This is a genomic window from Aeribacillus sp. FSL W8-0870, from assembly GCF_037963755.1.
Taxonomy (GTDB): domain Bacteria; phylum Bacillota; class Bacilli; order Bacillales; family Aeribacillaceae; genus Aeribacillus; species Aeribacillus composti.
The window spans coordinates 3,887,787-3,945,184 of the sequence record NZ_CP150165.1 but is presented as its reverse complement, the minus strand read 5'-3'; the positions used below and the strand labels follow the sequence as shown (position 1 = coordinate 3,945,184).

Below are 57,398 nucleotides of genomic sequence, written 5' to 3'. Positions count from 1 at the left end.
GTCGATACAATAAAAATTTCATCAAACCCGGAAAAAGTGACAACACCAGGCTTGAAAAATGTATATCGAATTATCAACAACAAGGATAAGAGGGCTGAAGGAGATTATATTACATTACATTTTGAACAGCCGCAAAAAGAAAAGCGGCTGAAAATGTTCCATCCTGTCCATACATTTATCAAAAAATATGTAACCGATTTTACGGCAAAGGATTTGCATCACGATATTTTTGTTGATGGCGAGCTTACGTATGAATGTCCTTCATTGGAAGAAATCCGGTCATATGTAAAAGAAAATTTGGAGCTGTTATGGGATGAATATAAACGCATTTTAAATCCTGCCGAATACCCTGTTGATCTGAGCGAATTGTGCTGGGAAAATAAAATGAGAAATATTGAGGAAGTAAAGCAAAAAGTTAAAAATATGGATTATTAACATGAAAAGAGCCGAACGAACAGCCACAATGGTCGTGAGCTAATCGATTCGGCTCTATTATTTATTCGTATAATCTTAATGCGGCATGACAAGTTGGGCCGACATATTGATTTAAAGGAAAGGAATGGCGGATGGCTGCTGTAATAAACTTTTTGGCGGAATAAACGGCTTCTTTAACCGTTTTGCCATTTGCTAGTTCAGCTGTAATCGCGCTTGAATATGTGCACCCAGCACCATGTGTATAGGTTGTGTCGATTCGTTCGCCTTCTAGGATTTCAAAATCCTTTCCGTCATATAAAACATCAACAGCATATTTATGTTCAAGCTTTCCGCCGCCTTTCACCAAAACATATTTTGCACCAAGATCATGAATAATGACAGCTGCTTCTTTCATTTGATCGACCGTTTGAATAGTACCTAACCCGCTCAATTGCCCTGCTTCAAAGAGATTTGGAGTAATAACCGTCGCGACTTTTGTCAGAGAATTGCGAATCGCTTCCGCATGGTCGGGATAAAGCACTTCATCTGCCCCTTTGCATACCATGACAGGGTCGATGACCGTGTTTTTTAAATTATATTTTTTAATTGTATCTGCTGCCAGCTCGACAATTTCTGCTGTCGGGAGCATTCCGGTTTTCATGGCATCTACACCGACTCCCTCTATAATCGTTGCGAGCTGGGCCTTTATGGTATCGATTTCAATAGGGAATACTTGATGCTGCCATCCGTTATGGGGATCCATTGCTACAATTGTAGTGACCGCAGTCATTCCATAAACTCCGTATTCTTGGAACGTTTTTAAGTCCGCTTGTAAACCTGCTCCACCGCTGGAATCGGAACCTGCGATCGTCAAGGCTTTTTTCATTGTCATTTTGTTACCTCCATCCAGCTGTAAAGATTTTATAACAACATTATAGCAGTTTGTATCATAAGAAGAGAAAAACATTTGCTTAAAAACGAAAAAAGGATTAAAATATAATTAACCATCGGTTAATAAATAAGAATGCAGCTAAATGCCAACACGCCAAAATCAGAGGCACGCTTGTTGTTGTTAAGAAAGGAATGGAACAATTGGCTCCTAGAAAAAAAGACACTGAATTAACGAAAGAAGCAATTATGAATGCTGCTAGAGAGCTTTTTGTCATAAAAGGATATGAACATGTTTCCATGCGGGAAATCGCCAAAGAATTGCACTGCACACATGGAGCGCTTTATTATCATTTTCAAAATAAAGCAGAGCTTTTTTATAAAATTGTGCAGACGGATTTTCAATTTTTAGACGGGCTGTTAGAAAAAGTGCTGCAAGCCTCGTATGCTTCTAAAGAAGAAGCTGTAAAAACGATCTTGTTAAAGTTTATTGAATTCGGGCTGACATATAAAAGTCATTATAAGCTGATGTTTTTAACAAAAAATCTCGAGCTTGATATGCTGATGGAGCAAGAGCCGAATAAGTCATATGAACGTTTTGCGCAGGCTATTTTTCAGTTTGCTCCCGATAAAGCAAATCCAACAGTCATTTGGTGTTTGTTTCTTGCAGTAAGCGGTTTTGTAACGAAATATGTACAGACCGATGCTGAGTATAAAGATATGGAAGGACTTGCTGAACAATATGTTGCTTTTTTAATCAAAGGATTTTTAAATTAAAAAAAGTAATAAGCACTTAAGCTTATTTACTTTTTTGCATATTATTGACCAATGGTTAATTTTAAGATCGGAGGTAAAAAGGATGAAAAAAGCGGTTATTTTAGGTGCATCAGGCGGAATGGGCTACAATTTAGTTCATGAATTGCTGAATAGAGAGAATATTGAGGTTGTCGCCGTAGCCCGCAATACAGAAAAAATGAAAAAAATGTTTCACCGTTTGAACGGTCGCATCAGCATTGTCGCTGGAGATGCCCTCCATCGATCCAGCATCTTGCAAGCATGCGAAGGTGCGGAATGGATTTTCCATGCCATTAACATACCGTATCCGCAGTGGGAGAGAGATCTACTGATCATCATGGAAAATGTGCTGGCGGCAGCAAAAAAAGAAAAAGCTAAGCTTGTTGTCGTTGATAATATTTATGCATATGGACGGTCAAATGGAAAAACAATGTCCGAGACTGATCCGAAAAATCCTCATACTAAAAAAGGAAAAATACGATTGCGGCTTGCTGAAATGGTGGAAAAGAGCGGAGTAGACTACTTAATCGCTCACTTCCCCGATTTTTACGGTCCATGTGGGGAAAAAACATTGTTGCATCATACGTTAAAAAATGTTATCCAAAATAAACGATCTCAATTTATCGGGGATTTAAATATACCGAGGGAATATATTTTTTTGCCGGACGGAGCCAAAGCTTTAGTTGAGCTTGCATTAAGGGACGATACCTATCATGAGCACTGGAATATACCGGGGGCGGGAGTTATTTCCGGACGGGAAATTATTCAAATCTTGAGGGAAAAGCTTCAATATGAAAAGAAAGTAAGTGTTGTCACGAAATCGATGATTTATTTTTTAGGGTTATTCAGCCCGATGATGAAGGAAATGGTTGAAATGATGTACTTAGTCGAAGAGCCTGTCGTATTATCGGGAGAAAAATTTGAAAAAAGAATCGGGCCGCTGCCAAAAACTCCTTACGAACAAGGCATCATCGCAACTGTTGGTTTTATGAAACATCAAGAAGAAGCGTGATCACTCCCGATGTTGCAACTGGCTTCGCATGGAACGGAGAGACTAAATGCTCAATACTTTCCCGATTTCGTCTAATTCAGCAAACCTTTTGAGTGGAACGGAGTAATTCAGCTGCTTGCTCCGTCTCCGCCCCATGGTTTATTGTTTAGCAAAAGCTCCCTGCGGTGAATACATATTTTCGGGTGATTTCGTTAACTGTTCCCTTGCAAACAGCACTCTTCCATTCCGAATAGTGACAGGAACCCCTTGTTCAGTATAATATCCGTGCTCTTTTGCAATAACGTCAAAGCTTTTATTGGATTTGAGAATAATGACTGGCGTATGCAGCTCAACTTTTTCAAAGAGCCAGCGAATTTCGGCGTTATGCATGCGGACACATCCGCTGCTTGCATACGTTCCAATCGATCTTGGATTATTATTGCCGTGAATGGCAAAATTATTTCCATAATATCCTAAAGCATCAAGACCAAGCCAACGATCACCCAATGGATTTCTCGGGTCTCCTCCTGGAATCTTTTCTTTAAAATAAGGGCGGTTTTTAATTTTTGTGACAATGGGGAAAATGCCTTCTGGAGTTAGCTGAGCATATTTTCCTGTTGCGACATGAAATACTCTTTGAAGAATTCCGTCTTCAAAAAATGCCAGTTTATTTACGCTCTTGTTTATTATGATCAGCTGACCATCAATCCTTTGTTCAGCTGCAACTGGTGATGAAAGAATAAAAAAGAAACAAGAAATAAATGCGATACCAATATAGATTTTCTTTATGCTCATATGTTTTTAAACCTGTCCTTTCTGTTCATTCTCTTTATAAAATTATGTGCTTATGCAAAGAACTATTCAAAAAAAGCTGCAATTACGAAAAAATTTGTAATCAAAAAGAAACATAAATAATTTTTTTGTGAACTTGAATAAAGGAGTAAGCAAAAAAATTATTTCCGTCTTGTGTATCGACATCAAGCTCGAAACCTCTTCTAGCAAATGATTGGGATGAGGTGTGCCTCAGGATCATGACCCTCGCCTAAAATGCCTTCCTTATGGGCGTCTGCCACATTAAAGCATCGAGAGGGGCAGCATATTTGATGTCGTAGGCCTTGTCCGTCTGTTTCAGCATTTTTTCAATGACGAGCTTTGTCTCATTTGGCTATTCGGTAATAGTTAAAAATGAATGGATATTCCGTTTACCTGCGAGTTTCTAACAGACGAAAATCAATAGAATCGTCAGAACATTTGCGCTATCTTGGAGCATTACGGCGTGTTTAAACGTGATAAAAATGCATCAAATGTTTTTCGTACATTTAGGGCACCAAGCTTCTCACTTTATAATGGGAACGGCAAAAAAGTTGATATTTCAGTCTTTACTGCGATTTTTGCCCTCTTGCTTCTGTCGAAAGCCTTAATGTTTCATGTGGAACATTTTGCAAAATATTAGCGACAGCTGTCACCCTTTGACAAAAAAAGCCGAATCATCATAACATTAAAAATAGTGATAGATCAGTAGAAGCTAAGAGGGTGGCAAACGTTGAAGCAGATTTTAAAAAATGATTGGTGGGGATTGTTGAAAGAAGAGTTTGAAAAGCCATACTACAAAGAGCTGCGGGAATTTTTGAAGCAGGAATATGCCCATCATACGATTTATCCGGATATGTACGACATTTTTAATGCTTTGCATTACACGCCTTATGAAGAAGTAAAGGTTGTCATTTTAGGCCAAGATCCGTATCATGGGCCAAATCAAGCACATGGATTAAGCTTTTCCGTAAAGCCGGGGATTGCTCAGCCGCCGTCTCTGAAAAATATTTTCATCGAGCTTGAGAACGATCTCGGCTGCAAGCCTCCAAACCACGGTCATCTTGTCAAATGGGCGAAGCAAGGTGTTCTATTATTGAACACTGTGCTGACGGTAAGGCAGGGACTAGCCAATTCTCATAAAGGAAAAGGATGGGAACAATTTACCGATCGAGTGATTAGCTGTTTAAACGAGCGAGAGCGTCCAGTCGTCTTTATTTTATGGGGAAGGCATGCACAGGCGAAAAAAGAAATGATTAACATGAATAAGCATTTTGTCATTGAGTCGCCGCATCCATCGCCATTTTCGGCAAACAGAGGCTTTTTTGGCAGCAGGCCTTTTTCTAAAGCAAATCAATTTTTAAAGTCCATCGGATCAGAAGAAATTGACTGGTGCATCAGCGATAATGACATTTAATTGCTGCCTGCCGTTTGCGTGATAAGTGGAAACATGAAAAAGGGACTATCCAAAAATAAAACGGATGAAGAAACATCATAAAGTTTTTCTTCATCCGTCTTTTTATTTTTTTGGAGATTCTGTTGAAAGTGAATGATTTTCCGGACGCTTTCAATAGATTGTGTTCCATGGCCACAATTCCAACTCCGTTTGGACTTTCGAAAGCCCTCGAAAAGAAAATCTGCGGAACGAACGATTGCCTTTAATATGACGGGGCGCACTTTCTGCCTCGGTTTTTCTTCAAGAATAGATTTGTGCACCCTCGTCATTGCATTGGAATCTGTCATATTTGCTCATAAAAGGATTTTTTAGGAAATATTGAAACAATATAGACTTGTAAAACGTCTTTCAAATAGAAAGGAGGTTCGAAGCAAATGACCAATATCTCAAGACTACAAAAGCATCGCTTTGTTCTTTGCGGAGTAGAGGATTTGACAAAGTACGATCATTCCTAACAATTTTATTTATTACAAGGAGGAAAAATATGTTAAAAAAAGGTATCTTAATCTTAACCTGAATCCGTGACAAAACATCTTTACAATGGTCGCAAACCGTTGATACGATAAGGGAAAACGACGTTGACGATTCTTCATCAAGTAGGTGATGTGATGAAAGATTTCCCGATTCGGTTTGTATTGACAGATGAAGCGATTACCCCAAGTGCTGGGCTTGCTCTCGTTGGCTACTTACTCCATCGAACGAAACTGGATAAACGGGTAAACGCACTTCGGCTTCCAACGGTTCGTCGAGAAGTGCACATTTCCCATAGCGATGTCATTCGCTCGATGATTGGCTTGCTTGCCACAGGAAAAACGGATTTCGATCATATCGAAGCGTATCGTCAGGACGATATCTTTTCGGCATCGATGGGGATTCAGCACGTGCCTTCCTCTCCAACCTTGCGACAACGACTCGATCAGCTCGCTTGTCTTCCGATGACCGAAACGATTCTTTGGGAGGAGTCCATACGTCTGTTGATTCAACGACATGCCACTTTGTCCCCTTGTTGGACCAAAGGAAAGACGACATGGCTTCCCCTTGATATAGATGGTTCCCCATTTGACAACTCCGATACGAAAAAAGAAGGAGTCAGTCGAACGTATAAAGGATTTGACGGTTTTACACCGTTGTTTGCGTATGCAGGGAAGGAAGGGTATCTCGTTCATGCCGAGTTGCGTCCAGGGAAACAACATGTGCAAGACAACATGCCCTCGTTTTTAGTCACCGCTATCCGTCGAGCTCGTCAACTGACTTCATCTCGTCTGCTTGTTCGCATGGATGCAGGAAACGATGCAGAAGCGAATGTGCACGTATGCCTAAAGGAAGACGTGGACTTTGTCATCAAGCGAAACTTACGCCGAGAATCGAAAGCGCTTTGGTTCCAGATCGCTTCGCAAAAGGGCAAACGTGTCGATGATGGACAAAGCGAAGGAGTACAAACCTATGAGCTATGCCTTCCACAGAAGGCAGCGATCGATGGAAACACGTATACGTACGTTCAAGTCACCCAAGTGACGGAACGGACGATGGAACGCAATGGACAGCTGATGCTCGTTCCTGATTATGAAGTGGAAAGCTATTGGGTGCGGCTCAAAGGATACGAGCATGTTCGAATGAGCGATGTGCTCGCGTTGTATCATGACCATGCGACATGCGAACAGTTTCATAGCGAACTGAAGAGCGACTTAGATTTAGAGCGGCTTCCATCTGGGAAGATGAAAACGAATGCGCTCGTGTTGGTCATGGGAGCCTTCGTTTACAATCTTCTTCGTCTGATTGGACAAGATCTATTAAGCGATCCGAGACATCCGTTGCACCACAAAGTGAAACGCCGCCGCATCAAGACGATTATTCAGACGGTGATCACGATGGCAGGGCGACTCGTCCGTCGATCACGACAGATCTGGATGAAACTGACGCGAAGGAGTGGCTATAGCGAGCCCCTACTGAACGTCTATCAGAAATGGAGAGAGGTAAGATAACGAACGAATGTTCGGGCACTGATGTCCAACGTCACTCCCTGTGCTTTTTTGTCTATTTTTTTGGTTCGTATACCTAAAAAAGAGATTTGTTCCATTTTCGGAAATAGAGATGACATAGGTCATAAGCATAAAAAGGGTTTTATGGATTATCAATCCATCAAAATTACAACAAAATCAAAGTCGATTTCAATTCATCACGGATTCAGGCTTAAGTTCTTCAGCAATACTATTAACAACATTCGTAGGATTTGAAGGTAATAAAACAAGTGCTGCGACAAATGAACCAACTACTGTATTACCAACTGAAAATGATTATGATGCTTTAAATAATGAGAAAAAAGAGTTAGTTCTCGACTATAATAGTTTTGCTAAAAATTATCAATTAGATAGACCAGGTTCTATTACAGTAACTGACCCAGTTAGACCTGGCGGCGTTCAAACAAACTCTGTTCCTAGCTATGCAGTTAAAAAAGCTTTAAAATGGGCGATTAATAACACTACTACCATAACTAATTTTGTAGGTAAAACTTTAGGGAAAGACGCAGCTGTTAAAGTAGGAAATTTAATGCATACTTACGTTAAACCTGCTTTAAGAAAATTAGAAAGTGTGGAAAATTTAACCTATGGTAAGATAGAAGATGCTGTTTATCAAGCATTAAAAAAACCTCTAGGAAAAACCACAGCTAGAATTGTAGCCTCCGTAATTAGAGAAGCTATTGAATTTTTGGCTCCAGTGTAAGACACATAGGTAGGGAGGGGAAGTATGAATGAAAGAATTAGAGGATAGAATTAAACATATTGAAGAAGAAATTGAACAAATTAACAGACTTGATAAAGAAACATATCAATTAACACAAAAACTGGGTAAAGTAATGAAACTATTGGTTGAACTTGTTGAAACAAACAAACATATTGATAAAAATGATATAGACTATGTTCTTTTAAAATTAAATATTGATGCAACTAAGTATCATAAATTAACCTTATTAGTCAGTAAAACAGAAAGAATGTATAGAAAAACTGGTGAATTTCCAAATCTTCAGGAGTTTCATCAGTATGTCATTGAAACACTTTCTCTCACTGATGAAGACAAACAAAGTTTTCCAATTGAAGTTACTGAAAACCTATTAAAAAAATTTGCAAAAGATGAAGATAACCTTTTTCCAGTATGCAAAAAGATTCTTTCAACAAAATAATAAAAGAGCACACTCGTCCGAGTCGAATTCTGGTTAACTAAAACTGATTTCCGAGCAATAATTAAAGGTGGAATTTCAAATGGAGCGACATACTTATGTTCTTTGTTTGGTGGAATTGGTGGAGCAGTTGCAGGAGCTATCGTAGGGGCTATTTTATCTGAATATGTAACTGGCGTCCCAGTATAGAAAGTATAAATATAGTAAATATTCTATAGTCTTTCCCCAATTGGGAGAGAAATGATTATTATGAAACAAGCCGTTTTTTCCGCAGTTTTTGCGGGATTAGTTGTTTTAGTAGGTGAGTATATTTCACAAATAGTTTCATCAAGTTATCAAAATACCATTTGATGATTGGCATCCCATTTATTTGTAAACTGTTTGAAAAATAAGCAACATATCATATTTTAGACTTTCTGATAAAGTCGCTAAATGAAGTAAGTGGAGAAAACAGCTCGTTTTTCTTCATTGGCTTTTGTATTTTTGAAAGTAGCTGGCGAATACCAGCATAGGCGAATTCCCAGTTGCAAAAGAGATTTTATCTAAGTGAGAGGTGCTTTACCATCGCCTCTCACTTTTTGCGTTTCTTTAAGCAAATTCTCGTCTTTGTCTGATTGCAATATTATGTACTTTATTTTGCAGCACACAGTTCTTTCTTTATTGTTCGTTTGACGCTTGCATTTTTACTAGAAAGTATGTTTTTTTGTCAAAACAAATAGAGGCCCAAAAAGCCAACTTTCAATGACTTTTGGGCCAGCTCCATTATTTCAATGCTTGCTGCAAAAACTCAGGAAGCTTAAAGCATCCTTCGAGAATGGCTTGATTTACATATTTTGTATCTTTCGAAAAATTGTCCGACTTTACATCTTCATATTTTTTCGATCCGATTGTAAAGCTCCATAGTCCTCCCGGATATGTAGGAACAACAGCTGTGTATAGTTTTGTAATCGGGAATAAAGATTGAATATGGCTATAAGACCGTTTTAAAACATCCAAGTGGAAAACAGGCGATTGACTTTGGCATACCATGAGGCCATCGTCTTTTAACGCTTTATATAGGTTGGTATAAAAATCTTTTGAAAACAGCTGTTCTGCCGGTCCAATCGGGTCAGAAGAGTCAACAATGATCACATCGTATTCATTTTGTTTGTTTTCTACATATTTCACGCCGTCAATAAATAAGAAATTTACGCGCGGGTCGCTTAAGTTTCCTGACACTTCAGGCAGATGCTCCTTGCATGCGGAAACGACAAGCTCGTCAATTTCCACCATATCGATTTCCTTCACTGAATCATATTTGCATACTTCTCTGGCAACACCGCAGTCTCCGCCGCCGATGATCAGCACTTTTTCCGGATTTGGGTGGAGATTGAGCGGGACATGGGAAATCATTTCATTATATATATGCCCATCAATAGAAGTGGTTTGCACAACTCCATCTAGCACTAGCATGCGGCCAAAATCATATGAATCCAATACCATAACATGTTGAAAAGGGGATTGCTTTGAAAAAAGCACTTCTTTGATTCTATAGCTGATTTTTAAATTTTCTCTTTCATCTTCTGTTAACCATAAATCGCCGTTTATTGTTTGCAAATATTGATTGTCCATCTGCAGGCCCTCCTTGTGCTCAAAAATTCCTTACTTATTGTAACAAGTTTGTTATGAAAAGTGAATGAAGCAGACAAGTTTGTCAATAAGGAAAAAATCAAATATGATAAAAAAAGCAAGATCATTATCTTTCAATAAGGAGCGATAGGAGTTGAATATACCGGTCTCAAGCATAATAGGAAAATTGGAGGAGGAACTGAAAAAGGCAAAGGCAGCAGGAACACCTCATGATCTAAAAGCCCGGCTTCTTGTCATCCGTTCTTTATGTGATGTTATTTTGGATCAACAAGAGGAAAATTATGATTTTTCAGCTATTCAAGAGCCAAAAAGCGAAAGTGAAATAACTCCATTAGAGCTGGAAAAAATGATCGGAAATGCAAACAGCAAAACGCTGACAATGAAAGAACGTTTGTTGGTCGAAGACGATGCAAATGGAGAATCTATTTTTGATTTCTAACAAAATCTTGTCATCTGTAAAATCTTCATTTAAAAAAAACGGACGATAAGGTAAGATGAAGGGAAAAGGGGTGAAGATTATGAAAATATTTTTCATTCTTGGAGCCGTCGGTGCTTTTTTGTCTGTAGCTTTAGGAGCATTCGGCGCCCATGGTTTGGAAGGGAAAATTCCGCAAAAATATTTGGAGACATGGCAAACAGGTGTACAATATCAAATGTTCCATTCGATAGGCCTTTTTGTCACGGCTCTGTTTTTGCAGCAGCATCCGCAGGCAGGCTATGCAAATTGGGCCGGGTGGCTGATGCTCATCGGTATTCTCCTGTTTTCCGGAAGCCTGTATATATTAAGTGTGACGCAGATCAAAGTGTTAGGTGCAATTACGCCGCTTGGAGGCATTTCATTTTTAATTGCATGGGTTCTTCTTGCTGTTGCTGCAGTTAAATATATGTAAATATAAACGTCTGTCTACTATATCGGGACAGGCGTTTTTTTGTGCAAAGAAATGAAAGGGTGACCTTCTTAACCGATTCAAAGGTCATAGCCAGAGCTTTATCCAAAAATGTGTCCCGTTCATTTTGGCTCCTAGCTTCCTAATGATAGAAGATTCAGTGTGAATGCAATGTTTTTTTGTTCAACATACTGTCAAAAAGTACTATGGAAAATGTGATTTTTTTCACAGATTGACTAACGTAAGCTAAACTACAATTTTTTTAAAAGAAGAAAAGGTGGTGTTATGGGTGGCAAAAGAATTCATCTCCGATAAAAAAGAGCAGGAAATTGCTCAAAAGAAAGAATATTCGTTATTTGGCACTTTTTTATCCGTTCTTATGCTGGCTCTTTTTTTAATACTTTCTTGGTTTGGAGTTTACTACTTATTTATTCAACGATTATAAAGGAGGGGGATCATCTTGCATTTGCACAGACTTGAAAAGGTTTGGCTATTAATAGGTATAGGTACGCTTGTGATGTTTTTAACAATCGTGGGCATCAGTGCATTTGCACAAGGTCATCATCCGCCGAGTGATCTGACCACATTGGATCCGCAAAAAGTAGACACGACAGAGCCGTTTAATCAACCAGGCTTAAAGAAAATTGGAGACAACGAATACGAACTTGTTATAGTTTCTCAAGCTTTTGCCTTTATGCCGAATGACATAAAAATACCGGAGGGAGCAAAAGTTCATATTATCGTGACAAGCAAAGATGTTGTTCATGGCCTTGAAATCGTTGGCACAAATGTAAACATGATGGTGACCCCGGGACATGTGAATTCGCTTACACATACATTCCATAAACCCGGCAGCTATTTAATAATTTGCAACGAATATTGCGGTACTGGGCACCAAATGATGAGCACGAAAATTGAGGTGACAAAAGCATGAAAAATACAGCGCTTCACCCAAACGATGGAAAGCTGGCGCTCGCCCATATTGCAGTTGGTTATATTGCATTGTTTTTAGGAGCGATTGCCGGGTTATTGCAGGCTTTTGTTAGAAGCGGAACGCTTGAGCTTCCGGCAGGGATCGGGTATTATCAGCTTTTGACTGCTCATGGCGTTTTGTTGGCACTTGTTTTTACAACATTTTTTATCATTGGTTTTTTATATGCTTCCATGAGTCGGACGACAGGTGATTTAACTCCGTTTGCCAAAAAGGCGGGTTGGATCGGCTTTTGGCTTATGACGATTGGAACAGCGATTACAACGGTTATGATCTTATTAAATAAAGCGACCGTTCTATACACTTTTTATGCACCACTTAAAGCATCGCCATGGTTTTATATCGGTCTGACGCTTGTTGTAGTCGGCAGCTGGGTAAGCGGAGCTGGCATGTTTAGCCAATACGCTGTCTGGAAAAAGAAAAATGAAGGAAAACCGTCTCCTCTATTAAGCTTTATGGCAGTTGCCACAATGATTTTATGGATCATAGCAACATTGGGCGTAGCAGTAACGGTATTATTCCAGTTTATTCCTTGGTCCTTCGGGTTAGTCGATAAAATCAATGTGCTGTTAAGCAGAACACTTTTTTGGTATTTTGGCCATCCATTAGTGTATTTCTGGTTATTGCCTGCCTATATGTGCTGGTACGTCATCATTCCAAAAATAATAGGCGGGAAAATTTTCAGCGATTCGCTTGCAAGACTGGCGTTTGTACTGTTTGTTCTTTTTTCCATCCCAGTCGGCTTCCATCATCAAATACTAGAGTCTGGGATCACTCCGTTTTGGAAGTTTTTGCAAATTGTGTTGACGTTTATGGTCATTGTTCCATCTTTAATGACAGCTTTCGCTTTGTTTGCAACATTTGAAATAAGCGGAAGAGAAAAAGGGGCCAGCGGACTGTTTGGCTGGGTGAAAAAGCTTCCGTGGACAGATGTTCGCTTTTTTGCACCGTTTATGGGAATGCTCGTTTTTATTCCTGGCGGAGCAGGCGGAATCATTAATGCAAGTAACCAAATGAACCAAGTCGTTCATAACACTTTATGGGTAACAGGACATTTCCATTTAACAGTGGCCACCACTGTAGCGTTGACGTTTTTTGGTATTTCCTATTGGTTGGTTCCTCATTTAACAGGCAGAACGTTAACACCGCGATTAAATAAATTAGGGATCATTCAAACCGTTTTCTGGTGCATCGGTATGTTCCTAATGTCAGGAGCCATGCATACAGTTGGTCTGTTTGGAGCTCCTCGGCGGACCGCTTATACAACATATGGAGACCATCCGCAGGCGTTGGAATGGATGTCTTATCAAACTATCATGGCGGTTGGCGGAGCCATCTTATTCGTTGCCATTTTGATGATTCTTTATATTGTTATAAATTTGGCAGTGGCTGCTCCAAAAGGAACGGAAGAATTTCCAGTTGGTGAAGTTCATGAAGATGCGGAAAAAACGCCATTGCTTCTAGAAAATTGGAAAATTTGGATCGGTCTGTCTGTTGTGCTAATTGTAATCGCTTATACAGTACCGGTCATCGATATCATTGAAAATGCACCAAGTTCACCGGGATTTAAATTCTGGTAGAAGAAACTGGGCGTGGAATTTTCACGCCCGGTTTTTTTATTGCTATGGGTGTGGAAAATGCCCTAGATGAAATGGGGGAGGTAATCGGAAATTTTTTCTGAATCTCGATTATACGTTTTAAGTCGAAGGGAAAATAAGAAAGCTTTATTGGCCGTTTTTGAAATTTAAGTGCTTTTATTTATATAAGTAAGATCGAAATGAAAATAAAAGCTCATAGAAAAGCTGAATAACCTTGCTTCATTAAAGAAGCAAGGCTGCTTAGACTTCTGTCCTGCTTAGACTTCTGTCTATTTGACAAGGAAGCTAGACAAGGGCAGGGCGCTGTTCAAGAAATTATAAAGCGTCTTGCAGCATTCCTACCGGCCTCTCTCTGTCTAGCGTTTTTCTTATCTTGGTGGATAAGAAGCGAGACTTTGAGGGGATGTATATACGATTTCCTCATCGAAAGTGACGTAATTCAAAAAAACCATCAGCAATAAATATCGCCTTCCTGTTTGCGGGTCGCTTAAAATGAGATGATCTCTTCCGGCAGCTTCAATGACGCCGCGAAATACTTTCGCCGGCCATTCAGGATTGTTTTCAAAGGTCATGTATACGGTGGCCAATTTCCCTTTATTTAAGCGCAAAATGTTTTCGACATAGGATTCTTCAAGCGGAAGCATTCCGGGTACAGCTTGACCGCTGGTGCCGCTTGGTTGAGCTGAGGGAGGGGCGCCGATAACAGACCCGCTGGGCGCGTAAAATCCGTACGGATAGGTTGGCTGTACAGGAGTAACTGCAGGAACTGGATACCCCTGCTGCTGCCGTTGGTTCTGTTTTTTGTTGCTCATGTTCAACCTCCTAAAATCTGTATACGCTTGGGCAAGCAGATTGTGCAGGAAAATAAAAACAATGGGATTTATATCGACCTGAGTTATATTGGTTATACCATGTAGCAGGGCAATCGCCATATGGCTTAAAAAACCACAAAGCGGTTTCTGCAGGATTGTAGCGGTTTCCTCTCAAAACTTTTCTTGCTAAGTCTATTTCATTTTGCCTTGCAGCCTGATAAAAATATCCTTTCTGCGTGGCTTCAAAGCCTCCAGGACTTTGGAACACCATACTGCGAACGGTGCGTATATCCCTAAAGTCTAAACAATCTGCAAGGACACGGTTGACACCGACATTGCCTACTAGAAGCATGCCTAAATCTCCGTCTCCTTCTGCTTCAGCTCTCATCAATCTGGCCAATAGCTTTACATCTTCTTCAGTATGTGGGAATTACAGCCATTTTTTCACCTGCCTTTTTTTAAAAGACATTGCCTAAATAGTAATCTTTCATTCCAATGTATGACGACGAAGTCTTTTTTATGACATTCGGAAAAATTCCCATTCCGACATCATTTGTTCTGTAAAAGAAAAAAAGAAGCTTATAAAGTATGAGGGGCTGTCTAATAATAAGTCGATTTTCCGGCTTATAGACGTCTCTTTAATGTTTTAGAAACGCTGATATATCAATGCTTATGATATTTTATTTTCAGTGGATTTTAACTTTCTGGACAGCCCCATATTTTGAGAAGTGGCATGAATGGCAGCATATGTATTCATCCATGGCGCTTGGCATGGTGCATGGTGTTGGGAAAAGTCACCCCATTGCTTGAAAAAGCCGGACACACCGTTTATGCGATTGATTTACCCGGTCACGGTTCAGATCAGACACCAATTTCACAAGTTTCGCTAAAGAGCTATACTGACAAAGCATGTTCCATTTTAGATGATGCTGAAGAATCGGTTTACCTTGTCGGGCATAGTATGGGAGGTATCGTTGTCTCGCAGAGCGCAGAATACAGATTTGAAAAAGTTAAGGCACTCATATATGTAAGCGCTTTTTTGCAGGAGAAGCTATGACAGATATAATTCCTGCTATATAGAAGCTCAAGTCTCATCTAATATGATTTTATTTGAAGAAGAAGGTGTTGCTGCCTTGAGAGAGGAAAGCTTACCAGGATGTTTTTTATGAGGGCTGTGACGACGCTGATGCGGACACAGCGAAATCACTTCTAAATCCTTAAGCACTAAATGTTCTTTCAACGAAATTAAGCCTTACAGAGGAAAATTCGGCAGTGTTCCAAAATACTATATTGAATGTCTGCACGTCAACGCCATTACCATCCAGTGTCAATGGGCAATGTATTCAGCTAATCCATGTGAGCATGTGTAACTTTGGATACAGACCATTCGCCATTTTACTCAAGACCAAATGAGTTAGCAGCGATATTGCGATAATTCATGAGAACCATTAAATAAAATAGGACTAGAAAATTCATTTGCCGCAAGAGAAAAACTCAATTTCATAGAGTATCTCTAGGCGCAGCTCCGGGTATGAAGCTTGCCTTTCAAATTCGGCTGCGCCTGCGCATGACAAGCTGTCTCGCCCATTCTTTCCATTGAAATTTTTCTTCAAATCTCCCGTACTTTTATTTTTTGCATGTGAAGAAAGAGATAAATCGTGATTTATTACACTTCCTGTATAGTATGACATTTTTTCTTGCACATTAAGCATGCAGCTAGATTGCTTGCTTACTATTGGTAGGTCTTCAGCAGAAAAAACCAGTACTGAAAGCAGTACTGGTTTATACATGTAAAAATGCTGCAATTTTTTCAGGATGCAAAATGTTGCCGACAAAGAAAGAGCCAAATTCGCCGTATCTGGCGCTTACTTCATCAAAACGCATTTCATATACGAGCTTTTTAAACTGCAAAACATCATCAGAGAAGAGCGTGACGCCCCATTCCCAGTCATCAAATCCGACAGAACCGGTAATAATTTGTTTTACTTTATCTCCGTACTTGCGGCCGATAAGTCCGTGGCTTCTCATGAGGCTCCGGCGCTCTTCCATCGGCAGCATATACCAATTGTCATTGCCTTGACGGCGTTTATCCATCGGATAGAAGCAAACATATTTTGATTTCGGCAAAATAGGATATAGTCTAGATCGGATATATGGATTTTGATACGGATCTTCATCATTTCCGCCGCCTACGTAGCTGCTCAATTCCACAACGGAAACATATGAATAGGCAGGGCTTGTATATTCAGCCAGTTTTGTTTTATTAAATTCCGTTTCAATTTCATTCAATTCTTCCATCGTTGGCCGGAGAATCATGATCATCAAATCTGCTTTTTGTCCAACGATCGTATATAAAGCGTGGCTGCCTTGTTGGTCTTTTTCCACTGCACTCCATTTTTCTAACAAATTCAGAAATTCATGAATAGCTTCCTGGCGTTCATCGCTAGATAAAGTTTTCCAAGCGCTCCAATCGATCGAGCGGAAATCGTGCAAACAATACCAACCATCGAGCGTTTCAACGGCTTCATTTGAACGAACTTCTTCACTCATTTTCGTCACCTCTCATATTGGCTATGTACAAGTTTACTATACCACAGTTTAGGGGAGAATATCCGGGTAAAACAGTATGACAATTATGTGACAGAAAGAAGTGCTGTTGAAAGCGCTATGATGAAATTTTTCATTTTAAATTTAAGAGCAGGTGGGGTATGCTAAAAGTGAATGGAACAATTCATGTTAAAAGAATGTTTTAAGATTAAGGAGGCTGACTTTGTTTTGGCAGACATTTTTGCAGCATTGAAAAATAAAATATCGGGAAAAAATATTAAAATTGTTTTTCCTGAAGGATTGGATGAGCGAATTTTAACAGCAGTTTCCCGATTAACAGAGGAAAATTTGTTACAGCCCATTTTAATTGGGGATGAAACAGAAATTGAAGAAAAAGCAAAGAGTTTAAATATTTCTGTTGCAGGTGCAAAAATATATAATCCTGCCAATTACAGTGGAATAGAAGAGCTTGTTCAAAGCTTTGTTGAACGCCGTAATGGAAAGGTGACAGAAGAAGAAGCACGGAAGCTTCTTTTGGATGAAAATTATTTTGGCACGATACTTGTTTATAAAGGGGAAGCGGACGGGCTTGTGAGCGGTGCGGCACATTCAACCGCAGATACAGTGCGGCCGGCTCTTCAAATCATTAAAACGAAACAAAACGTGAAAAAAACATCAGGCGTATTCGTCATGGTTCGTGGTGAGGAAAAATATATATTTGCTGATTGCGCGATCAACATCGCTCCAACCAGTCAGGAGTTAGCAGAGATCGCTATTGAAAGCGCGAAAACGGCAAAAATGTTTGATATCGACCCTCGCGTTGCTATGCTCAGCTTCTCGACAAAAGGTTCAGCAACATCCCAGGAAACAGAAAAAGTGGCAAAAGCAGTTGAATTGGCAAAAGAAATGGCTCCGGACTTAATATTGGACGGAGAGTTTCAATTTGATGCAGCTTTCGTGCCGTCTGTTGCGGAAAAGAAAGCGCCGGGATCTGTAATTAAAGGCGATGCCAATGTATTTATATTCCCGAGCCTTGAAGCTGGAAACATCGGCTATAAAATTGCACAGAGACTTGGAAACTTTGAAGCGATCGGACCGATTCTCCAAGGATTGAATGCTCCAGTGAACGATCTATCTCGCGGCTGCAACGCTGAAGATGTATATAAATTAGCGATAATCACAGCCCTTCAGGCGCTTGCATAAACAAAAAGCAGGGAATTTTCCATCAAAAATTCCCTGCTTTTCACATTTTTTGCTGAATCAACAACACCTTCCGCTTCTAAACAGAAAGGCTTTGCTTTAATTCATCGCTTGAGCGCTCCCACATGCCTTCATCATGGTTTCGAAGAAAATCGGAAAGAACTTTTTTCGAGCTTTCATCCATGTGGTCGACAATGATGTTCCGTTTTAGCGATTTATCCATGCGGTTTACGTGTTCAGGCAATGATTTATAACCTCGTCTTGCCTCGCGATCAACAGTCATATAACAGGCAGCAACCCCGGCATAATATGGCCCATCTTCTTTTCTGTCAATTGTTACCCATACAAGCCAATACGGTTTTCCGTTCGGAACGTCTTCTTTCACATGAGTAAATTTAATGCCGCGTTCTACCTGGCTTCTTGCATGCATTGCGCCGATATCTACAAATGCCGTTTTTTCCTCGATGTCAATGAAGACAGGGGAAACATTTTCCAGGCTAAGGGTGCCTGCTCCAAAGCCGCGATGGCCGTCAGTTGGATCGTTTTTAATAATTTGGAACTCGACCTTTTTCTTTTTTTCTGTCATGTAAACATCCCTCCTTTAAAAGAACGGTTGTAAAACGAAATGAAAAAGAGTGATAACGGCTCGGCTTCCCCAATTAAATATCGGATGAATAATATATTGATCCAAAGGGGTGATAACAATAATTAAAAAAATAAGCACTCCGTAATTTTCATATTGAGTAAGCTTGGCGCGGATGTCCGGCGGGGCTAAATCTTCAATGATGCGATAACCGTCAAGCGGCGGAAACGGCAATAAATTAAAGATAAACAACATAATATTTAATGATATAAGAATATTAAAAAATTGTTCAACCATTCTGGCTCCATCATAAGATAAGCCAGCAAATAATCCAAACGAAAAGAGAAAGTTCAGCAGCAAAAAAGCGAGAAAGGCAATGAATAAATTGCTCAATGGACCAGCTACAGATACTAATACCCCGGATAAGCGGGGATTTTTAAAATAGAAACGATTCACCGGAACGGGTTTTGCCCAACCAAACCCTGCCAAAAATATTAAAAGAGTACCGATCGGATCTAAATGGGAGATCGGATTAAGGGTCAGCCTCCCTTGATTTTTCGCTGTCGGATCTCCGAACTTATAGGCAACAAATGCATGTGAAAATTCATGGATAGTGAAGCCGACGATCAAAGCAATAATGACAAACGGTATAACTTCTAAATCGTAATATAAAAACGGCAAAAATGCGCCCTCCTATTCTAACGATTTCCTTTGCTTACAGTATACTATAAAAAGGTTGAAATACATAAAAAGGATTTTCTTCATTTTTTTAGGGGAAAATTCAGCTGATTTTTGCACTGAATTTGTGATCTTGCAATCGTTGAATAAATTGATAAGCTTCCTCCACTTCCTCATCCGTATAACGCTGCTTTTTTTTGAGCGTGAATACTTTTTCCTTCACTTCTTCCTTGTCCAAATGATCAAAATATAAAATGGTTGATACAAGTTCTAAAAAACGTGCTGATTGGGCGTTTAATTCATTTATGCAATTCTGCAGTTCGGGCATGTCCAAATCGTAATGGCTTAAAAATTCCTGCCCCGACTTTGTAAGGGAATATTTGTATTGATAATAGCCGCCTTTTTTTTCTTTTACTTCATTGATAAAGCCCATGTTGCAAAGCTCTTCAATGCGAAGCGTCAACTCTTCTGAATACGGCCCGTAAAAATGGAATTCGTATTTTTCATAAAAGGGATAATTAAGTTTTTTTGCTATAAATATAATTTTTTGCAGTTTTTTTCGTCCGATGATCTCTTTCGAAGCGGACAGCACTTTCATTAATTTTGCGTGTTCGGTTAACACACCCTTCATCTCCTCACCTACAGAATAAATCCATCTTTGTCAGTTAGCTGCAAAATTTCTAAAATTTGTTTTTTCAAGTTTCGTTTCTCCGAGAAATCTTTTAAAAAATCAAGAGGAAAATATAATTTATGATCCGTTCTCCGCTTTCCGGTAATGGCGTCCACAATTTCCGACTCTCTTGAAAGCTCCCGTATTTCCCCGTTTGGCATGAGCAAATGGATCGGCAGCCGTTCTTCTTCCTCGCCCGGTCGGTAAAAATCGTACGGAAGATCTGAAGACGAGTCGACAACAAGATAATATTCCGGATCAATGCCTGCTTTTTTGAACAAATTTGTTAGTTCAATCAGCTTCATCAATTGTTCATTGGACGGTTGAAACTCCACATATTTAAACAGGCGCCTGTTTATAAATCTGTTGCACAGATCGCTTAAAATCGGATCCTTTTCCTTTTGCCATTCTTGGAAATAATAAAGGATGATGGATTCGTCTAATTTTAAATAATCTTCGACTGTGACATCTCCTTTGAAAATCGAATAAAAATGGACTGGATCTGCTTGGAATGAATAATTATTTTCATACAGAGCTTTTGCTCGATGGAGAATTTTGGACAAAATGACTTCAGCGCTTCTCGTTACTGGATGAAAATATACTTGCCAGTACATTTGATATCGGCTCATAATATAATCTTCGACAGCATGCATGCCGCTGTATTTAATGACGACTTGATCCTCTCTCGGCCTCATCACGCGCAAAATGCGTTCCATGTCAAAATGGCCGTACTGAACGCCTGTGTAAAAAGCATCTCGTTGCAAATAATCCATTCGGTCGGCGTCAATTTGGCTGGAAATTAAGCTGATAACCTGCTTATTTTTGTATGTTTTCGCAATGACCTCTGCCACTTTTTTCGGGAATTCCGCCCCTGCATTTGAGAGAACACGGTTTATTTCTGTATTTCCTAAAATAATGGCTTGGGTAAAATCTTCGTGATCCAGATGGAAGACCTTTTCAAACGAATGAGAAAAGGGACCGTGTCCGACATCGTGCAAAAGGGCAGCGCATAAACTTAGCAGCCTCTCATCTTCGTTCCATTCCGGTCTCCCGCGAAATACGTCATCAACAATTCGGCGGACGATCTCATAAACGCCTAATGAGTGGTTGAATCGGCTATGCTCCGCACCGTGAAAAGTTAAAAAAGTTGTCCCGAGCTGGCGGATGCGGCGCAGCCGTTGAAATTCTTTTGTCCCGATCAAATCCCAAATGATTTTATCGCGAACGTGGATGTAACGGTGAACCGGGTCTTTAAAAACTTTTTCTTCTGGCAGCTTTTCACTTGCATAGGTCATTTTCTTCCCTCTTCCGTTTTGACATGATTATATTATAACTTGTTTAAATTCAGGTGAACACCTCGTTTTTCAAAGTGCGGCTCTAAACAGACACAAAGGAATGTCGTTCAACAACCTTAAATAAAAAACCGCCTCAGGAAGCATTCATTCCTTAAAAGGCGGTTTCTTATTTTTTAAGCTTTGCTTTCACTTTTTCTATTAACTCTTCTTCCGTTAACGCAGCGACCGGACGGTTGTTCACAAATACAAACGTTTTCTTTCTTCCGGGCCCGCAGTACGATTGGCAGCCGATTTCAATTTTAGCATCGGGATCCAAATTCTTTAATTTCGGAATAAGCGATTTTAAATTTGGCGCTTTACAATCGTCGCATACACGGAACTCATTTTCCATCCTTTTGAACAATCCTTTCTTCATGAATAAGCACTATCGGGTAGTATACCTTGTCTTTTTTTTGAAATCAAGTACAGCGCTTTTCTGTAAAAATCTACTATCCTTGTATATATTTTTAATCTTTTGGGAAAAATGATGCTAGAACAAATAGTATTATTCAAGAATAAGGGAGTTGAGAGTGAATGAAAACAAGACAGGATGCTTGGACAGAAGAAAACGATCTGCTATTAGCAGAAACCGTTTTGCGGCATGTCCGTGAAGGAAGCACGCAATTAAACGCTTTTGAAGAAGTTGGTGATAAGCTGAACCGCACGTCGGCCGCCTGTGGCTTCCGCTGGAACGCCGTTGTGCGCCATAAGTATGAAAAAGCTTTGCAGCTTGCAAAAAAACAGAGAAAGCAGAAAATGAGAGCGCTTGGGAAAGGCCAGACTGCAAAGAAGCGATTGCTTTATACGCCGCCTGAAGCGTCGCCTGGTGATTTTACTGAAGTAAATGCGGTGCAAAATTCAAAGAGTTATAATCATCCAGAGCTTGCAGCCAATTCAAAAGTGGAGCTGACAATGGATAGTGTAATTGAATTTTTAAGAACTTACCAAGGGAACAGCGAACATATCGAGGCTTTGCAGCAAGAAAACGAGCGTTTGAAAAAAGAAAATGAAGAACTGATTAAGAAAAACGAAGAGTTGGAGAAGAAGGTTGCCAAGCTTGAGGAAGAATCGAAAACAGTTCAAGAAGACTATGAAACACTTATGAAGATTATGAACCGCGCTCGAAAGCTAGTTCTCTTTGAGGAAGAAGAACGTCCGACAACAACGTTTAAAATGGATCGAAACGGCAATCTGGAAAAAATGGCGGAATAGCGGAAGACGCTCCGCCTGCGTCTTTTAAAGGACAAAGGGCGGCAGCCTGATCTTATTCAATATTATTTTGAATAATAGCCATCAGTAGCGTTGCATAAAAAAATTTAATGTTTGTCAAGCTCAATAAAAATTCCAGTTATTTCATGTAACTGAATATTCAGACATACAATCTTTCTAAGCAAGCTTAAAAGGACAATGACGTCTTAATCGGCAGTCCATTTCCACAATTTGGTAATATATTACAGAAACATTGGATCATAAACTAAATCGTCTAGGTGTTCCACCTCCCCTTCTTCAAATTGGTACACGATGGTTTCAAAATCTTTTTCCCAATGGTATTTTTTCCGACCGTTGGACGTTCGAATTGGCTTTTTAAAAAGGGAGCGAACAAAACAGTCAAAACCTTTAAAAAGCAGATTCTGTAAAGTTCGCTTGATCTCTAATAAAGGACCATCGTGATTCACTTTTAATTGGAGCATGGCCTGTAAGCAATAGGTGATTAGGGCGATCCAAATTTGATTGTAAACGGCATTTTGACTTTTTCCATAAAATCTTTTTATCTTAAGGTGCTGTTTCATCCATTTAAAGAAGGTCTCTATCTTCCAGCGATATCGGTATAAATCTGCAATCTCTTCCGCAGAAAGATCAAAGCAATTGGTTATGATGATCACGGGATTCCCTTCGCTGTCGACCGTTTCGATCAATCGGAGAGGATGAGTCATTTTGGTATGATTACGGTCATTTCCTAAAATGACAATCTGATCCCTATAAATCAAACGTTCTGGATTGGGAATCCGTTCCGATAAAACTTCAATCTCTGCGTTCTTTTTAAGCCGGGTAATGAATCGCACCCCTTCTCGGCATAAGCGGTCGAACTGTTTGTAATCGACATACCCTCGATCAAACAAGTAAATCGCATTTGGATCGATTTCAATGAGTTCGTCCATCTGTGTGCGATCGGCATGTTTCGCGGGTAAGATAATCCCTTGATCCGGAACAGTGATATCCTTCGTTACAACAACCTTTAAATGGAGTCGAACACCAGCCTTTGTCTTACGAAAAGTTGCCCATGGATATTGGCTCAAACTCATGCTCATCGTGGTAGAATCAATGACCAGAAGACGACCAATGTTTCGGATGATCGGGGCATTTTTCATTTGCCCTTGGATCTTTAAGACCAGATATTTAAATACTTTTTCAAACAGTTGAGGGGATAATTGGCCTAATTTGCGAGAAAGTTGCGAAGTACTAATTGCATCAAATTCCAGATATGTCTGCAACTCTTCCTTGTCTTTCAAATGTTTGGCCAATTTTGTTAAGCTTTCCAATTCGTTTAACTGAGCGATGATACAAAGTTGTAAAAACTTATACGCCGTTAATTTTTTAATGTATTTGTCAACGTCAATCACATTAATTAGTTTTGAAAAAGTTATTGGATCGATCTCTTTAAATAGTTCATTTATTGTGGATTCTGTGGTATTCTTATCCATAATGGTTTCTCCTTATTCTTAGGATTTGGATAGGACTGCCAATCCTAATTATAAGGAGTTTTTTTATATCCAAAAAGATGAAATTTAACATAAAATTGGGCTTGACAAATTAAAATTAACTTAATGCAATGCTACTGAATAGCCATACAAAAAATAAAAAGGGATTGCGGCATTAGCCGCAACGTCCGAAAGTAGCAGGCATTCGCCAGCTACTTCAAACAAACATACGAAATCAAGTAGAGAAACGGTTTGTTTTTCTCTGCTTGATTTATTTTTTAGCACTTATTTAGTGTTTATTGCTGGATAAAAAGGTCAAACACAAACCCGTAATCTTTTAAATTGTATTGCTTTTTCGCATTCATCAGCCAATTGAACGCAATATCGTTAATTTCTTTAAATTGCTCGGAAATATTGCTTTCATTTATGCGGTTGTTGGTGAAAACAGAGGCGGCCATTTGCAGGCTTTGTTTTGCATACTCCATATAATTGTCATGATCGTTTGAAATTTCTTCTATTTTAATCAACGCTTTATACAAATCTTTTAGCTCTTCTAGATGTTTTTTATGAACATCAATGGAAAAAGGCGTGTTTCCAATTTGGAATTTGATTTCTACATCTAAATCAATAGTCCCTGCCGTTTCAAGCACAACGTTTGAAATGCGGTGGGCATAGTAGTCATACCGCTTTAAAGTTCGTTTTTTGCTGACAGCGCTTGTGCCGTCAACGTGGATTAACGCTTTGTTTGTGAAACAATACTCGTCGGTTTTCGACTTAATGAGGAAGTAGATTTTTTCCCCATCCTCATGCATGACATAATCATCCGCGTCCACTTTATCATAATCCTCCGGCTTGATCACCGTGCCGATATCACTTAATCCTAAAACATCAGAAGCTACTTTTTTAAACATAACATTCTCCCTTCCCGATTTACATATTAGGCAAAAATTTTTCATTCCGCTCTATCATTCTTATGAAGTTTGCTTCATACAATTCCAGTTCAAAGTCGGTTAAATTGGAGGAATAAATGCGGCCGCTCAAATGTTGTAAAGCTGCAAAAAGGTCGTGCACCACATCCTGGACGGTTAACTTCACCTTTAATAATTCATGTAAAGACGCCATCGTGCTCGGATTTACGTTTGGGTACTTGAAATGTTCGGCTTGTCCTTTTGTCGCCTTGTCATAAAACTGTTTAATCTCGTTTGCGCGCGCTGCTCCGCTTCCTGTGATGCATAAATAAATTTGAACCGCTACGCCTCTCTTAAGACGGCGCTGAGAAATGCCGGCAAATTTTTTGCCGTGAATGCTGAGATCGTAGCTCCCGGGACAATATGAACCGACAATTTCTCCTGCTTCGACTTCTGCACCATACGGTTTCAAGATGAAACAGATTAAATCCTTCATCGCATCATAACCGCGGTTAATGTCAATTCCTTTTTCCTTTTCCGGTAAAATGATCGATACGTTTAAAATCCCTTCATCCAAAACAACAGCCAACCCGCCGGAATTTCGAACGATGACTTTATATCCTTGTTTTTTTAAAAAATCTACTCCATCTTTTAAAAACGGGGCTCTTGTATCTTGAATGCCGAGAACAATCGTATCATGATGCACCCAAGTGCGGACTGTCGTGGGGGACATGCCGCTCCCGACTGTCGTGCACAACGTATCATCGTAAGCGAATGATTGCTTGGCATCAAAAAAGAGTCCTAAGCTTGAATGATCGATGATTCTCCATTCCGGCTGTTTTAATAATTCGTTCATTGCTGTGATAATCCTTTCAGTCGTGTGTTTTAAGCATGAAAAGGATAGTAGAAATCGGCTATTTCGTTTATGTTTCCTCAGATTTTTCGCTGAAGCTTTCGAAAAATATAAGAGCTGTAACATACATGTAATCGGTCGATTTCTACAAGGACTGGCCTCTTGTTATGACATCTGAAATATATATCGTCCTTTTTTATAGTATATCATAGGAGCTGCATCTTCTTTGAAAAATAAATAAGGGCTTGCGTCAAGACTATGCGCAAACCCTTATTTTGCCTATATGTCTAAAACCACGGCATGAGCCTTCTCCATAATGGTTTATCCTTTTTTTTCCGCCCGCTGTTTTTCGGCTCTTCCATATTGTCGCGGTGCTCCATACAATATTTTGTTGGTTCCGTGCCTTTCACATAATACGCAAGGCGGGAGACGGGACAATCTTTCGTCGCTAAAAGCCCGTTTTCCGGATTGACATAAACGCCGACAACTCCTGCAGGCGGCTTAAATTGTTTTACAGGTTCATGTTTCAACGCTTCTTCCATAAAGCCGGCCCAAATTTTTTTCGAATAGGCTCGTTCCTCGACCATGTCAATCGTCTTTCCTTTGTCATAACCTGTCCATACACCTGCTACGAGCTGCGGGGCAAATCCAATCATCCAGCTGTCAGTCTTTGTCGTCCCGGATTTCCCCGCAAAAGGCCTTGATAGTTGATCGATAATGTTTTCCCCTGTAACAGTTGTATAACTGTTTAGCTTTCGATCAAACATGCCGGTCATTAAATGTGCGGTGATAAAGGCTGTTTGTTCATTTAGAATTTGCTCCTTTTCAACATTTGCCTCATATAAGACTTTTCCATTTTTATCAATGATTTTACGGACAAATATCGGTTTTATTTTTTGACCGCCGTTCGCTAAAATGCCGTAAGCGTTCATGAGATCGAGCGGCCTTACGGGAGAAGTTCCTAAAGCTAGTGACGGAACCATTTTAAAATTTTCTCCGATTCCAAAAAGCTTTCCCATTTTTATTAATTGATCCATACCGATAAACATATGGGTTTTAACAGCATAAATATTGTCGGACAAAGCAAGGGCTTCTATTAATGTAATTTCATCATTTGCGTAGTAGCCATTGTAGTTGCCCGGGGAATACGTGTTTGTTCCATTTTGAAAATGGAACGTTGTCGGCTCGCTTTTCAGCGTTGTGGACGGCGTAAATCCATTTTCCAAGGCTGCATAATATAGAAACGGCTTAATCGTTGAACCAGGCTGACGTTTTGCCTGAGTCATGCGGTTAAAAGGGCTCTCTTTATAATTCCGTCCGCCGATTAGAGCTTTTACCTCGCCTGTTTTCGGATCGATTGCCGAGAAGGCAACTTGGATATCCGAGTCTTTCCTCATGACTTTTTCTACGGTCGATTCAGCAATTTTTTGCAGATTTGGATCAAGAGTAGTAAAAATTTTCAGACCGGCTGTTTCAATTAATTGGTGGTCCTGCAATATTTCTTTTACTTCTTTCATAACCTCATCTTGAAAATAGGGGGCAAACTTTTCTGTTTTGGTGTTTTCGTTCGTTTTGAACGTTAATTTTTCCTTTGCAGCCAGTTCACTTTCTTTTTTTGTAATTAACCCTTGTTTGACCATTGTCTGCAAAATCATCTCTTGTCTTTTTTTTGATAAATCATAGTTCACCATCGGTGAATAGGAGTACGGTCCTTTCGGAATGCCGGCAAGTAGAGCGGCTTCGGCGAGCGTCAAGTCCTTTGCCTTTTTGCCGAAGTAATAACGGGAGGCCGCCTCGACCCCGTAGGCTCCGTGTCCATAATATATTGTATTTAAATAGCCTTCTAAAATTTTTTCTTTCGAGTAGTTCATCTCGAGCCGAATGGTATAAAAAGCTTCTGTCATTTTCCGAGCCCACGTTTTTTCAAATCCAAGATATAAATTTCTTGCGTATTGCTGGGTGATTGTGCTGGCTCCCTGCACCTTTGCCATCGCTTTGAGATCGGCAACGGCAGCACCTGCTATTCGTTTAAAATCAAAACCGTGATGATCATAAAAATTTTTGTCCTCAATAGCGATTGTCGCATTGATTAAATAGGGTGAAATTTCATCAAGTTCCACCCAAAAACGGCGGCCGCCGTGATGCTCCTCACCGATTTTCGTTCCGTTGCTTGCGTACAATACAGTTGATTGCGGCACAACAATGGAAGGAGCGCCTTGTACTTTAGCCGCAATCAAAACAACCGCAATACAAATAGCTGCCGCAGCAAAAACAAAAAAATGAATAAAAAATAATGCCCGGATTGTTTTGATGGTAAGACGAATGCCTTTTGGCGTCATCGCTTCCATTCCCATCACCTCTTAAGCCCGTTCGTTTTGTTATTCAGTATGAGGTGATTCGCAAGTTTTTAAACTTCCACCTATGAAAAATGAAATTTATTCTTTGCAATTTTGATAGATTCCACTATACTTTTTTTGAGGTTTACGTGTTGTCTGTTCAAATTAGGGAAAGATATTGGAAAAACATATGAAAGGAAGATTAAATTTTGGGAGGACTTTGGTATACAGAAAAACAGACAGAACATTTCGGGATTACGATGAAAATTAAACGCACTTTACATACAGAACAGACCGAATTCCAAAAATTGGAGGTAGTGGAGACAGAAGAATTCGGCAACATGCTTTTCTTGGATGGAATGGTAATGACATCGCAAAAAGACGAATTTGTCTACCATGAAATGATGGCCCATGTACCGTTGTTTACTCATCCGAAGCCAGAATATGTGCTAGTTGTCGGAGGAGGAGACGGAGGCGTTATCCGTGAAGTGCTGAAGCATCCAAGTGTAAAAAAAGTAACACTTGCAGAAATTGACGGCAAAGTGATCGAGTATTCAAAAAAATACTTGCCGGAAATTGCCGGAAAACTAGATGATCCACGCGTTGAAGTGAAAGTTGGCGACGGCTTTATGCACATTGCACAAAGCGAAAATCAATATGACTGCATTATGGTTGATTCAACCGAGCCTGTCGGTCCTGCGGTCAACCTCTTTACAAAAGGGTTTTATGCAGGAATATCCAAAGCTTTGAAGGAGGACGGCGTTTTTGTCGCGCAAACGGATAATCCTTGGTTTAAGGCAGATTTGATAAAAAATGTCTATCATGATGTGAAAGAGATTTTCCCGATTACAAGGCTATATACTGCAAACATCCCGACATATCCTAGCGGGCTGTGGACATTCACGATCGGATCGAAGAAATATGATCCAATTGAGGTAAGTGACGATCGTTTCTTTGACTTGGATTCTAAATATTATACGAAAGAAATTCATAAAGCTGCATTCGCTTTACCGAAGTTTGTTTCCGAAATAATTAAATAGCCTTTAGGAAAACTGAACAAAAAGCGAATAGCATAATACAGTTTAAGCAAGAGGGATCAGCCTCTTGCTTTTTCAGACAGGAGGGTGATGTCCATGCGATTTGATGAAGCTTATTCAGGAAATGTTTTTATTAGAAGCCATCCAAGCTTTGAGGAAAGTGAAGCAGTCATTTATGGAATGCCGATGGATTGGACAGTCAGCTACCGGCCAGGCTCCCGTTTCGGTCCGGCCCGCATTCGGGAGGTTTCCATCGGGTTGGAAGAATACAGTCCTTATTTAGATCGTGAGCTTGGGGATGTAAAATATTTTGATGCAGGCGATATTCCTCTTCCGTTTGGAAATGCAAAGCGGAGCATTGAGTTGATTGAAGAGTTTGTGGACAAAATTTTAAAAGCGGATAAATTTCCTCTCGGAATTGGAGGAGAGCACCTTGTAACATGGCCTGTCATTAAAGCGATGCATAAAAAATATCCAAATTTAGCGGTCATTCATATCGATGCGCATACAGATTTGCGCGAGCATTATGAAGGCGAGCCTCTGTCTCATGCCACTCCGATCCGGAAAGCAAGCGATTTGATTGGCCCGGAAAATATTTTTTCATTCGGCATCCGATCTGGGATGAAGGAGGAGTTTGAATGGGCGAAAGAGGCTGGACTTTACATTGCCAAATTTGAAGTGCTCGAGCCGCTCAAAAAGATTCTTCCGAAACTTTCACAAAGACCTGTATATGTTACGATTGACATCGATGTGCTGGATCCTGCTCACGCGCCGGGAACCGGAACAGTCGATGCTGGCGGCATTACATCAAAAGAGCTGCTTGCTTCTATACATGAAATTGCCCGTTCTGATGTGAAAGTTGTCGGCGCTGATTTAGTTGAAGTCGCACCTGTATATGACCATTCAGAACAAACAGCGAATACAGCGAGCAAATTGATTCGCGAAATGTTATTAGGCTGGGTGGCAAAAAGAAAGTAAAGTCATTTTTCTGCCATAGTGCTTCTGCTATGGCTTTTTATTATTCAAAAGCTGAACAGCTTGGATCGAGCGTCAAGCGGCAGGCAGGCCAATATAAAGCTTTTAACAGCAAATGATTTCCACTAAAATATAGAATAAATCCCTAAAAAGGATGATATAAAGACATGCGCGTACCTGTTCAAATTTATGTTCAAAACAAGATTTTTCAAAATCAAACAGAAGAAGAGCGGATTGAATTTTATACAACCGGGGAATTTTTCAAAAAGCAGCACACTTTTTATTTGGTTTATGATGAGATTCAAGATGATGAAACCGTTAAGACGTTAATCAAAATCAGCGAAAAGGAAACGACTCTCATACGTTCCGGAGGCATTCGCTTAAGACAGCGCTTCAAGCAGGGACAAAAAACGTATGCCAATTATGAAACACCGTACGGGACGCTGAAGCTCGCAGCAGAGACAAAATCGCTTATCTGGCATACAGATGAAGAAAAACATGGTACACTTAGCATAGAATATTTGCTCGAAATAAATGGAGATACCCCTCGTTTACACAGTTTAAGCATTCAATTTAAGAAGGAGGAGCATTGAATGAACATTGTAGATGAAGTAAAGGAGCAGCTGAAACAAGAAATAAAAAATGCTGTATTGAAAGCAAACATCGCAGAAGAGGAGCAAATTCCGGAAGTTATTTTAGAGGTGCCGAAAGAAAAAGCACACGGCGATTACTCAACAAACATGGCCATGCAGCTTGCTCGCATAGCTAAAAAAGCGCCTCGGGCGATTGCAGAGGAAATTGTTCAACATTTTGATCGAGCGAAAGCATCCATTGAAAAAATTGATATTGCTGGTCCGGGCTTTATTAATTTTTTCATGAATAATGAATATTTAACTAAGTTGATTCCAGCCATTATTCAAGCGGGTGACAAATACGGCGAATCAAATGTTGGGGAAGGTAAAAAAATCCAAGTGGAGTTCGTTTCTGCAAACCCGACGGGAGATCTTCACTTAGGGCATGCGCGCGGAGCAGCATTCGGCGACTCTCTTTGCAACATTTTAGAAAAAGCGGGGTATGATGTAACCCGGGAATATTATATTAATGACGCTGGAAATCAGATTCACAATTTAGCTCTGTCCGTAGAGGCAAGATATTTAGAAGCGCTTGGAAAAGAAGCGGAAATGCCTGAAGACGGGTACTATGGACAAGATATTATGGAAATCGGAAAAAAAATTGCTGATGAATATGGCGACAGTCTGCTTGAAAAAAGCGAAGAAGAACGGCTGCAATTTTTCCGTGACCTCGGTCTGAAATATGAGCTTGAAAAAATTAGAAAAGACCTCGAAGAATTTCGCGTTTCCTTCGATGTTTGGTATTCTGAGACATCCCTATACAAAAGTGGCAAAATTGATGAGGCGCTCGACATGCTTCGGAAAAACGGCCACATTTATGAACAAGACGGGGCAACATGGTTCCGCTCTACTGCATTTGGCGATGATAAAGATAGAGTGTTGATTAAGAAGGATGGGTCTTATACGTATTTAACACCAGATATTGCTTATCATAAAGATAAATTGGATCGCGGCTTTGATAAGCTGATAAACATTTGGGGCGCGGATCATCATGGCTATATACCGAGAATGAAAGCAGCCATTCAGGCGCTGGGGTATGATCAAAATGTTCTTGAAGTGGAAATTATGCAAATGGTCAGCCTCTTTAAAAACGGCGAAAAAGTGAAAATGTCAAAACGTACTGGCAAGGCTGTCACGATGAGAGAATTGATCGAAGAAGTCGGCTTGGATGCCGTTCGTTACTTTTTTGCTATGAGAAGCGGCGACTCGCATATGGATTTTGACTTGGATTTGGCTGTATCGGAATCAAATGAAAATCCTGTCTATTACGCACAATACGCTCATGCGCGTGTATGCAGCATTCTCCGCCAAGGAAACGAGCAAGGCCTGTCTTACAATGCAAACGAAAGCGATCTTTTGAATGAAATTCAATCTGAGAAAGAAATAGAGCTGTTAAAAAAGCTTGGTGAATTCCCTGGCGTTGTCGCTGAAGCCGCAGAGAAAAGAATTCCGCATCGGATTACGAATTACATTTTTGAGCTGGCATCTGTGCTACACAGCTTCTACAATGCAGAAAAGGTGCTTGATGCAAGCAATGAAATGAAATCTAAGGCGCGGCTTGCTCTTATGAAAGCAACGCAAATCACGCTGAAAAATGCCCTTACCTTAATTGGCGTTTCCGCTCCTGAAAAAATGTAACGAATTTAGATGTGGGAAATGATTCGAGTAAAAGGGAAATAGGAATGCTTTCCGATTTCAACCTAATCGCACCTCATTTTCTAGGATGTTAAAACGAAGAGAGCAGAAAAAGCCTTTTTTCAACAAGTTATTGTGTGAAAAAGGGCTTTTTGCTTTTTTGTTTGCATATAACTGAAGGAGACATGCTATTTATTTTCCGACAGCTGTGCTGTTTGTTGAGTTATAACCCCTTTTGTATTTTGTTTATGATAGGGAAGAGCTTATTCATTTTTTGCTGTATTAAACAGGATCCATCATACTGCTTTTTGAAATGAGGCTGAACCAGCTGAGACTATGGAAAAGCAGACAATGAAAAAAGCGAAAAACAAAAAACGCGATCCAAAAGTAAATTGCAGGCTCTATTTCTAGGTCAAGAGAGTTTTCCACAGCGATGTGAACGCTGTTTGAGTTGTTCAGCAAACGCCCGGCAGTCGTTGCAGAGATTATTGGTCGCTTAGTTATATTGAAAACTAACATCCTCATAAATCATTTTGAAAAACCCCGTTCTTTTGCAGAAATGTCATTAACTGTTTTCGGCCGCGGAAAATTTTTGTTTTCACCGTATTTTTAGGCAAATTCATCTGCTGGGCAATTTCTGTATAGGATAATCCCTGCTGCCGCAATAGAATAATCTTTTTTGTATTAGGATCCATTTCGTTTAATGCATTTTGCACATATTCAATCATTTGTTTTAATAAGGCCTCGGATTCGGGATTCCATTCTGAGCAGTTGTGAAAAATTGCTTCTTGCTGCAGATGGTTTAGCAAATGATTGTTTCGTTGAATTTTTCGAAGATGGTCGGTGGCTGTATTTTTTGAGACAGTCGTAATCCAAGCGCTGATATTGGTAGGCATATCATTCGTTTGAAAATATATATATATTTTAATACAAACTTCTTGGACGATATCATCAACAAGAGATTCGTTTTTCACAGTCCTTTTGACAGTTTTTTTTATTTGATGATGGTGTTGTTTAATGAGCCCGACAATGTCAGTCGTATCCATTTTTCCGGCACTCCTCTAGCAAAATTAACAAATAAATTTTGGAATTTGTTCAATATTTTAGAAATAAATAACTGTCATTATATACGAAACAAAGGAAAAATGGTTCCGATTTTCAACGATTTGGTGAATTGACTGAACGTTCATTCATTATATAATATAATTAAGAAACGTCCGAAATTTCAGTCAAATACAACAGGGGGATTTTATGAATGGGGGAGAATAATGAATACACTATTATGGATTAATTTTTTTGCGTTTTTGCTTGTAACCGTTTACGCGGTGTATTTGTTTATTTATTTAATTCAAACTAGAATTGCTTATATCAAACTTGGAAAAAAAGAAGAATTCGACGGGAAGGTAAAAGAACGTTTCGAACGGATTTGGGTCAATGTGTTCGGACAGAAAAAACTATTAAAAGACAAGAAAATGGGCTGGGTTCATGTTATTTTTTTCTACGGCTTTATTCTTGTCCAATTCGGTGCGATTGATTTCATTTTAAAAGGGCTGATTCCGGGGAGCCATTTGCCTTTCGGACCGTTGTACCCGATTTTCACCTTTTTCCAAGAAATTGTTACCCTCCTTATTTTAGTAGCGGTAGTTGCTGCTTTTTACCGGCGATACATTGAAAAGCTTGTCCGTTTAAAACGAGGGTTTAAATCCGGACTTGTCCTTGTTTTTATCAGCGGATTAATGCTGTCTGTACTGCTTGGAAACGGTATGTACATGATTTGGAGGGGATATGAACGAAGCTTTAGTGAACCTGTTGCCTCATCGGCTGCTTTCCTGCTGGGCTTTGTCGGTGAAACAGGCGCCGCTGTTATTTTTTACGTTTTTTGGTGGGTGCACCTGCTCATTTTGCTCACATTTTTAGTGTATGTCCCTCAGTCTAAACATGCCCATTTAATTGCAGGACCTGCCAATGTTTTTTTAAGTCGTTTGTCAAATCCAGGGAAGTTGGAGAAAATTGATTTTGAAGACGAAACTCAAACATCATATGGAGTCGGAAAAATTGAAGATTTCCGGCAAACGCAGCTTCTCGATTTGTACGCCTGTGTTGAATGCGGACGGTGTACAAATATGTGTCCGGCGACTGGTACTGGAAAAATGCTTTCGCCGATGGATTTAATCATAAAGCTTCGGGATCATTTAACAAATAAAGGGGCTGCCATCACTTCCAAGTCCCCTTGGGTGCCTGCCTTTGCATTTCAAAATACGATGGGAAATCAGCTGGCTCTTCAGTCGCTGCAAAAGGGAACAGGTGAAGCGGCGGCGGCTCTTGACTACAATCCAAGCCTCATCGGGGAGGTCATTTCAGAGGAAGAAATATGGGCATGTACGACGTGCCGGAATTGTGAAGACCAATGTCCAGTAATGAACGAACATGTCGATAAAATCATTGACCTGCGCCGCTACCTTGTATTAACAGAAGGAAAAATGAATCCGGATGCGCAGCGGGCGATGCAAAACATTGAGCGGCAAGGAAATCCGTGGGGCCTAAACCGCAAAGATAAGGAAAATTGGCGCAAATCACGAGAAGATGTCTACGTGCCAACGGTGAAGGAATTGAAAAAGCAAGGCGAGGAGTTTGAATATTTATTCTGGGTCGGTTCCATGGGATCATTTGATAATCGCAGCCAAAAAATCGCTTTATCGTTTGCTAAACTTTTGAACGAAGCAGGTGTGAAATTTGCTATATTAGGAAATAAAGAGAAAAATTCAGGTGACACACCGAGACGCCTCGGCAATGAGTTTTTATTTCAAGAGCTTGCTGCAAGCAACATAGCCGAATTTGAAAAATATAATGTGAAGAAAATTGTTACAATCGACCCGCATGCTTACAACATATTTAAAAATGAATATCCGGATTTCGGTTTTGAAGCTGAAGTGTACCATCATACAGAACTTTTAGCAAAACTGTTGAAAGAAAAGAAGCTCGTTCCGAAATATGAAGTGAATGAAACGATTACTTTCCACGATTCTTGTTACCTTGGAAGATACAACGAAATTTATGATCCGCCCCGTGAAATTTTGGCATCCATTCCAGGTGTAAAAGTTGTTGAAATGGAACGGAATCGGGAAACGGGCATGTGCTGTGGAGCCGGCGGCGGCCTTATGTGGATGGAAGAAGACACGGGAGTGCGCGTCAATGTTGCGCGCACCGAACAAGCACTGGCTGTCAATCCAAGCGTGATCAGCTCCGGATGTCCATATTGTCTAACAATGCTGACAGATGGAACGAAAGCAAAAGAGGTTGAAAATAAAGTGAAAACGTATGATGTAGCGGAGCTGCTGGAAAAAGCTGTTTTTGGCGAATCGAAGGAGCAAGAGCTCATTTCATAAAGATATGATTAGATAGAAAGCAATTTTAAAAGGAGCCTCAAGGGCGCCTTAAGATTTTAAAAAATAGAAAGATAGACAATGGAATTTGACGAAAAAATTTAAAATCAAGACACAATACGGTAGCATAAAGTTGTAAAATTTGTTTATAATGAATGGTATGCAAACGTATCATATGGTACATCACTGAAAGGGCGGCATTTCATCATTCGGAATTATATCATGCTTTATTCTATTTTCGTTGCCCTTTCATTTAATAAAGATAGATGAAAGACGAGAAAGGGAGTGCCTGACCTTGAGCTTAACGCAATACTCGCAGGAGCAGCTGAAAGAAATGTCGATGGTGGATATCGCTTACCTTATTCTTTCCGAAAAAAGGCAAGCTATACCGTTTGAAGAATTAATGAAAGAAGTTAGCAGTTTATTAGGGCTTTCGGAGGAAGAAGCGACCGAACGCATTGCACAGTTTTATACGGATTTAAATATAGATGGAAAATTTATTTGCATTGGGGAAAATAGCTGGGGCATTAAGAGCTGGTATCCGCTCGATCAAATTGAAGAAGAAACCCAGCCGACGGTTAAAACGAAGAAGAAAAAAGCGAAGATTGCATACGATGAAGAAGATCTTGACGATTATGAAGACTTGGTTGAAGACGATCTTGACTATGACGATCTTGACGATTATGTGGATGAAGAAGAGCTTGATCTTGATGAAGAAGACGATGATTTTGAGGACGAAGAAGATGATGAAAGCTTTGATGATGAACTAATTGACGATGATTACGATGTAGAAGATGACGAGTTGGATGCTGATTTCGATCTCGATGAGGAAGAATTGGACGAACAATAATGTCCTAAATTTAAGGGTTGACTTTCATAGTTTTCCTCGCTAATATTTTAATTGGGCTTTAAAAGTACGGAAAACAAATTACAATATGAAAGCTCCCTTTCCGAAAAGGAAGGGAGCTTTCATATTTTTTTGTTGATGCCTTCTGACGATTTATTTTGTGCAAATTAACAAAAGGATAGATTGCAACTGGAGGGAATTTTTGCATGACCAAGTATATTTTTGTAACCGGTGGCGTTGTTTCATCTTTAGGGAAAGGAATTACTGCCGCATCTCTTGGCAGACTTCTAAAAAACCGCGGGTTGAATGTGACGATTCAAAAATTCGATCCATATATCAATGTTGATCCGGGGACAATGAGTCCGTATCAGCATGGCGAAGTGTTCGTGACGGATGACGGCGCTGAGACTGACCTCGATTTAGGCCATTACGAGCGCTTTATTGATATTAATTTAAATAAGTACAGCAATGTCACAACAGGAAAAATTTATTCGGCCGTCATTAAAAAAGAACGGAGAGGCGATTATTTAGGCGGAACCGTTCAAGTCATCCCCCATATTACGAATGAAATTAAAGACCGCGTTTTTCGCGCTGGCAGAGAAACAAATGCTGATGTCGTTATTACCGAAATCGGCGGTACCGTCGGAGATATTGAATCATTGCCGTTTTTGGAAGCCATCCGCCAAATGAAAAATGAAGCAGGCCGCAAAAACGTCATGTACATTCATTGTACTCTTGTGCCATATATTAAAGCAGCAGGAGAAATGAAAACAAAGCCGACACAGCATAGTGTGAAAGAATTGCGCTCATTGGGAATACAGCCAAATGTGATTGTAGTGCGCACAGAAATGCCGATTTCCCAAGAGATGAAAGATAAAATTGCTTTGTTCTGCGACATTGAACCGAAAGCTGTCATTGAATGCCGTGATGCCGATATTCTTTACAGCGTCCCTTTAGCATTGCAAGAACAAAACCTTGATCAAATTGTTTGCGATTATTTGGATCTTCAATGCGGACAAGCTGATATGACGGAATGGATCGAGCTTGTCAATAAAGTCCGCAATTTATCAAAAACAGTCAAAATCGCCTTAGTCGGCAAATATGTCGAGCTTCAGGACGCCTATATTTCCGTTGTGGAAGCTTTGAAGCATGCCGGATATTATTATGATGCCGATGTGGAAATTGATTGGATCAATGCGGAGCATGTTACGAAGGAGAATGTAGCAGACTTGCTTCAGGGAGCTGAAGGTATATTAGTTCCTGGCGGATTTGGAGACAGGGGAGTGGAAGGGAAAATAATCGCGACTCAATACGCCCGCGAACAAAAAATTCCTTTCCTTGGCATCTGTCTTGGCATGCAGGTAGCTTCGATCGAGTTTGCCCGCAACGTTCTAGGATTAAAAGGTGCGAATTCATCTGAAATTGATCCAAACACTCCATATCCGATTATTGACTTGCTTCCGGAGCAAAAAGAAGTAGAGGATTTAGGAGGAACGCTCCGTCTTGGTTTATATCCTTGCAAATTGAAAGAAGGAACAAAGGCTTATGAAGCCTACAACGATGAAGTAATTTATGAACGTCATCGCCATCGGTACGAATTTAACAATGAGTTCCGTCAGCAAATGGAAGAGGCCGGATTTGTATTCTCCGGAACAAGTCCAGATGGACGGTTAGTAGAAATCATTGAATTACAAGACCACCCTTGGTTTGTTGCGTCCCAATTCCATCCGGAGTTTACATCACGGCCAACTAGACCGCAGCCTCTTTTCCGGGAGTTCATTCACGCTTCTCTAAACAAGAAAAATCAATAAGAAATGAAAGAAAAGGTTGTCTGAACGATTGGTTAGACAGCCTTTTTTTGCTCGTAATACAAATTTTTTTATTACGACAAATCTTTCACTGATTTCCGAAAGCAGCGGCTTTGTTTTTCATTTTGAAGAAAGAATCGGCCGGGAAATCGACGCTGTTCTAAATTTAAAAACCATCCCTATAAACGGCGTCGCATTTTTCATAAAATTTTATTAGAGTATCGCAAAAAAGACTTATACGCGATTTTTCATAAAAACGCATTGTAAATCATGAAACAGGTCATCAGCCTCTCTGCTCTACAAAATGTATTGATAAAGGTCTAAAGTCTGTATAAGAGAGGACTAAATTTGAAATCAATAGGTTTCTATGCTAATTCATAAAAAAAGAAATTGGCGATTTGCCAATTTCTTCGCATTTCTTGCATGTAAAGTTTATTCTTCATGTTCCTCCAATATTTCTTTCACAGTCAAAAATAAGCAGTAGTAAACATATAATGAAGTCATGAGCACAGGGAAGCCGATTCGTTCATTATGTTCAGTGGGAATAATGGGTTTTGTTAATTTGGAATCTACATGTATATCGACAAATTGCTGTAAGCTTTTTTCGCCGTTAACAGCTGCGGAAACCCCAACGGTTGGAATCCCTTTTTCGGCCAATTGCTGCGCAGTATCAATCGCATCAAGATCAGTCGAAAACGGAGTGAAAAGGAGAACGCGGTCTGCTGCGGTTACGTTATCCACATCAGGCAAAGGCTTGCATGCCGGAAAGGATTCTCCTTTTTCAACTTGGGCATAAATTCCTTCAAGAATTCCCCATCCTTTTACATAAATGGCGCCTTCTCCGATTGCAGCCTGCGCCAGAAGACGTGCGGCATCTTCTATTTGGCTGTTTTCTTTCTCTTGAATTCTTTGGAAAAACCCTGTTAATTGTGTCGTAAAAATTTTTAACATTCAATCATCAGCCACCTTTATACAAAGTTCTCTGCTTATATAATAAGAAAAAGCGGCGAAGAATCAAAATATGAATAATTTGTGAACCGGTTGGCAGGAAATTGTAATTTAATCGAGAATACATAACTAAATAAAATTTTAAAAAGTATTGCATTTGTTTAAGTTAAGAGGTGTAAAAATGGATGGGAAAATTTTAATTGTCGACGATCAATACGGAATTCGGATTTTGCTGAATGAAGTGTTCAATAAAGAGGGTTATCAAACTTTTCAAGCTGCTAACGGTTTTCAGGCATTAGAAATAGCCGAAAACCATTCCCCTGATCTCGTTTTATTAGACATGAAAATTCCAGGGATGGACGGGATAGAAATTTTAAAAAGGCTAAAAAAGGTTAACCCTGATATACGAGTCATTATCATGACCGCGTATGGAGAATTGGATATGATTCAGGAAGCGAAAGATTTAGGGGCATTAACACACTTCGCCAAGCCGTTTGACATTGACGAGCTGCGGGATACAGTGAGAAAATATTTGCCTTCCCGAGCGAAATAAAGTGTATAATCCATGAATTTATCGGGATAAAGTTGCCGAAATCCTCATAAGTTGGTATTCTATTTAGTAAGAAAAGATGATTGGCATCATACATACATTTTTCTTGCTCAGGTCATGCTAGATTTGAGCTTTTCGCTAATCGCAACATAGGCTACTTAATTTAAGGAGGATTTTTCGATGCCCTTAGTTTCAATGACTGAAATGTTAAATCGTGCAAAAGAAAACGGCTATGCTGTAGGACAGTTTAATTTAAACAATCTCGAGTTCACACAAGCAATTCTGCAAGCAGCAGAAGAAGAAAAATCACCGGTTATTTTAGGCGTTTCTGAAGGCGCTGGTCGCTATATGGGCGGTTTTAAAACGGTTGTGAACATGGTAAAAGGTTTGATGGAAGATTATAAAATTACCGTTCCAGTTGCCATCCATTTAGATCACGGCTCAAGCTTTGAATCATGTGCAAAAGCTATTCATGCCGGCTTTACTTCTGTTATGATCGATGCCTCTCATCATCCTTTTGAAGAGAATGTCGCTTTAACTTCCAAAGTAGTGGAGCTTGCTCATCTACATGGTGTTTCTGTTGAAGCGGAATTAGGTGTTGTCGGCGGACAGGAAGATGACGTAGTAGGAGAAGGAATTATTTACGCTGATCCAAATGAATGTGAAGAGCTTGTAAAACGGACAGGTATTGATTGCCTAGCTCCTGCATTGGGATCTGTTCACGGTCCGTATAAAGGAGAGCCGAACCTAGGCTTTAAAGAAATGGAGGAAATCAGCAACCGGACTGGCGTTCCATTGGTACTGCACGGGGGAACAGGAATTCCGACAAAGGATATTCAAAGAGCAATTTCTTTAGGAACTGCGAAAATTAACGTTAATACAGAAAACCAAATAGCATCTGCTAAACGCGTACGCGAAGTTTTGGCAGAAAATCCGGATATGTATGATCCGCGCAAATATTTAGGTCCTGCCCGGGAAGCCATTAAAGAAACAGTTAAAGGCAAAATGCGCGAATTCGGTTCATCCGGAAAAGCAGAATAAATAGATAAGGTTTCATATTTCTTTATGCAATTAACGGCCGCCTTTCTTTTATGAAGTATGGCGGTTTCGTTTCTTGTTTTTGCGAAAGCGATCACATAAGGGAGGTACTAGGCATGTTATTTTTTATTGATACAGCAAATATCGAAGAAATTAAGGAAGCTCAATCACTAGGCGTTTTGTCAGGAGTAACAACTAACCCTAGCTTGGTTGCAAAAGAAAAAGGCGTAACGTTTGAAGAAAGATTGAAAGAAATTACATCCATTGTTTCCGGATCTGTCAGCGCGGAAGTCATCTCAACTAAAGCGGAAGAAATGATTAAGGAAGGTCAAGAATTAGCTAAAATTGCACCAAATATTACGATAAAAGTTCCTATGACCCCTGATGGTCTAAAAGCGGTCAAAAAATTCTCAGAATTAGGAATTCATACAAACGTGACGCTTATTTTTAACGCCAATCAAGCGCTACTAGCTGCAAGAGCAGGTGCTACATATGTTTCTCCTTTTTTAGGTCGGTTAGATGACATCGGTCATAATGGATTGAATCTCATTTCGGAAATCTCCCAAATATTTGATATTCATGGCATTGATACGAAAATTATTGCTGCTTCCATCCGTCATCCGCAGCATGTAACTGAGGCAGCATTGCGCGGAGCTCATATTGCCACGATTCCTTATAAAGTGTTGATGCAGCTGTTCAAACATCCGCTGACTGATCAAGGTATTGAGAAATTTTTAGCAGACTGGAACAATCGATAAATGATAAAACGGGGGATTTCCCCCGTTTGAAAAATTTTTTGCCGCAGAATCCGGTCTTTTGACTTGCTGTAACGCCTGAAGGAGTAGAATCTGCTCGTTTTTCTGATGAACGTTTTGTCATGCCCTATCTATTTGTGTACAATAAAATTGCCGCCTTTTCGTATGTATTTTTCAACAAATGGTAATCAATGTGTAAAGAGGGCTTTTCATCATGACAGTTTGTTAAAGAAAATCTGGATCCCGTTTTCTTTAGCAAACTGTTAGGTCACAAGAAGGGAGACTGCTATGGAAAAGTTAAAAGTTGCAGGCGGGCAGAAGTTGAAAGGTACGGTGAAGGTAAGCGGCGCCAAAAATAGCGCAGTAGCATTGATTCCAGCAACAATTTTAGCAAGCTCATCCGTTACGATTGAAGGGCTTCCGGATATATCTGATGTACATATTTTGGGCGATTTATTGGAGGAAATAGGGGGCAAAGTTTCGTTTCATCAAAACGATATTACAGTCGATCCGACAAGCATGCTTTCAATGCCGCTTCCAAACGGAAAAGTGAAAAAGCTGAGAGCCTCTTATTATTTAATGGGAGCGATGCTTGGCCGGTTTAAAAAAGCGGTGATCGGGCTTCCCGGCGGCTGTCATTTAGGCCCGAGACCAATCGACCAGCACATAAAAGGGTTTGAAGCTTTAGGTGCTTCTGTAACAAATGAGCATGGTGCCATTTATTTGCGGGCGGATGAGCTTAGAGGAGCTCGAATTTTTCTCGATGTAGTCAGCGTGGGTGCCACTATTAATATCATGCTTGCAGCGGTCTTGGCAAAAGGGCGGACAATTATTGAAAATGCTGCAAAAGAACCTGAAATCATTGATGTTGCAACTTTATTATCCAGCATGGGGGCAAAGATAAAAGGAGCCGGAACGGACGTCATCCGGATCGATGGGGTTGAAAAGCTGCATGGCTGCCGTCATTCGATTATTCCGGATCGAATTGAAGCAGGGACGTATATGATTATCGGTGCCGGCATTGCGGAAGAGCTCATCGTTGACAATGTCATACCTCTTCATCTTGAATCCCTTATTGCGAAGCTTCGGGAAATGGGGGTCCATGTCGAAACGAGCGATGATCAAGTTTATATCGCCCGTCGAAATAAAGAATTAAAGCCTGTCGATATAAAAACTCTCGTTTACCCGGGATTTCCAACCGATTTGCAGCAGCCTATGACAACGCTTTTGACACAGGCGAACGGAACGAGCATGGTGACGGATACCATTTACTCTTCAAGATTCAAACATATTGATGAATTAAGAAGAATGGGTGCTCAAATCAAAGTGGAAGGTCGGTCTGCGATCATAACAGGTCCGTCAACTCTTCAAGGTGCGAAAGTAAAAGCGAGCGATCTTCGGGCAGGAGCATCGCTTGTTGCAGCGGGTTTAATGGCCGATGGCATAACAGAGGTAACTGGCATCGATCATATTGATCGCGGATATAGCCATTTGGAAGAAAAACTTGCCGGGATTGGCGCCAAAATATGGAGGGAGAAATTAACTGACAAAGAAATTCAGCAATTGCAAAATTCATAAGAATCGACAAGTTCAAATCAACATTTTTGGATGAAATGGCACCAAAGGGGGAGGAACACAAAATGGAAAGAAGTTTATCAATGGAACTTGTACGTGTGACAGAAGCTGCTGCCCTTGCGTCTGCACGTTGGATGGGCCGCGGCAAAAAAGATGAGGCGGATGATGCCGCGACCTCAGCAATGCGAACCGTTCTAGATACGATCCCGATGAAAGGAACAGTCGTGATTGGAGAAGGAGAAATGGACGAGGCTCCGATGCTGTATATTGGGGAGAAGCTTGGCAACGGCTACGGCCCGCGTGTCGATGTCGCCGTAGATCCATTGGAAGGAACCAATATTGTGGCGTCAGGCGGCTGGAACGCACTTGCTGTTATAGCGGTAGCCGACCATGGGAACATGCTTCATGCGCCAGATATGTATATGGACAAAATTGCAGTAGGGCCTGAAGCTGTCGGGTGCATAGATATTGATGCTCCGATTATCGACAATTTAAAAGCTGTTGCAAAGGCGAAAAATAAAGATATCGAAGATGTTGTAGCAACTGTTTTAAATCGAAAAAGACATGAGCATATTATTCAAACCCTTCGAGAAGCGGGTGTTCGCATTAAACTGATCAATGACGGCGATGTCGCTGCGGCAATTAATACCGCCTTTGACCATACGGGCGTTGATATTTTGTTCGGATCTGGAGGGGCTCCTGAAGGAGTGTTGGCAGCAGTTGCTTTAAAATGTTTAGGAGGAGAAATACAAGGAAAGCTGCTGCCGCAAAATGACCAAGAGCTGGAACGATGTAAAAAAATGGGGATTGATGTAAACAAAACTCTCCGAATGGAAGATTTAGTAAAAGGCGATGATGCGATTTTTGCTGCAACAGGTGTAACGGATGGCGAGCTGTTAAAAGGTGTGCAATTCAAAAGCTCTATTGCAACGACTCATTCTGTTGTGATGCGTGCGAAATCCGGAACAGTTCGCTTTATCGATGGCCGCCATTCTTTGAATAAAAAACCGAATTTAGTTATTCGATCTTAGTGAGAGGAGACGAATAGATCTCCTCTGCTTTTTAAAAATAATACCCTTCAAAATACTTTCCGCTGTTTTTTAGCTTGAAATGTATTGCGAAAAGTAAAAAAATAAGGTAAAAATAAAGAGGTTGTTATAAAAAGATTTCTGCTTTTAAGCTTCCTACCTTCCTGCCTCCTTCTCAATCCATTTGTCCTTACATTTTCAAACAACATAATTTTAATGGATGGAAGAACGAAACGTGAGACATTTTGAATATGGTAAGAAAAGCGTGGTGTAAGTATGAGCGAGATTTCCATTTCAACTCTTGAAAATATGAAATTAAAAGAGTTGTATGAACTAGCACGTCAATTTAAAATTTCATATTACAGCAAATTAACGAAAAAGGAGTTAATCTTTGCAATATTAAAAGCAAATGCGGAGAAAGAAGATTTGCTTTTTATGGAAGGCGTCTTAGAAATCATTCCTTCTGAAGGATTTGGTTTTCTGCGTCCAATTAACTATTCTCCCAGCGCGGAAGATATTTATATTTCAGCCTCGCAAATCCGCCGTTTTGATTTAAGAAACGGCGATAAAGTATCTGGAAAAGTCCGCCCGCCAAAAGAAAATGAACGATATTACGGTTTGCTGCACGTTGAAGCGGTAAATGGCGACGACCCCGAATCTGCGAAAGAACGCGTCCATTTCCCGGGTCTTACTCCACTTTATCCAAATAGACAAATGAAGTTGGAAACCGAACCTAAAAATTTATCAACAAGAATTATGGATTTAATTACACCAGTTGGCTTTGGGCAGCGCGGTTTAATTGTGGCCCCACCTAAAGCAGGAAAAACAATGCTTTTAAAAGAAATTGCCAATGCTATTACGACGAACCATCCTGAGGCTGAGCTGATTGTGCTGCTAATTGACGAACGTCCCGAAGAGGTAACCGATATTGAACGTTCTGTAAAAGGGGATGTCGTAAGCTCAACTTTCGATGAGGTGCCGGAGAATCATATTAAAGTCGCTGAACTCGTTCTTGAACGAGCGATGCGTCTTGTGGAGCATAAACGGGATGTCATTATTTTAATGGACAGCATAACCCGTCTGGCCCGTGCGTATAACCTGGTCATTCCGCCTAGCGGCCGAACGTTGTCAGGAGGAATTGACCCTGCCGCGTTTCACCGTCCGAAGCGGTTTTTTGGGGCGGCGCGGAATATTGAGGAAGGCGGCAGCTTGACGATATTGGCAACTGCGCTTGTAGATACGGGATCGCGAATGGATGATGTCATTTACGAAGAATTTAAAGGAACGGGAAATATGGAGCTTCATCTTGATCGTTCATTAGCGGAAAGGAGAATATTCCCTGCCATCGATATTCGCCGTTCCGGTACACGAAAAGAAGAGTTGTTAATTCCGAAAGAGCATTTAGAAATGCTATGGGCGATTCGAAAATCTATGTCGGATCAGATCGATTTTGCTGAACGCTTCTTAAAGAAAATGCGCATGACGAAATCAAATGAAGAGTTTTTTGAAATGCTTAAAGAAGAATGGAAAACAACTGGCATAAAAAGTTTCTAACTATGTTGCATTTCTTGTAAACCCTTGTTATAATTTTTTCATGTGTGTTTAAGAATGTTGAAGCGTGAAGTAATTGCACGTTTCCGAATAGATAAACTCTGTTTCGAATGATTCAGGGCGTAAAGGAGTTGAAAACTATGAAACCGGGAATTCATCCAAATTATAAAAGAGTACTCGTAAAATGTGCTTGCGGAAACGAATTTGAAAGCGGTTCTGTTAAAGACGAGGTGCGCGTTGAAATTTGTTCTGAATGCCATCCGTTCTATACAGGCCGTCAAAAATTTGCAACTGCAGCCGGACGTGTAGACAAATTTAACAAAAAATACGGTCTTAAATAATTTTGCAAAACAGGCAGTCTTTTCATTCTGCCTGTTTTTTTCACTTATTTTGCATGTTTTATAAAACAGGGAGAGATTTTTAAATATGGCGCAATTGTTTTTTAAATATGGGGCAATGAACAGCGGCAAATCCATCGAAATTTTAAAGGTTGCTCATAACTATGAAGAACAAAACAAATCGGTGCTGATTTTCACATCTGCTATTGATACTCGTGATGAAGTTGGATATGTATCAAGCAGAATTGGCTTCAGACGAAAAGCGATACCGATCTACGATGATACGAATATTTTTCAAATTGTGAAGGAGTATCAGCCTAAGCCGTACTGTGTGCTAGTGGATGAGGCGCAATTTTTAAAGAAAAAGCATGTACTTGAACTCGCAGACATTGTTGATAAATTGAATATTCCCGCAATGGCGTTTGGATTGAAAAACGATTTTCAAAACGAACTTTTCGAAGGAAGCAAATATTTGTTGCTTTTTGCGGATAAAATTGAAGAAATGAAAACGATTTGCTGGTTCTGCGAAAGGAAAGCAACAATGAATTTACGGATTGACGACAACGGCAAACCAGTATATTCGGGTGAGCAAATCCAAATCGGAGGAAATGACAAGTACTATCCTGTCTGCCGAAAGTGCCACGCGAATCCGCCGTTATGAATCATTGCTTATTTGCATTAGATGGGAAGAAACGTTGTCGGCAAGGTGTGATGAAGAGAATCTTACGATAAGGAAATATTTTCATTTAAAAGAGCTGATCCTTTTGGGCACCTTAAGAACAGGAGGTGCTTTTTATGCGAATATTGATACCATTCATTTTGGCGGCAATATATTTACTGTCAGGGTGTGGAACGGCGGATAAAATATCAGATAATCGCTCATTAAATCTCGATCATAATGGATCCAACCTGATGACGAGGGACGTTAAGCCTGAAAATACAGGAGATGTGGTCGACCAGCAAACACAAAATCCAAACATAAATATTGCGAACAGCCCCTTGACGATCAGGGAGGCAAAAGAACAAATCGTCCGTACACTGGAAACTGAAAAAGGTTTAGAGCTCGATTCTTTTTGGACAAATGGGGACGATGCTTGGGCGGTTATTTATACATCACAAAAATTGACGGAACAACAACGCGAAAACCGGCAAAAGGAGCTGTATGACAAGTTGCAGCGCGCACTGCCCCGATACAACTTGCATGTTCAGTTAATCAATAAAAAATAAAACTCGTTCACCGATTGAGCGAGTTTTATAAAGAACTTATAAATCGAAAATTGATTTCGTGTATCGAGTGTGTGTCATGAAGACGGGCTTATAAACCGAAAATGGAGCTAAGCAGCGTTTTATATACTGCCTTCTTTTTTCGGGGTTTATCAATCGAAGACGTTTGAAGTGAAGACATTTGAAGTTCAGGCATATTTTTTTTGCTTTCAAGCTCTTTTATTTTTCTTTCGAGCGTCTCGATCCTTCCTGTCAGCTCTTCAATTTCCTTTCTTTGCACTAAAAGCTGATATGACACGACATCGTCAGCTTTTGAATAGATCATTTGCTCCAGATCCGCTATTTTTTTCAACAATTCGTTCGAAACCGTTCCACCAGCATTTTTAGCCGATTCTTTTCTTTTCGCTTTTACTATTACTTGTTGCATTGGAACTCCTTGTTTTATTTGATTGTGAACTTCTTTGAGCAAGGTGATATCCTCGTCAGAAAACATATAATGTCCAAGTTCGTTCCGTTCCATTGGAAGATTAAGCTGTTTGATCCAGCGCTGAACTGTTTTCGGAGAAACACCGATTTTTTTGGCAGCATCGGTTGTATTCATCGAACCTCCCCTTTCAAACGATCATAATATACATATTCAGCTTTTTATAGGAGAACCCTTCCTGTTTGACAAAACAAGCGGTCATCCGGCAAAAGTTCTAGAATATCGACAGAGGAGCCGGCAATTATCCGAACGTTTGAAACTGCGAGAGCTTCAAAAAATATATTCTGTTCCATTCGGCCGCTGATTCTATTTCATGGCAGAATCATTCGTCCGCATACATCTGGTTTTGTCTGTCAGCCGACTTGATTTTGTCCTGCACTCTAGATCAAAAACGAAAAATTTTAAAAGGTTGCTAGTTTGGTACAAATGATGGCGGCATATTGGATTGATTCATCGCTTTTTAACAAAACCTTGATGTGATTATAAAAGCCGTCCGAACCTGTAAAATCGACTTTGCAGCATCGCATATCGAAAAAAGCTTTTTTGCTTCCCAATTGTTAAAAACGGTTGTTTTTGACTGGTACAGTTTCCTATACTATAATTTAGAAAGTTACAAACGGTGCACCACATAGGAGTTTCCCTATGAGTGGGCTATGATTAAAAATAGAGGTGAAATTCCGTGTTAGAACGTTTGCAAGCGGTTGAAGACCGATATGAAAAATTGAATGAGCTTTTAATGGATCCGGAGGTTGTCAACGATCCGAAAAAGCTGCGCGAATATTCGAAAGAACAATCTGATCTTCAAGAAACGGTTGAAGTTTACCGTGAATATAAAAAGGTAAGAGAGCAGCTAGAAGATGCAAAAAGCATGCTTGAAGAAAAGCTTGATCCAGAAATGCGGGCAATGGTAAAAGAGGAACTGGCAGAGCTTGAAGCGCGGGAAAGCGAGCTGATTGAGCAATTAAAAATTTTATTGCTTCCAAAAGATCCAAACGATGAAAAGAACGTTATCATGGAGATCCGCGGTGCAGCAGGCGGAGAGGAAGCAGCGCTTTTTGCTGCAGACCTTTACCGCATGTATACTAGGTATGCGGAAGATAAAGGCTGGAAAATAGAAGTGATGGAAGCAAACACGACCGGGACTGGCGGCTATAAAGAGATCATTTTTATGATTACAGGAAAAGGAGCCTATTCCAAATTAAAATTTGAAAACGGTGCCCATCGCGTGCAGCGGGTACCGGAGACGGAATCGGGAGGCAGAATTCATACGTCAACTGCAACAGTCGCCTGTTTGCCGGAAGCGGAAGAGGTAGAAGTAGAAATTAACGAGAAAGATATCCGTGTTGATACATTCGCATCAAGCGGTCCTGGAGGACAAAGCGTTAACACTACGATGTCAGCTGTACGTTTAACACACATTCCAACCGGAATTGTCGTATCCTGCCAGGATGAAAAATCGCAAATAAAAAATAAAGAGAAAGCCATGAAGGTTTTGCGTGCCCGCATTTTAGATAAATACCGCCAAGAAGCGCAAGCGGAATACGATCAAAACCGAAAGCTTGCTGTTGGAACCGGTGATCGATCGGAACGCATTCGTACGTACAACTTCCCGCAAAACAGAGTTACAGACCATCGCATCGGTCTCACATTACAAAAGCTTGATCTCATCCTAGAAGGAAAATTGGATGAAATTATCGATGCCCTCATTTTAGAAGATCAAGCGAAAAAACTGCAATCCCAAGGGGAGTAAACCATGCCGAAAGTTTTCGAAGCCCTCAAATGGGCTTCTTCTTTTTTAAAACAAGCGGGAAGAGATGAGAATGCGGGAGAATTGCTGCTTTTGCATCATATGAAGAAAAGTCGGGCGAGCTTGCTTGCCGATTTAAGAATGGATATTGACAAACAAGTATGGGAAATCTTTCAGCAGGACGTGCAAAAACATGCTCAAGGGATGCCTGTGCAATATATTATCGGCTGCGAACAATTTTACGGCCGCCCTTTTAAGGTGAACGAGCATGTATTGATTCCGAGACCGGAAACGGAAGAGCTAGTTCAAGGCGTGCTGCTCCGCTCTGAACGTTTATTTTCTGAAAGGGAGCAAATCGATGTTGTAGATATTGGCACGGGGAGCGGTGCTATTGCCGTCACATTGGCTCTTGAAAATAAAAAAATGCGCGTGTCTGCCACCGATATTTCCGAAAAAGCGCTTGCAGTGGCAAAAGAAAATAACGAAAAGCTTTGTGCTAATGTGCATTTTTATCAAGGCGATTTGCTGAACCCTATTATAAATGCAAAGCAAAAAGCGGATGTTGTTGTGTCCAATCCGCCGTATATTCCGGATGAAGAAATCATGGAGCTGTCAACGGTTGTAAAGGACTGGGAGCCGACATTAGCGCTTTCAGGAGGAGCGGACGGCCTTTTGTATTATCGAAAAATTGTGGAGCAGCTTCCAGATGTGATCCGCTACCCTGGATTAATCGCATTTGAAATCGGGCACGGGCAAGGAAAAGATGTGAAAAGCATGCTAGAGAATAGGTTTCCAAAAGCAGAGGTACAAATTGAATACGATATGAATGGAAAAGAACGGAAAGTATTTGCTGTCCTTTCGTTATAATAAGCTTTTCGAGCCATTCCCTCCTTTTCTAGCAAACTTCAAATCTGAACCAATTTTATGTTTAAGATCTCTCTCTTCTGTCGATAATGACGTACTGAAGGGAGAGGAAAAACGATGAAAAAGAAATTATCTGTTATATATATTTTTTTAATGCTGTTTGGCAGCCTATTAACAGCTTATGAAATGCCGACAGACGCAAAACAAAATGAGACGGTGATCATTCCTGACGAAGCCATTCGTCTGCGAATTTTAGCAAATAGCGATTCTCCGGAAGATCAAGCTTTAAAACGGAATGTTCGGAATGCGGTCAATGAAGCAATTAATCAATGGGTTCAGGATCTAACTTCGATTGAAGAGGCGCGTAAAATCATTCGAGCAAAAATACCAGAAATTAAAGATATCGTCCAAAGCGTTTTAAAACAGGAAAACAGCAGCCAATCCTTTACAGTGGAGTTTAAAAAAATTCAATTTCCGACAAAGCTTTATGGAAATTTCCTTTATCCGGCTGGAAACTATGAAGCCATATTGATCACTCTTGGAGAAGGAAAAGGAGCCAACTGGTGGTGTGTGTTGTTTCCGCCGCTTTGCTTTGTCGACTTTTCAAGCGGTGAAGCTATTCAACAGGATGAAGAAAAGGATAAAGTAAAAGAAGAAAAGAAATTAGAGAAAACAAAAAACTTATTCGCTCCTGAAGAACATGATGAGGAAGTAGAAGTGAAATTTTTCTTAGTAGAATGGTTTACAAATCTGTTTTCATAGGTCTAATTCAGCTTTTGCCTCATACATTGATTACTAGATTTGTCCGAATAAAAGGGGTGAAAGCGTGTATTATTCATTGCGGTTTGCGGAAAGGGAAGACGTAAAAACCATTCAACAATTTGCAGATCAAGCGGGCGTTTCCACGGAAGGCTTCGACAACAGCCATTTTATTATTATGGAGACTGATCATGGTGAAATAGCGGGATGTCTAGGAATGGAAGTCATCAATCAGGATGGTCTCCTCCGCTCTTGCGTTGTGTCCAGCAATTTGAATCAAGGACATATCATTTCCCTATTAAAATCGGCAGACTTATTAATGGAACAGTTTCGTTTGAAAAATATTTATTTTGCAGTCAACAAAAATTCTGTAGCAGAGTTATTAGAAATATTGGGATTCAAGAGGATTCAAGCGGATGAATTGCCTTCCCACATGCTTGCGTCAAATCTGATGAATCAGTTGGTATCCGTTCCAAATGTAGAGTTTATGGTAAAATAACGCTAGGGATACGTATAAATTATACACAATATCCACAATATTTATCCACTGCAATCAACAGCTTTATCCACAATTTGTGGATAAAGCTTGTTCTTGAAAAATAATTGAACAGTTTCACTATTGCTTAGAAAGATTCATAACACTCGTTCATGTATTAGCAAAGGAGTAAACGAAATGAAAACGAAGCATTGGATTGTGGATAATTTAGAGCATGTTACAAAAAATTCTCCACAAATTGTTCAGGCAGCCGAACTATTGAAAAAAAATGAATTGGTTGCCTTTCCAACAGAAACAGTCTATGGACTAGGAGCAAACGCGAAAAGCGATGAAGCAGTAGCAAAAATTTATAGCGCGAAAGGAAGACCGAGCGATAATCCGTTAATTATCCACATTGCTAAAAAAGAACAGTTAACAGAGATTGTGGATAGCTATCCCGATTGGATTGATCCATTAATTGACCGTTTTTGGCCAGGCCCGCTCACCCTTGTTTTGCCAAAAAAAGAAGGTCTGTCGAATCTTGCCACAGCAGGATTATCAACAGTAGCAGTGCGCATGCCGGATCACCCTGCAGCATTAGCATTAATCGAAGCAGCAAATCTGCCGATTGCAGCTCCGAGCGCCAATCTTTCCGGAAAGCCAAGTCCCACTTCTGCTAAACATGTCATGGATGATCTCGAAGGGCGAATCCCGGGAATTGTCGATGCAGGCCCTACTGGACTTGGCGTAGAATCAACAGTACTTGACTGCACCGAGGATATTCCAGTGATCCTGCGTCCAGGTAGTGTTACAAAGCAGCAATTAGAAGAAGTCATCGGTTCGGTGCGCATAGATGCTGCGCTGCTGAATCAGGAGGAAATGCCGAAAGCGCCGGGCATGAAATATACACATTATGCACCTGATGCTCCTTTAACGATTGTCGATGGAAGCAAAGAATTTATTGAACAATTAATACAAAAAGAGAAAGAAAAAGAAAAAAAAGTCGGGGTGTTGACAACTGAAGAAAATAGTCGTTTTTACAGTGCGGATAAAATTGTTGTCTGCGGAAAAAGAAGCGATTTGCGAACAGTTGCCAGCGCACTGTATGATTCGCTCAGAAAGTTTAATGAAGAACAGCTGGATGTATTATTCAGCGAAGCGTTTCCTGCGGAAGGAGTTGGACAAGCTATTATGAATCGCTTGTTAAAAGCTGCATCCCACCGGATCATAAAAGAACGGTAAACTTTTAATGCCTTGAACAAAAATCGGCGCTCAGGCCGGTTTTTTTGAGTCCAGACTTTCTGATCCTTTGTTTAACAGGCGGAATTGACAGATCAAAAGCAAATATAAAAATGGTAAAGGCTCATCTGCCATCGCACGCATAGGCAGAAACAGATCGCGCAGTTAAATAAACAGAGATCAATGAACCGGGCGCCATTCTTTGTCATAATGTCCCTCTGACGTGCATATCGTTCAATATGCGTGTCCGGGGGAGGTTATCTATATGGCTGCAGAAATAGTAACTTTATTTTTAATGGCATTTGCATTAGGGATGGATGCCTTTTCAGTGAGCCTTGGGATGGGCTTAGTTCGTTTGCGATGGAAGCAAATTTTTGACATCGGTATATACATTGGGATTTTTCATATGATCATGCCGCTTATCGGAATTGTCTTGGGGAAAGTACTATCGGAAAAGTTTGGTTTAGTTGCCATGTATATTGGAGGATGTCTGCTCACTCTTTTAGGAATTCAAATGATTTATTCGTCTTTTAAACGCGATGAATCGCCTTTCATTGCACCGGTCGGCATCGGCCTGTTCCTTTTTGCGCTGAGCGTCAGTTTAGACAGTTTTTCGGTAGGATTAAGTCTAGGTATCTACGGAGCGGAGGTTTTGTTAACCGTCGTAATGTTTGGTTTTATGAGCATGGTGCTCACTTGGAGCGGGTTATTGATCGGCAAACGGGTTCAAGATTGGTTCGGCACATATAGTGAAGCTTTTGGCGGCAGCATTTTGCTTGTATTTGGCTTGAAATTATTATTTTCAATGTAGAAAGCTGTATTGTCTAAACCAGTCATTTGAGCACAGTCATTGGACGTGCTTTTTTTTGTTAATTTTTTTGGTTAAATATGCCTATTATGCAAAAAAATTGTGACTTTTTGTCGATAATAAAAATAAAAAAAATTCCTCATGGTTTCCATTCTTTCGAACTTTTTGATTATAATGAAGGTAACATCAAAAGGGAGAGATAGAAGGGAGAAAACCTTGTGACAAATATTTTATTCGTTTGCACCGGAAATACATGTCGAAGCCCGATGGCGGAGGCTATTTTTAAGCATTTGCAAAAAAACGGCGGATTTAACGTTCGTTCAGCAGGCGTGTTTGCATTGGATGGGCAGAAAATTTCGGAAAATGCAAAAAAAGTGCTGGAGGAAAAGGGAATACATGTTGAGCACAGTGCTTCAAAACTTACGGAAGAACATATCGATTGGGCAACATATGTATTTACGATGACTAAAGATCATAAAAACATATTATGCCAATTTTTTCCTAAAGCAGCTGAAAAAACATTTACGGTAAGCGAGTTCGTTGTTGGAAAAGATGAGGAGATACGTGATATTACCGATCCGTTTGGCAGTTCCGTGGAAAAGTACAGAAAAACAAGGGAAGAGCTGGAGCAATTGCTTCAAAAGCTTATTTCAAAATTAGAAACAAATTAGCAGGCAGGTGGACTCTGTGAAAAACAAGAATCGATACAAATTCAGCATCCGTTTAAAAATCGTCATCTTTATTACGATTGTTGCTCTTATTACATATTCAACAAGCGGATTTTTCATTTATGTTGTATACGAGTATGTGAAACAATATATTGACCGAACATCTTTTACCATTTTGACGTTGACTCTTGGAATCATATGGTCAGGGATTTTAACAGCTATTGCAGCTGGATTTCTTATTTCTCCGCTAAAGCGGCTTGAAAAGGCTGCTCTTATAGCGGCCGATGGCGATATTTCCGTAAATGTTCCTGACATCAAATCAGATGATGAAATTCGGTCCTTAAGCAGAGCCTTTAATGAAATGCTTTCCAATTTAAGACATATGGTGAAAAACATTGAAATAAATTTTGAGCAAACAAATGAGCAGGTGAAACAAATACATGCTGCAACAGAACAGGCAACAAGACAAGCTGAAAGCATTTCATATACGATTAAGGAAATTTCAACAGGAGCCGACCAATCGGCGGCTGCTATTCAGGAAACAGCAGAAGCGGTGGAAGATACGGTAGAGCTTGCTAGTCAGGTAAAAGAAAAAGCAAAAGTATCCGAAAAAATGGCTAATGAAATGGTTCAATCACTTGACCAAAGCAAAAAGATATTTCAATCTTTAATTAAAGGGATTCAATCGTTGGCCGAAAAAAACGAGCAATCTATTTTGGCGGTACAGCGTCTTGAAGAAAATGCCAAAAAGGTGGAGACTATTGTATCCCTTGTCGGCGATATTGCCGATCAAACAAACCTGCTGGCGCTGAACGCGTCAATTGAAGCGGCAAGAGCAGGTGAACACGGCAGAGGGTTTGCTGTCGTTGCGGAAGAAGTTCGAAAGCTTGCTGACCAAAGCGCCAAAGCTGTTCAAGGAATTTCCGAGCTGATCTCTAACATTCAAAAAGAAGTAAGCAATGTTGTTGAACAGATTGGAGATCAAGTGAAAACAGCTCGACAAGAAGCGCAAAGAGGGAAAGAAACAGAGAAAATTCTTGTCGAGATGTCGAAATCGATTTTGCATGTTGCCGAAGCGGTTAAGGTGATCAGCGAGCTGATGGACGAACAGCAAAAAAGCATTCAACAAACAGGAGCGCAATCCGAAGAAGTGGCAGCGATTGCCGAAGAGACATCTGCTGGTGCACAGGAAGTGGCCTCATCTGTACAAGAACAAGCTGATAATATTTCTAACATTAATCAATTAACGAGAGAGCTTGAAGCAAGCGCTCAGCAGCTAAAGAAAGTAATCGATCGATTTACTTATGAAAAATAAAAAGGAGGAGCATCTAGTGAAAGTCATAATTGCCTCAGATCACGGAGGGGTCAACATACGTGAAGAAATCAAAAAATTGCTTGACGAGATGAATATCGAATACGAAGATATTGGCTGCGACTGTGGGACATCAGTTGATTATCCTGATTACGCATTGCCGGCAGCTGAACGAGTCGCGAAAGGCGAATTTGACCGCGGTATTTTAATTTGCGGAACAGGGATCGGAATGTCAATAGCGGCCAATAAAGTAAAAGGTATTCGCTGCGCCCTTGTACATGATGTGTTTAGCGCAAAAGCAACCCGGGAGCATAACGACAGCAACATGCTTGCAATGGGTGAACGTGTCATCGGGCCGGGACTTGCCCGCGAAATTGTGAAAACGTGGCTAACAACTGAATATGTGGGAGGCAGGCATGCGAATAGAATAGAAAAAATTTCAAAATATGAAGAAACCCATTTATAAGGTGATGATCGAATGCCGGAATTGCAAGAATACCGGGAACAGCTTTTAACAGTGCTGGCCGATTTTAAAGAAAAAGCACCAATTCAAAAAGGGCAGCTGATTGTCATAGGGTGCTCAACGAGCGAAGTAATCGGAGAAAAAATCGGCACTGCCGGAAATACGGATGTTGCCGAAATGATATTTTCTGCATTATCGGAATTTCAAAAAGAAACAGGTGTAGAGCTCGCTTTTCAATGCTGCGAGCATTTGAATCGCGCTCTTGTCGTTGAACGGGAAACAGCAGAAAAGCGCAATTACGAAATCGTTTCTGTCATCCCAATCCCGAAAGCAGGCGGTTCCATGGCAGCGTTTGCTTATGAGCATATGAGGGATCCGGTTGTTGTTGAATTTATTAAGGCAGATGCAGGCATTGACATCGGAGATACACTTATTGGCATGCATTTAAAGCATGTTGCTGTCCCTGTTAGAAGTTCGGTCAAGCAAGTCGGACAAGCCCATGTAAACTTAGCTTTTAGCCGGCCGAAGCTTATCGGCGGTGCGCGGGCAGTTTATACAAAATAAACATTCGAATATTAGCAGTGCGAACTTACGTCATGGTTTGTGCTGCTATTTTTTATAAAAGAAGTGGAGCGGAACGAAAAAAAACATGCACATCATTTCTTTGAAGTATCGGGGCCCCTCCATCTTTAGAAATTGTAAGCAAAAGTCGTATCAAACTTTGATGCGATTTTGTTTAGTGAAAATACAGGTTGCCGATCATTTCCTGCTTGACGACTCTGTGCATTGAGCTAGGTATAGAAGCTCCGTTGGTCGAGTTGTACAAGACATGATTCATTTTACGAACTGATAGTTTAAGTATACAGGCAGAATCGAGGTTTTAAGAAATTCCGAATTAAAAACTATTCATGCCAAAAAAAGTTTGGGAAGAATACGCTTACATAAAAGAAAAGGGTTGCCAAAGGATGATCAATACGGTTATTCTGATTAATAAGTAGATC

General features: G+C 40.2%; 60 protein-coding genes and 1 pseudogene (1 of these 61 only partly in view). 41 read left to right on the top strand and 20 right to left on the bottom strand.

Annotated features, from left to right (window positions below; translation table 11 throughout):
* Positions 1-435 carry the end of a nicotinate phosphoribosyltransferase gene (locus NSU02_RS19010; RefSeq protein ID WP_144597608.1) on the top strand. It extends 1,032 nt beyond the left edge of the window, so the window shows 435 of its 1,467 coding nt (coding positions 1,033-1,467); the start codon falls outside the window, past its left edge; its stop codon occupies positions 433-435.
* 61 nt (positions 436-496) lie between these two features.
* Here NSU02_RS19010 and NSU02_RS19005 read toward each other — a convergent pair whose 3' ends face one another.
* Positions 497-1,306, bottom strand: a complete 810-nt coding sequence (locus NSU02_RS19005) for a bifunctional hydroxymethylpyrimidine kinase/phosphomethylpyrimidine kinase (protein ID WP_339193622.1) — start codon at positions 1,304-1,306, stop codon at positions 497-499.
* Positions 1,307-1,506: 200 nt separating this feature from the next.
* On the opposite strand from NSU02_RS19005, the gene NSU02_RS19000 reads away from it, so the two are divergent.
* On the top strand, positions 1,507-2,079 hold the full coding sequence (locus tag NSU02_RS19000; RefSeq protein WP_339193620.1) for a TetR/AcrR family transcriptional regulator: 573 nt from the start codon (positions 1,507-1,509) through the stop codon (positions 2,077-2,079).
* Between the two features lie 82 nt (positions 2,080-2,161).
* A complete protein-coding gene (locus NSU02_RS18995; protein WP_339193618.1) occupies positions 2,162-3,109 on the top strand; it encodes an SDR family NAD(P)-dependent oxidoreductase in 948 nt (315 codons plus the stop codon).
* A gap of 138 nt (positions 3,110-3,247) precedes the next feature.
* On the opposite strand, the gene NSU02_RS18990 is transcribed toward NSU02_RS18995, so the two are convergent.
* Both NSU02_RS18990 and NSU02_RS18985 read right to left on the bottom strand, forming a co-directional pair.
* Positions 3,248-3,883 carry a L,D-transpeptidase gene (locus NSU02_RS18990; protein ID WP_339193616.1) on the bottom strand — a complete coding sequence of 212 codons (636 nt, stop codon included), beginning with the start codon at positions 3,881-3,883 and terminating at the stop codon, positions 3,248-3,250.
* Positions 3,884-4,089: 206 nt separating this feature from the next.
* Positions 4,090-4,247, bottom strand: a pseudogene (locus tag NSU02_RS18985) (UDP-glucose 4-epimerase GalE); the annotation flags it as partial.
* A gap of 384 nt (positions 4,248-4,631) precedes the next feature.
* Here NSU02_RS18985 and NSU02_RS18980 point away from each other — a divergent pair.
* The 4 genes from NSU02_RS18980 (at position 4,632) to NSU02_RS18965 (ending at position 8,532) form a co-directional block, all read left to right on the top strand.
* Entirely contained in the window at positions 4,632-5,315 is a 684-nt protein-coding gene (locus NSU02_RS18980) for a uracil-DNA glycosylase (protein WP_063389069.1), read from the top strand.
* A 647-nt stretch (positions 5,316-5,962) separates the two neighbouring features.
* Positions 5,963-7,336 (top strand): IS1380-like element ISGsp2 family transposase, encoded by a 1,374-nt coding sequence (locus tag NSU02_RS18975; RefSeq protein ID WP_339195758.1) that lies wholly within the window; start codon positions 5,963-5,965, stop codon positions 7,334-7,336.
* A gap of 565 nt (positions 7,337-7,901) precedes the next feature.
* Positions 7,902-8,075, top strand: a complete 174-nt coding sequence (locus tag NSU02_RS18970) for a hypothetical protein (protein ID WP_161939832.1) — start codon at positions 7,902-7,904, stop codon at positions 8,073-8,075.
* A gap of 28 nt (positions 8,076-8,103) precedes the next feature.
* A complete protein-coding gene (locus tag NSU02_RS18965; protein ID WP_063389066.1) occupies positions 8,104-8,532 on the top strand; it encodes a hypothetical protein in 429 nt (142 codons plus the stop codon).
* A gap of 759 nt (positions 8,533-9,291) precedes the next feature.
* Here the strand turns inward: NSU02_RS18965 and speE (NSU02_RS18960) are convergent.
* Entirely contained in the window at positions 9,292-10,140 is an 849-nt protein-coding gene (gene speE, locus NSU02_RS18960) for a polyamine aminopropyltransferase (protein WP_094244739.1), read from the bottom strand.
* A 151-nt stretch (positions 10,141-10,291) separates the two neighbouring features.
* On the opposite strand from speE (NSU02_RS18960), the gene NSU02_RS18955 reads away from it, so the two are divergent.
* The 5 genes from NSU02_RS18955 (at position 10,292) to NSU02_RS18935 (ending at position 13,616) form a co-directional block, all read left to right on the top strand.
* Positions 10,292-10,597 carry a YwdI family protein gene (locus NSU02_RS18955; RefSeq protein ID WP_339193613.1) on the top strand — a complete coding sequence of 102 codons (306 nt, stop codon included), beginning with the start codon at positions 10,292-10,294 and terminating at the stop codon, positions 10,595-10,597.
* 79 nt (positions 10,598-10,676) lie between these two features.
* On the top strand, positions 10,677-11,048 hold the full coding sequence (locus tag NSU02_RS18950; protein ID WP_063389063.1) for a DUF423 domain-containing protein: 372 nt from the start codon (positions 10,677-10,679) through the stop codon (positions 11,046-11,048).
* 325 nt (positions 11,049-11,373) lie between these two features.
* Positions 11,374-11,490: a cytochrome c oxidase subunit 2A gene (locus tag NSU02_RS18945; protein WP_232515720.1), complete on the top strand. Its 117-nt coding sequence runs from the start codon at positions 11,374-11,376 to the stop codon at positions 11,488-11,490.
* Positions 11,491-11,505: 15 nt separating this feature from the next.
* Positions 11,506-11,979 (top strand): cytochrome c oxidase subunit II, encoded by a 474-nt coding sequence (locus tag NSU02_RS18940; protein ID WP_063389062.1) that lies wholly within the window; start codon positions 11,506-11,508, stop codon positions 11,977-11,979.
* Positions 11,976-13,616 carry a b(o/a)3-type cytochrome-c oxidase subunit 1 gene (locus NSU02_RS18935; RefSeq protein WP_094244736.1) on the top strand — a complete coding sequence of 547 codons (1,641 nt, stop codon included), beginning with the start codon at positions 11,976-11,978 and terminating at the stop codon, positions 13,614-13,616. Before NSU02_RS18940 ends, NSU02_RS18935 begins: the two co-directional genes overlap by 4 nt.
* Before the next feature lie 386 nt (positions 13,617-14,002).
* On the opposite strand, the gene gerQ is transcribed toward NSU02_RS18935, so the two are convergent.
* Together gerQ and NSU02_RS18925 are read right to left on the bottom strand one after the other, a co-directional pair.
* The gene (gene gerQ, locus NSU02_RS18930; RefSeq protein ID WP_063389060.1) at positions 14,003-14,446 is read right to left on the bottom strand and encodes a spore coat protein GerQ; all 444 of its coding nucleotides are present in this window, start codon (positions 14,444-14,446) and stop codon (positions 14,003-14,005) included.
* Between the two features lie 10 nt (positions 14,447-14,456).
* The gene (locus tag NSU02_RS18925) at positions 14,457-14,834 is read right to left on the bottom strand and encodes a cell wall hydrolase (RefSeq protein ID WP_066251518.1); all 378 of its coding nucleotides are present in this window, start codon (positions 14,832-14,834) and stop codon (positions 14,457-14,459) included.
* Positions 14,835-15,179: 345 nt separating this feature from the next.
* On the opposite strand from NSU02_RS18925, the gene NSU02_RS18920 reads away from it, so the two are divergent.
* On the top strand, positions 15,180-15,503 hold the full coding sequence (locus NSU02_RS18920; RefSeq protein WP_082829609.1) for an alpha/beta fold hydrolase: 324 nt from the start codon (positions 15,180-15,182) through the stop codon (positions 15,501-15,503).
* A 415-nt stretch (positions 15,504-15,918) separates the two neighbouring features.
* On the opposite strand, the gene NSU02_RS18915 is transcribed toward NSU02_RS18920, so the two are convergent.
* Both NSU02_RS18915 and hemQ read right to left on the bottom strand, forming a co-directional pair.
* On the bottom strand, positions 15,919-16,236 hold the full coding sequence (locus NSU02_RS18915; protein WP_066251356.1) for a hypothetical protein: 318 nt from the start codon (positions 16,234-16,236) through the stop codon (positions 15,919-15,921).
* Positions 16,229-16,996: a hydrogen peroxide-dependent heme synthase gene (hemQ, locus tag NSU02_RS18910; protein ID WP_063389059.1), complete on the bottom strand. Its 768-nt coding sequence runs from the start codon at positions 16,994-16,996 to the stop codon at positions 16,229-16,231. The genes NSU02_RS18915 and hemQ overlap by 8 nt, the downstream gene beginning before the upstream one ends.
* Before the next feature lie 225 nt (positions 16,997-17,221).
* On the opposite strand from hemQ, the gene pta reads away from it, so the two are divergent.
* Positions 17,222-18,196 (top strand): phosphate acetyltransferase, encoded by a 975-nt coding sequence (pta, locus tag NSU02_RS18905; RefSeq protein WP_066251515.1) that lies wholly within the window; start codon positions 17,222-17,224, stop codon positions 18,194-18,196.
* A gap of 76 nt (positions 18,197-18,272) precedes the next feature.
* Here pta and NSU02_RS18900 read toward each other — a convergent pair whose 3' ends face one another.
* From NSU02_RS18900 to NSU02_RS18880, 5 genes are all read right to left on the bottom strand, one after another.
* Positions 18,273-18,779 (bottom strand): YwhD family protein, encoded by a 507-nt coding sequence (locus NSU02_RS18900; RefSeq protein WP_063389058.1) that lies wholly within the window; start codon positions 18,777-18,779, stop codon positions 18,273-18,275.
* A 15-nt stretch (positions 18,780-18,794) separates the two neighbouring features.
* On the bottom strand, positions 18,795-19,457 hold the full coding sequence (locus NSU02_RS18895) for a site-2 protease family protein (protein ID WP_130156419.1): 663 nt from the start codon (positions 19,455-19,457) through the stop codon (positions 18,795-18,797).
* Between the two features lie 100 nt (positions 19,458-19,557).
* Positions 19,558-20,076, bottom strand: a complete 519-nt coding sequence (locus NSU02_RS18890) for a YwgA family protein (protein ID WP_063389056.1) — start codon at positions 20,074-20,076, stop codon at positions 19,558-19,560.
* A 17-nt stretch (positions 20,077-20,093) separates the two neighbouring features.
* The gene (locus NSU02_RS18885; RefSeq protein WP_063389055.1) at positions 20,094-21,419 is read right to left on the bottom strand and encodes an HD domain-containing protein; all 1,326 of its coding nucleotides are present in this window, start codon (positions 21,417-21,419) and stop codon (positions 20,094-20,096) included.
* A gap of 166 nt (positions 21,420-21,585) precedes the next feature.
* On the bottom strand, positions 21,586-21,810 hold the full coding sequence (locus NSU02_RS18880) for a DUF1450 domain-containing protein (protein ID WP_339193608.1): 225 nt from the start codon (positions 21,808-21,810) through the stop codon (positions 21,586-21,588).
* 182 nt (positions 21,811-21,992) lie between these two features.
* Between NSU02_RS18880 and NSU02_RS18875 the strand changes: the two genes are divergently transcribed.
* Positions 21,993-22,670: an RsfA family transcriptional regulator gene (locus NSU02_RS18875; RefSeq protein WP_063389053.1), complete on the top strand. Its 678-nt coding sequence runs from the start codon at positions 21,993-21,995 to the stop codon at positions 22,668-22,670.
* 239 nt (positions 22,671-22,909) lie between these two features.
* On the opposite strand, the gene NSU02_RS18870 is transcribed toward NSU02_RS18875, so the two are convergent.
* From NSU02_RS18870 to NSU02_RS18855, 4 genes are all read right to left on the bottom strand, one after another.
* Positions 22,910-24,160: an IS4 family transposase gene (locus NSU02_RS18870; protein WP_339192832.1), complete on the bottom strand. Its 1,251-nt coding sequence runs from the start codon at positions 24,158-24,160 to the stop codon at positions 22,910-22,912.
* A 293-nt stretch (positions 24,161-24,453) separates the two neighbouring features.
* Entirely contained in the window at positions 24,454-25,068 is a 615-nt protein-coding gene (locus NSU02_RS18865; protein ID WP_094244730.1) for a PH domain-containing protein, read from the bottom strand.
* A gap of 19 nt (positions 25,069-25,087) precedes the next feature.
* Positions 25,088-25,921: a lipoate--protein ligase family protein gene (locus NSU02_RS18860; RefSeq protein ID WP_339193605.1), complete on the bottom strand. Its 834-nt coding sequence runs from the start codon at positions 25,919-25,921 to the stop codon at positions 25,088-25,090.
* A 284-nt stretch (positions 25,922-26,205) separates the two neighbouring features.
* A complete protein-coding gene (locus NSU02_RS18855) occupies positions 26,206-28,266 on the bottom strand; it encodes a PBP1A family penicillin-binding protein (RefSeq protein ID WP_339193603.1) in 2,061 nt (686 codons plus the stop codon).
* Positions 28,267-28,463: 197 nt separating this feature from the next.
* On the opposite strand from NSU02_RS18855, the gene speE (NSU02_RS18850) reads away from it, so the two are divergent.
* The 4 genes from speE (NSU02_RS18850) to argS all read left to right on the top strand — a co-directional run bounded on the left by speE (NSU02_RS18850) (position 28,464) and on the right by argS (position 32,536).
* The gene (gene speE, locus NSU02_RS18850; protein ID WP_082829608.1) at positions 28,464-29,294 is read left to right on the top strand and encodes a polyamine aminopropyltransferase; all 831 of its coding nucleotides are present in this window, start codon (positions 28,464-28,466) and stop codon (positions 29,292-29,294) included.
* A gap of 93 nt (positions 29,295-29,387) precedes the next feature.
* Positions 29,388-30,269 (top strand): agmatinase, encoded by an 882-nt coding sequence (speB, locus tag NSU02_RS18845; protein ID WP_063389049.1) that lies wholly within the window; start codon positions 29,388-29,390, stop codon positions 30,267-30,269.
* A gap of 164 nt (positions 30,270-30,433) precedes the next feature.
* Complete coding sequence (locus tag NSU02_RS18840) at positions 30,434-30,859, top strand: DUF1934 domain-containing protein (RefSeq protein ID WP_063389048.1); 426 nt, start codon at positions 30,434-30,436, stop codon at positions 30,857-30,859.
* On the top strand, positions 30,860-32,536 hold the full coding sequence (argS, locus tag NSU02_RS18835) for an arginine--tRNA ligase (RefSeq protein ID WP_339193600.1): 1,677 nt from the start codon (positions 30,860-30,862) through the stop codon (positions 32,534-32,536).
* A gap of 518 nt (positions 32,537-33,054) precedes the next feature.
* On the opposite strand, the gene NSU02_RS18830 is transcribed toward argS, so the two are convergent.
* A complete protein-coding gene (locus NSU02_RS18830) occupies positions 33,055-33,579 on the bottom strand; it encodes an RNA polymerase sigma factor (RefSeq protein WP_063389046.1) in 525 nt (174 codons plus the stop codon).
* A gap of 222 nt (positions 33,580-33,801) precedes the next feature.
* Between NSU02_RS18830 and NSU02_RS18825 the strand changes: the two genes are divergently transcribed.
* The 3 genes from NSU02_RS18825 (at position 33,802) to NSU02_RS18815 (ending at position 38,574) form a co-directional block, all read left to right on the top strand.
* Complete coding sequence (locus NSU02_RS18825; protein WP_311066663.1) at positions 33,802-35,919, top strand: (Fe-S)-binding protein; 2,118 nt, start codon at positions 33,802-33,804, stop codon at positions 35,917-35,919.
* 292 nt (positions 35,920-36,211) lie between these two features.
* Positions 36,212-36,766 carry a DNA-directed RNA polymerase subunit delta gene (gene rpoE / locus NSU02_RS18820; protein WP_117016863.1) on the top strand — a complete coding sequence of 185 codons (555 nt, stop codon included), beginning with the start codon at positions 36,212-36,214 and terminating at the stop codon, positions 36,764-36,766.
* 203 nt (positions 36,767-36,969) lie between these two features.
* The gene (locus tag NSU02_RS18815; protein WP_063389043.1) at positions 36,970-38,574 is read left to right on the top strand and encodes a CTP synthase; all 1,605 of its coding nucleotides are present in this window, start codon (positions 36,970-36,972) and stop codon (positions 38,572-38,574) included.
* Between the two features lie 429 nt (positions 38,575-39,003).
* On the opposite strand, the gene NSU02_RS18810 is transcribed toward NSU02_RS18815, so the two are convergent.
* A complete protein-coding gene (locus NSU02_RS18810; protein ID WP_063389042.1) occupies positions 39,004-39,522 on the bottom strand; it encodes a DUF2529 domain-containing protein in 519 nt (172 codons plus the stop codon).
* A gap of 178 nt (positions 39,523-39,700) precedes the next feature.
* On the opposite strand from NSU02_RS18810, the gene NSU02_RS18805 reads away from it, so the two are divergent.
* The 9 genes from NSU02_RS18805 (at position 39,701) to NSU02_RS18765 (ending at position 47,581) form a co-directional block, all read left to right on the top strand.
* Positions 39,701-40,072 carry a response regulator gene (locus NSU02_RS18805; RefSeq protein WP_063389041.1) on the top strand — a complete coding sequence of 124 codons (372 nt, stop codon included), beginning with the start codon at positions 39,701-39,703 and terminating at the stop codon, positions 40,070-40,072.
* Between the two features lie 177 nt (positions 40,073-40,249).
* On the top strand, positions 40,250-41,110 hold the full coding sequence (locus NSU02_RS18800; RefSeq protein ID WP_063389040.1) for a class II fructose-bisphosphate aldolase: 861 nt from the start codon (positions 40,250-40,252) through the stop codon (positions 41,108-41,110).
* Between the two features lie 113 nt (positions 41,111-41,223).
* Positions 41,224-41,865, top strand: coding sequence for a fructose-6-phosphate aldolase (gene fsa / locus NSU02_RS18795; RefSeq protein ID WP_066251329.1), 642 nt, complete (start codon positions 41,224-41,226; stop codon positions 41,863-41,865).
* 285 nt (positions 41,866-42,150) lie between these two features.
* Positions 42,151-43,440: a UDP-N-acetylglucosamine 1-carboxyvinyltransferase gene (locus tag NSU02_RS18790; RefSeq protein WP_339193597.1), complete on the top strand. Its 1,290-nt coding sequence runs from the start codon at positions 42,151-42,153 to the stop codon at positions 43,438-43,440.
* A 62-nt stretch (positions 43,441-43,502) separates the two neighbouring features.
* On the top strand, positions 43,503-44,468 hold the full coding sequence (gene glpX / locus NSU02_RS18785; RefSeq protein WP_063389037.1) for a class II fructose-bisphosphatase: 966 nt from the start codon (positions 43,503-43,505) through the stop codon (positions 44,466-44,468).
* A gap of 273 nt (positions 44,469-44,741) precedes the next feature.
* Positions 44,742-46,019 carry a transcription termination factor Rho gene (gene rho, locus NSU02_RS18780; protein ID WP_339193595.1) on the top strand — a complete coding sequence of 426 codons (1,278 nt, stop codon included), beginning with the start codon at positions 44,742-44,744 and terminating at the stop codon, positions 46,017-46,019.
* 137 nt (positions 46,020-46,156) lie between these two features.
* A complete protein-coding gene (rpmE, locus tag NSU02_RS18775; RefSeq protein WP_063389035.1) occupies positions 46,157-46,357 on the top strand; it encodes a 50S ribosomal protein L31 in 201 nt (66 codons plus the stop codon).
* A gap of 85 nt (positions 46,358-46,442) precedes the next feature.
* Positions 46,443-47,015 (top strand): thymidine kinase, encoded by a 573-nt coding sequence (locus NSU02_RS18770; RefSeq protein WP_063389034.1) that lies wholly within the window; start codon positions 46,443-46,445, stop codon positions 47,013-47,015.
* A gap of 134 nt (positions 47,016-47,149) precedes the next feature.
* A complete protein-coding gene (locus NSU02_RS18765; RefSeq protein ID WP_066251326.1) occupies positions 47,150-47,581 on the top strand; it encodes a hypothetical protein in 432 nt (143 codons plus the stop codon).
* 88 nt (positions 47,582-47,669) lie between these two features.
* Here NSU02_RS18765 and NSU02_RS18760 read toward each other — a convergent pair whose 3' ends face one another.
* The gene (locus tag NSU02_RS18760) at positions 47,670-48,179 is read right to left on the bottom strand and encodes a MerR family transcriptional regulator (RefSeq protein ID WP_339193592.1); all 510 of its coding nucleotides are present in this window, start codon (positions 48,177-48,179) and stop codon (positions 47,670-47,672) included.
* 562 nt (positions 48,180-48,741) lie between these two features.
* Here NSU02_RS18760 and prfA point away from each other — a divergent pair.
* The 10 genes from prfA to NSU02_RS18710 all read left to right on the top strand — a co-directional run bounded on the left by prfA (position 48,742) and on the right by NSU02_RS18710 (position 56,961).
* Positions 48,742-49,812 carry a peptide chain release factor 1 gene (gene prfA / locus NSU02_RS18755; protein WP_063389031.1) on the top strand — a complete coding sequence of 357 codons (1,071 nt, stop codon included), beginning with the start codon at positions 48,742-48,744 and terminating at the stop codon, positions 49,810-49,812.
* A 3-nt stretch (positions 49,813-49,815) separates the two neighbouring features.
* Positions 49,816-50,676, top strand: coding sequence for a peptide chain release factor N(5)-glutamine methyltransferase (gene prmC, locus NSU02_RS18750; RefSeq protein ID WP_339193590.1), 861 nt, complete (start codon positions 49,816-49,818; stop codon positions 50,674-50,676).
* Between the two features lie 114 nt (positions 50,677-50,790).
* Positions 50,791-51,435 carry a stage II sporulation protein R gene (gene spoIIR, locus NSU02_RS18745; RefSeq protein WP_063389029.1) on the top strand — a complete coding sequence of 215 codons (645 nt, stop codon included), beginning with the start codon at positions 50,791-50,793 and terminating at the stop codon, positions 51,433-51,435.
* Between the two features lie 64 nt (positions 51,436-51,499).
* On the top strand, positions 51,500-51,931 hold the full coding sequence (locus NSU02_RS18740) for a hypothetical protein (RefSeq protein ID WP_339193588.1): 432 nt from the start codon (positions 51,500-51,502) through the stop codon (positions 51,929-51,931).
* 174 nt (positions 51,932-52,105) lie between these two features.
* Positions 52,106-53,149 (top strand): L-threonylcarbamoyladenylate synthase, encoded by a 1,044-nt coding sequence (locus NSU02_RS18735; protein ID WP_094244718.1) that lies wholly within the window; start codon positions 52,106-52,108, stop codon positions 53,147-53,149.
* A gap of 262 nt (positions 53,150-53,411) precedes the next feature.
* Entirely contained in the window at positions 53,412-53,957 is a 546-nt protein-coding gene (locus tag NSU02_RS18730; RefSeq protein WP_063389026.1) for a manganese efflux pump MntP family protein, read from the top strand.
* Between the two features lie 263 nt (positions 53,958-54,220).
* Positions 54,221-54,625: a low molecular weight protein arginine phosphatase gene (locus NSU02_RS18725; protein WP_063389127.1), complete on the top strand. Its 405-nt coding sequence runs from the start codon at positions 54,221-54,223 to the stop codon at positions 54,623-54,625.
* A 16-nt stretch (positions 54,626-54,641) separates the two neighbouring features.
* The gene (locus tag NSU02_RS18720; RefSeq protein ID WP_066251307.1) at positions 54,642-55,937 is read left to right on the top strand and encodes a methyl-accepting chemotaxis protein; all 1,296 of its coding nucleotides are present in this window, start codon (positions 54,642-54,644) and stop codon (positions 55,935-55,937) included.
* 16 nt (positions 55,938-55,953) lie between these two features.
* Positions 55,954-56,400 (top strand): ribose 5-phosphate isomerase B, encoded by a 447-nt coding sequence (gene rpiB / locus NSU02_RS18715; protein ID WP_063389024.1) that lies wholly within the window; start codon positions 55,954-55,956, stop codon positions 56,398-56,400.
* Between the two features lie 12 nt (positions 56,401-56,412).
* On the top strand, positions 56,413-56,961 hold the full coding sequence (locus NSU02_RS18710) for a TIGR01440 family protein (RefSeq protein ID WP_063389023.1): 549 nt from the start codon (positions 56,413-56,415) through the stop codon (positions 56,959-56,961).
* Positions 56,962-57,398 lie beyond the last annotated feature (437 nt).

Bases quoted from the DNA above. Each gene is read 5' to 3' on its own strand.
- NSU02_RS19005 (WP_339193622.1), bottom strand. From the start codon at position 1,306: ATGACAATGAAAAAAGCCTTGACGATCGCAGGTTCCGATTCCAGCGGT.
- NSU02_RS18995 (WP_339193618.1), top strand. From the start codon at position 2,162: ATGAAAAAAGCGGTTATTTTAGGTGCATCAGGCGGAATGGGCTACAAT.
- NSU02_RS18990 (WP_339193616.1), bottom strand. From the start codon at position 3,883: ATGAGCATAAAGAAAATCTATATTGGTATCGCATTTATTTCTTGTTTC.
- NSU02_RS18975 (WP_339195758.1), top strand. From the start codon at position 5,963: ATGAAAGATTTCCCGATTCGGTTTGTATTGACAGATGAAGCGATTACC.
- NSU02_RS18970 (WP_161939832.1), top strand. From the start codon at position 7,902: ATGCATACTTACGTTAAACCTGCTTTAAGAAAATTAGAAAGTGTGGAA.
- NSU02_RS18965 (WP_063389066.1), top strand. From the start codon at position 8,104: ATGAAAGAATTAGAGGATAGAATTAAACATATTGAAGAAGAAATTGAA.
- speE (WP_094244739.1), bottom strand. From the start codon at position 10,140: ATGGACAATCAATATTTGCAAACAATAAACGGCGATTTATGGTTAACA.
- NSU02_RS18950 (WP_063389063.1), top strand. From the start codon at position 10,677: ATGAAAATATTTTTCATTCTTGGAGCCGTCGGTGCTTTTTTGTCTGTA.
- NSU02_RS18935 (WP_094244736.1), top strand. From the start codon at position 11,976: ATGAAAAATACAGCGCTTCACCCAAACGATGGAAAGCTGGCGCTCGCC.
- gerQ (WP_063389060.1), bottom strand. From the start codon at position 14,446: ATGAGCAACAAAAAACAGAACCAACGGCAGCAGCAGGGGTATCCAGTT.
- NSU02_RS18925 (WP_066251518.1), bottom strand. From the start codon at position 14,834: ATGAGAGCTGAAGCAGAAGGAGACGGAGATTTAGGCATGCTTCTAGTA.
- NSU02_RS18920 (WP_082829609.1), top strand. From the start codon at position 15,180: ATGAATGGCAGCATATGTATTCATCCATGGCGCTTGGCATGGTGCATG.
- NSU02_RS18915 (WP_066251356.1), bottom strand. From the start codon at position 16,236: ATGTATAAACCAGTACTGCTTTCAGTACTGGTTTTTTCTGCTGAAGAC.
- hemQ (WP_063389059.1), bottom strand. From the start codon at position 16,996: ATGAGTGAAGAAGTTCGTTCAAATGAAGCCGTTGAAACGCTCGATGGT.
- NSU02_RS18900 (WP_063389058.1), bottom strand. From the start codon at position 18,779: ATGACAGAAAAAAAGAAAAAGGTCGAGTTCCAAATTATTAAAAACGAT.
- NSU02_RS18885 (WP_063389055.1), bottom strand. From the start codon at position 21,419: ATGACCTATGCAAGTGAAAAGCTGCCAGAAGAAAAAGTTTTTAAAGAC.
- NSU02_RS18880 (WP_339193608.1), bottom strand. From the start codon at position 21,810: ATGGAAAATGAGTTCCGTGTATGCGACGATTGTAAAGCGCCAAATTTA.
- NSU02_RS18875 (WP_063389053.1), top strand. From the start codon at position 21,993: ATGAAAACAAGACAGGATGCTTGGACAGAAGAAAACGATCTGCTATTA.
- NSU02_RS18870 (WP_339192832.1), bottom strand. From the start codon at position 24,160: ATGGATAAGAATACCACAGAATCCACAATAAATGAACTATTTAAAGAG.
- NSU02_RS18865 (WP_094244730.1), bottom strand. From the start codon at position 25,068: ATGTTTAAAAAAGTAGCTTCTGATGTTTTAGGATTAAGTGATATCGGC.
- NSU02_RS18860 (WP_339193605.1), bottom strand. From the start codon at position 25,921: ATGAACGAATTATTAAAACAGCCGGAATGGAGAATCATCGATCATTCA.
- NSU02_RS18855 (WP_339193603.1), bottom strand. From the start codon at position 28,266: ATGGAAGCGATGACGCCAAAAGGCATTCGTCTTACCATCAAAACAATC.
- speB (WP_063389049.1), top strand. From the start codon at position 29,388: ATGCGATTTGATGAAGCTTATTCAGGAAATGTTTTTATTAGAAGCCAT.
- NSU02_RS18840 (WP_063389048.1), top strand. From the start codon at position 30,434: ATGCGCGTACCTGTTCAAATTTATGTTCAAAACAAGATTTTTCAAAAT.
- argS (WP_339193600.1), top strand. From the start codon at position 30,860: ATGAACATTGTAGATGAAGTAAAGGAGCAGCTGAAACAAGAAATAAAA.
- NSU02_RS18830 (WP_063389046.1), bottom strand. From the start codon at position 33,579: ATGGATACGACTGACATTGTCGGGCTCATTAAACAACACCATCATCAA.
- NSU02_RS18825 (WP_311066663.1), top strand. From the start codon at position 33,802: ATGAATACACTATTATGGATTAATTTTTTTGCGTTTTTGCTTGTAACC.
- NSU02_RS18815 (WP_063389043.1), top strand. From the start codon at position 36,970: ATGACCAAGTATATTTTTGTAACCGGTGGCGTTGTTTCATCTTTAGGG.
- NSU02_RS18810 (WP_063389042.1), bottom strand. From the start codon at position 39,522: ATGTTAAAAATTTTTACGACACAATTAACAGGGTTTTTCCAAAGAATT.
- NSU02_RS18805 (WP_063389041.1), top strand. From the start codon at position 39,701: ATGGATGGGAAAATTTTAATTGTCGACGATCAATACGGAATTCGGATT.
- NSU02_RS18800 (WP_063389040.1), top strand. From the start codon at position 40,250: ATGCCCTTAGTTTCAATGACTGAAATGTTAAATCGTGCAAAAGAAAAC.
- fsa (WP_066251329.1), top strand. From the start codon at position 41,224: ATGTTATTTTTTATTGATACAGCAAATATCGAAGAAATTAAGGAAGCT.
- NSU02_RS18790 (WP_339193597.1), top strand. From the start codon at position 42,151: ATGGAAAAGTTAAAAGTTGCAGGCGGGCAGAAGTTGAAAGGTACGGTG.
- glpX (WP_063389037.1), top strand. From the start codon at position 43,503: ATGGAAAGAAGTTTATCAATGGAACTTGTACGTGTGACAGAAGCTGCT.
- rho (WP_339193595.1), top strand. From the start codon at position 44,742: ATGAGCGAGATTTCCATTTCAACTCTTGAAAATATGAAATTAAAAGAG.
- rpmE (WP_063389035.1), top strand. From the start codon at position 46,157: ATGAAACCGGGAATTCATCCAAATTATAAAAGAGTACTCGTAAAATGT.
- NSU02_RS18770 (WP_063389034.1), top strand. From the start codon at position 46,443: ATGGCGCAATTGTTTTTTAAATATGGGGCAATGAACAGCGGCAAATCC.
- NSU02_RS18765 (WP_066251326.1), top strand. From the start codon at position 47,150: ATGCGAATATTGATACCATTCATTTTGGCGGCAATATATTTACTGTCA.
- NSU02_RS18760 (WP_339193592.1), bottom strand. From the start codon at position 48,179: ATGAATACAACCGATGCTGCCAAAAAAATCGGTGTTTCTCCGAAAACA.
- prmC (WP_339193590.1), top strand. From the start codon at position 49,816: ATGCCGAAAGTTTTCGAAGCCCTCAAATGGGCTTCTTCTTTTTTAAAA.
- spoIIR (WP_063389029.1), top strand. From the start codon at position 50,791: ATGAAAAAGAAATTATCTGTTATATATATTTTTTTAATGCTGTTTGGC.
- NSU02_RS18735 (WP_094244718.1), top strand. From the start codon at position 52,106: ATGAAAACGAAGCATTGGATTGTGGATAATTTAGAGCATGTTACAAAA.
- NSU02_RS18730 (WP_063389026.1), top strand. From the start codon at position 53,412: ATGGCTGCAGAAATAGTAACTTTATTTTTAATGGCATTTGCATTAGGG.
- NSU02_RS18725 (WP_063389127.1), top strand. From the start codon at position 54,221: ATGGCGGAGGCTATTTTTAAGCATTTGCAAAAAAACGGCGGATTTAAC.
- NSU02_RS18710 (WP_063389023.1), top strand. From the start codon at position 56,413: ATGCCGGAATTGCAAGAATACCGGGAACAGCTTTTAACAGTGCTGGCC.